Here is a 57,671-nt window from a genome sequence, read left to right as displayed (position 1 = left end):
AATTGAAGTGAACGCCCCCGTGACACTCCTGCTGATTGAAGCAACAAACAGCAGTTATCAGATGGCCGAACGTGGCCTTGTCGGTCAACATGCCGTTTATGACCCCGCAATCCTCGATTATGCCCGTATCGATGATGCCTTCTTAGCTCAGCAGAATAACAACCAGCAATGGCAGGTTATACTGAAAGCCCGCAATACAATGAATACCATCACCTATCCCTACAACCCACTTGATGCTCAGGGATGGAAAGGCAACCTAACGACATTCAAACTCAACTGGCGGGATATCCGGCCACTAATGAGCCACCGCTATCACTTACCGCCTTCAGCACATACAACGTTTGTCGCTGACGGTTTCGTCATTTGCACTTTTGTACCGCGTCCGATCGAAAGCGATCCTCAGGCGCTGAAAGTGCCTTTCTACCATAACAATGACGACTACGATGAAGTGCTGTTCTACCACAAGGGGAATTTCTTCAGCCGTGACAATATTGAAGCCGGTATGATCACCCACCACCCATGTGGCTTCTCGCATGGCCCACACCCGAAAGCACTGGCAACCAGCATGGAAAATCCCAAAAAAGAGACTGACGAAGTGGCTGTGATGATTGATGCCCGCTGGCCGTTGGAAATTGCCGATTTACCTGAAGACGCTGAAAACAAAGACTATGTTTATTCATGGCGACAGAAAGATTAAGTAGTCCTAAATGGAATAAGAACCGCCGAAAAAAATTTACATTGTAAATAAGGAGTCGAGCATGAAACTTGCTTCCCTGAATCACGGCCGTGATGGACAACTTATTGTTGTCTCAAGAAATCTCACCCAAGCCGTTCATGCCCATGACATTGCACCGACTCTGCAGTTCGCCCTTGATAACTGGGATCAGGTTGAAGGTGACTTGCAGCACTTGTACCGCAACCTTAACGACGGTGTTGCCCATGATGTATTCCCGTTCAACCCGAAACTTTGCGCTTCTCCCCTACCACGCGCCTATCAATGGGCCGACGGCAGTGCTTACGTTAATCACGTTGAGTTGGTTCGCAAAGCCCGCGGCGCTGAAATGCCGGAATCCTTTTGGACCGATCCGCTGATGTACCAAGGTATGTCTGATGCTTTTCTTTCACCGACACAGAATATCGAAGTTGCCGATGAGAGCTGGGGAATCGACTTTGAAGCGGAAATTGCCGTTATCACTGATGACATAGACATGGGCATCCGCACCGAGGAAGTCCACGGCCATATCAAGCTACTGATGCTGGTCAATGATGTTTCACTGCGCAACCTGATCCCGGCCGAACTGGCGAAAGGTTTTGGTTTCTTCCAGTCGAAACCGGCGTCATCTTTCTCTCCGGTAGCCGTAACCCCTGACGAACTGGGTGACAGCTGGTACGACTATCGGGTACATCACCACCTGACCGTCCATTACAACGAAACTATGTTCGGCCAGCCCCATGCCGGCACCGATATGACTTTTAATTTTGCCGAACTTATCCAGCATGCAGCTAAAAGCCGGAAACTGAATGCTGGTACCATCATTGGCTCAGGCACCGTATCCAACAAAGACAAAAGCGTTGGCTCCTGTTGCCTTGCTGAACGACGAATGCTGGAAACTATTGATCACGGAGAAGCTCAGACACCGTTTATGCGCTTTGGCGACAAAGTAAGAATCGAAATGTTTGATGACAACGGCCACTCAATTTTCGGCGCCATTGACCAGCAGGTTGTGCGCTATGAACACCGTTACCACAATGAAGACCTGGATCACCATAAACCACATTAAAACAGGCGGTAACTGATGAAACTATACGATTACTATCGCTCTTCAGCCTCTTACCGGGTGCGGATTGCATTAAACCTTAAAGGACTGACCTACGAGAAATGCAATATTTCTCTGGCTGATGACGAACAAAACAGCGCCCGCTATTCCGCGCTCAACCCGAGCTGCCAAGTACCGGGGCTGGAAACAGAGCTCGGCCTGCTCGGCCAGTCGCTGGCTATTATGGAGTACCTGGAGGAAGTTTATCCATCACCGCCAATTCTCCCGGAATCCCACTGGGACAAAGCAAAATGCCGGGAAGTCGCCCTAACGGTGAGCTGTGATATTCACCCGCTTAACAACCTGCGAGTGCTGAACTACCTCGACAGTGAATTCGGTGTGAACCAGAACGAGAAAATGATCTGGTATCACCACTGGCTCAATCGGGGATTTCATGCCCTTGAGGGTCTGCTTCGCGGCCACAGTCACCCGTTTTGCTTCGGCAGTACACCAACAATGGCCGATATCTGCCTGATCCCGCAACTCTACAATGCAAGACGCTTTCATTTTGATGTCAGTCCTTACCCGACCCTGTTGGCGATCGAGTCACATTGCCAACAATTGGACGCCTTTGTAAAAGCTCATCCGGATAACCAAAAATAGCAAGGATCCCGCTATGGCAGAGAACGGTGACAAATTGGTATTTCAGGCACAAGCCAGTGAACCAGCACAAATCATGTGGATGCCGGAGAAAGATCGCATCCATGACAGCCTGCTGTACCAGTTCATGGTCGAACTGAGTGAGAAAAAAGATACCCTGTTCCACGACTACAACCAGCTCCACCGTTGGTCTGTCGAAAACAGCGAAGAGTTTTGGGATATGGTGTGGGATTTCAGTCAGGTCATTGGGAATAAATGCCCGCCTCTGACTTTCTGTCCACCGCACAGCAAATTACCGGCCAAAGAAACCCAGTGGTTTCCCCACTCGACGCTTAACTTTGCTGAAAACCTACTGAAAGGCTGGAACCGGCATGCCGCAGCGGATGCCATCATTTTCCATTGTGAAGGGGATCCGCATCGTAGGCAACATCTGAGCTGGCAACGACTGTACCGCCAGACTTCTCAGGTAGCAGCTTTCCTTGCAGACAAAGGTATTAAACAAGGCGATGTAGTCGCCGCTTATATTCCCAATATTCCTCAGGCCATCGTTGCCATGCTGGCAACAACTTCACTGGGAGCAATATGGACATCCACATCACCGGATTTCGGCGTCGACAGCGTTGTCGAGCGTTTCGGTCAAACCGTCCCCAAGGTATTCATTTGCGCAGACGGCTACTTCTATAACGGTAACGTTCACTCAGGCCTAAACAACACGAAGGCGATATTAGAAAAGCTTCCTTCTATTGAACAGCTTCTCGTCATTCCTTTTACCGAACGAGAAGATAAAAAAACGGAACTTACGGGAAACCTTAGTTCAGAGAGTGGGCGATACGAAATCACTTTATGGCCGGATCTACTTGTGCAATACCCGGCACAGACCATTAATTTCCAGCCAGTACCTTTTAATCACCCGCTTTACATACTTTATTCGTCGGGAACCACGGGAAAGCCCAAATGTATTATTCACAATACCGGCGGAACCTTGCTCAACCACCTCAAAGAACACCAGCTCCACTGCAATATCAAACCCGGTGAGCGGCTGTTCTATTTCACCACCTGTGGCTGGATGATGTGGAACTGGATGGTCAGCGGGCTAGCTTCCGGCGCGACACTGGTCCTGTATGACGGCTCACCTTTCTACCCTGACGATAATGTGTTGTGGGACATGGCTGAACATGAACAAATCAGCCTGTTCGGCACATCAGCAAAATACCTGGAAGCATTGGAAAAACAAGGCTATCAGCCAGCACAAAGCCACAACCTGACATCGCTTAACACCTTATGCTCTACAGGTTCGGTTCTGGCACCGGAGCAATTCGACTATGTCTACAACTCTGTTAAATCCGACATACAACTGGCTTCGATTTCAGGCGGTACGGACATTTGCGGCTGTTTTGCTATCGGGAACCCGCTCAACCCTGTCTATCGTGGTGAATGTCAGGGACGCGCACTTGGCATGGATGTGCAGGTATTCGATGACAACGGGCATGCCTTGTTTAAACAGCAAGGCGAACTGGTTTGCTGCAACAGTTTTCCCAGTCAACCAATCGGGTTCTGGAACGACCCGGACGACAGTCGCTATCACAGCGCCTACTGGAGTCGGTTCAAGGGTGTCTGGCATCACGGCGACTATGTCGAGCTAAGCGAAACAGGCGGTATGATTTTCTATGGCCGCTCAGACGCAGTACTTAATCCGGGCGGCGTCAGGATAGGCACCTCGGAAATCTACCGTCAGGTTAATCCGCTAAAAGAAATTACCGACTCTGTCGTTATCAGTCAGAATCAGGAAAATGATGTCCGGATCATACTCTTTGTACAAATGTCTGAAGGTTATGAGCTGGGTGATGAACTCAAAGCCAGGATCCGCCAACAGATCCGCGAGCACTGCTCGCCCCGCCACGTACCGGCTGTTATCCTCGAAGTCAGTGACATCCCACGAACCAAATCAGGCAAATTGGTAGAACTGGCTGTTCGCAATATTGTTCATCATCAACCGGTAAAGAATGTCGGGGCATTAGCCAACCCTCAGGCGCTCGAACAGTTCAAAAATCGACCTGAACTACAAGTTGTTACGAAATAACCCTCAAATAAATCGTCTGAAGCAATTCGCTTGCTGTTATTGAGTGTTATGATAGCTGTTTTCATACCAAACGGAATCATGGTCGAATAACAGCAACCCATTGTTCCGTTTGGTATTAATGAAGGAGAACTGTGACCAACATGAAGCGCATCCCAACCAATATCATCACCGGCTTTCTGGGTGCTGGGAAAACCACTTCAATCCTCTCTCTGCTGGCGCGTAAGCCAGAAAATGAAAAATGGGCGATCCTGATCAACGAATTCGGCAACGTCGGCGTAGACGGTGCCATCCTTGATCAGCAAGGTGCCATTGTTAAAGAAGTTCCGGGCGGCTGTATGTGCTGTGTGGCAGGTTTGCCAATGTCTGTCGGCATCAATGCACTACTGGCACAAAAACCGGACCGACTGCTGCTGGAACCAACCGGACTAGGTCATCCGAAGGAAATCATCAACAAGCTGACTTCCGATACTTTCCGTAACTATATCGACCTGAAGGCAACCATTACCTTAGTAGATCCTCGTCAGTTTGCAGATCCGCTATATACCGAAAACCAGAACTTCCAGGACCAGATTGCGCTGGCTGATGTTGTGGTCGCCAACAAGGTTGACCAATGTGTGGATTACGACATTCTGGCTTTCGAAACCTATATCGACCAGTGTGAGCCAAAGAAGAAAATTATCGGCCAAGTGCAACAGGGCGAGCTGGAGCTGAGCTGGCTGGATGTTGAACGTACTGAGCGCAAAGCTGAGCACAGCCACCATCATCACCACCATGGTGACGAAGAAGCGGCACCGCTACCGGGCTTTGAACTGGCACCGGGTCAGACTTATGTACGTAAAGAAAACAACGGACAGGGTTACCACAGCTGTGGCTGGTTCTTTGCAGCCGATCAGATTTTCGATTTCTCTAAGCTGTTCAGCCTATTTTCCAATATCAATGCCCAGCGCGTAAAAGCAGTGGTTAACACTGAACGCGGTTGTTACGCTTTCAATGTTGTAAATCAGGTAGTTACTGTAAACGAGTTGTCACTTGAAGGCTTCGAGTCCCGCATTGAAGTCATTGACAACGAACTACTGCCATGGGGTGAGCTGGAAGAAATCCTGTGCTCACTGACCACGATTAAAAACTGAGAAAAAGACTCAACCTGCTGATTTCATGCTAAATATGAATAGGTAGGAAAAGAAAATATCGCCCATGGTTCAATCCGGTTAACCATGGGCTAATTCAAGCAAGGAGCAACTATGCTAAACCCTGCTACTGCGAAAGCGGTCATTGATCATGCTCTCTTCCTGGGTGCTGACTTTGCAGAATTGTTTGTCGAGCACCACCAGTCAGGCTCTGTTGAGCTAAACTCTGGCGAGATCGACAAAGTAAACTCAGGTATCGACTTCGGTATCGGTGTTCGCCTTTTCTTCGGCCATAAAGTCCTTTATGGCTACACCAACAGCACCGACGAAGAAGAACTGAAACGTGTTACCAGCCTGCTGGCCGCCAAAGACAAGCGCGACCAGATTGCCACCGCGGGTGCATTGAACCTCAGCCGTTATAACAGTATCCACTCATGCCAGCTTCCGCTGAACCAGAATGCTAACCTGGAAGAAAAAATCGCCTTCCTGAGAGAAGCTGATCTGGCAGCCCGTGCTGAAGATGAAAAAATCTCTCAGTTCATCGGTCGTATCGCGCAACGTGAACAACAGGTTGAAATCTTCAACTCCAACGGCCTGCATATCGGCGACACCCGCCATTACACTCGTGTTGCAGCTACAGCTATTGCCCAAAACGGTAGCGAGCAATCTATCGGGTATGAAGCTCCTGGTGCTTTGACCGGCTGGGAATTCAATACCCGCCTGAATCCACGTGAGCTTGGTCATGACGTTGCCAAACAGGCCATGGTTAAGCTGTTCGCAGAAAATTGTCCTTCAGGTGAAATGCCGGTGATCATCGGTAACGGCTTCGGCGGTGTTATTTTCCATGAAGCCTGTGGTCACCTGCTGGAAACCACATCTGTTGCTAAAAAGGCATCGGTATTCCACGACAAAATGGGTGAGATGATTGCCAATACAGTCGTCAATGCAGTTGATGACGGCACCATGGCAAACGAGTGGGGTTCAATCAATATCGATGACGAAGGGATGGAAACCCAGCGAACCCAACTGATCAAAGACGGTAAGCTGACAAGCTTTATGGTTGACCATATGGGTTCACTGAAAACTGGCTACTCCCGCACAGGTTCCGGCCGTCGTGAATCATACAAGTACGCACCGACTTCCCGTATGCGTAATACCTTCATCGAACCGGGTGACAGCTCACTGGATGAAATGATCAGCAGCGTCGAGCGCGGCATCTACGCCAAGAAGATGGGCGGGGGCTCTGTTCAGCCGGGAACAGGTGAATTCAACTTCGCGGTACAAGAAGCTTATCTGGTTGAGAACGGCCAAATCACTAAGCCACTGAAATCCGCCACGCTGATCAGCACCGGACCTAAGGTGTTGAAAGAGATCAGCATGGTCGGTAAAGACTTCGAACTGGCTGCCGGTATGTGTGGTTCAGTGAGTGGTTCAGTACCGACTACCGTCGGACAACCGGCACTGAAGGTAGACAACATTCTTGTGGGAGGTGGTAACTAATGGCCGATCAAAACAAACTTCAACAGGCAATTGATCAGGTTCTGGATCGCGTCAAAGCAGCCGGTGCCGAAGCTGATGTTATCGCTAACTGCAGCAATAACTTCTCCCTGAAAGCCAACGGCGGCGAACTGGACGAATACAAGGTAACATCCGGTCAGGTTATTGGTGTTCGTGTCATCAAAGATCAGCGTGTCGCCACCAGCTATTCCGAATCTCTGGAACCTTCCAGCCTGGACAGCATGGTTGAGCAAGCCCTGCTGAATGCAAAATACACTAAGCAGGACGAGCATCAGACCATCAGCTGCGCAGACAGCCACCTGACAACAGATGTAGCTGAAATCTACCAGCAAGATGAAGCCACTGTTGACGACAAGATCGAGCTTGCTCTGGCGCTGGAAAGTGGTGTTGTAGCCCTGCCACATGCTAAAGCATCGCCATATAACGGCTTTGGTGAATCGGATAGCAAAGTAATTCTGGCCAATACTAAAGGTACATTGTGTCAGCATCAGGAACGCTCAACTTACTGTTATGCTTATACCTTGTATGAGCAGGACGACAAGCAGTCAATGCACGGTGGTATGTCATCCGGTCGTCGTTTTGACGAACTGGATTCCGCCTACTGTATTAATCACGGTTACGAAATCGCTAAAGCCCTGCTTGACGGTGAACCTGTTAATACCGGTAACTACTCCGTTATCTTCGATCTGAGCTGCCTGAGCAGCCTGTTCGGCGCATTTGGCATGTGCTTATCTGGCCAGTCGGCAATGAAAGGGATCAACCCGTGGCGTGATTCACTTCATTCCCAGGTTGCCAGCCCGCTGCTTACTGTATCGGATATCGCATTTATTGAAGGCGGTTCTGCGATCAAGGCGTTCGACAGTGAAGGTTATGCCACCCGCGATACCATCTTGATCGGTGAGGGTCAGCTGCAAAGCTTGCTGCACAACAGCCACACTGCCAGCTTCTTTGGTATAGAGAACACAGCCAACGCTGCACGTTCAGCCAAAGGTGGCTTAGGCGTATCATCCCGCCATACTATGATTGCAACCGGAACCAGCTCGGATGGTGAAATCACGGCAGGTGAATACCTGGAACTAGTTGAACTTCAAGGCGTTCACTCCGGGGCTGATGCGATCAGCGGCGACTTCTCATTCGGTGCCAGCGGCTTCCTGTGTCGCGACGGCAAACGCATCAAGCCGGTACGCGGTATTACAGTGGCCGGTAACTTCTACCAGATGATCAAAGAAATTGATGCTGTGGGTAATACACTGACTCACGATTACGAACGTGATTTCTTTGCGCCAAAAATCCGCTTCAGCAAACTGAGCATTGCCGGGAAGTAGAAGACAAAGTTTAGAGTCGAGATAGAAATATCTAGAAACTAGCGTTAAAAGAAATTCATAATACTAACGGCGAGCTATTAAGCTCGCCGTTCGTTTATCTGGATTCCGGAAGGGAAGTTACTCACTTAACTTGCCAGTATCAACCTCTCACCACTTTCCTTTCAACTCGAAACTACCGCTACCCTATCGCCTTATCAGGATCTATCTGATAGTAAGTATTTACACAGGAATTAGCCAGTTCCGGTTCGAGAAACTCGCGTACTATGTCGATCGATTCAGCTTCCCACATGCACTGACACATCTTCTGATGCTCACTGACCATAGTGGAGTGCAACCGCATTCCCGCTGGCGGATGACTCATCGCGCCACTGGCTTTCTGCCAGAATAATTCAGGATCAGTGATTTCGTGCTCAATCGCGATAAACATGGCCCCTCTCCTATGTTCATAAGAAAGTATAGTGAGGGGATAAAAATATGTTGTAACAAATAAGAAAATCCGTCTTTTTCTTAGTAGTTACGTTTGATTTTTTTTAGTTAACCTGAGCTCGGGATAAGAATCTTGAGAACTAAAAGCAGGTTCCGTGCTCGGATCTTTCGACCAAGAAACACTAATCACAAAAGAACCAACTATGAACAAATTAATGGCCTTATTTTGCCATATCAATAACTTTTGCAAGATTTTTATATCTCAATGGCAAAAATTACAGTTAGACAACGGTGAAAGAAAGCGGAAACGACCAGCTAAAGAACATATCCCAAATAGCTCATTCAAGGCACCATAGCCTCCATGGTTTTATGCTAAACCTGCTCGGGGGCTCGATTGCTTATTGTCTCAAACCCAAAAAGCCATCGCTTAATATAACCAGCACAGAAAAAATGGATTAATGATGATGGCTTAAACCAATTTTAGGTTAATTATCTCAAAGTCCAGCTTTGTAGAGCATCAATCAAAAAGGGCTGATAAGCAGCCCTTTTAACTAAATCGATTATTTCTCACCGATACCACGATGTTCTTTTTTGGCTAAGGCAATTTTGCCAAAACCCAGCTTCCTAAAGTGGCTATCACGAAAATCCCTAACCGCCTTAGAGCCAGAAGAAACGGCTTCAACCTGCTGTTCCATTTTCAGATACTCAGTCATATCAATCCCTTCAGCAGCAGCCACTGCTTCATGAATTGAACGATATTGGCTATAAGAAAACGCTAACTCTTTCTCTTGTTCCTTATAGCTATAGATAATGGTACGGGACATGATGCCTCCAACAACAAAAATGAAGGGGTGAAATTTACCTTAACCGGCTTCAGTATTAAAGAAGAACCGACTCAGCGCTCAATAAATCAACATCACGATGAAAAAACAGGTTGCAAATAAAGTCATACACTTCCTTTTCCCACACTTATACACAGGTTCAGTGGATAACTCATATAAATGCCTGTTTATTGTTCACATGACACTAACATTCAACATCGTCTGATTTGAAATAGTGGATAACCTGATTTTCGCTACCTCGCCACACTAATGACGGATCACGCTGCTCATGGACATACTTACCATCCACCATCACATCAACCAGTTCTATCACCTTACGCTGAGCTTCTGTCAGCTCATCCAGCACATAGCCGGACCACAACCAGATATCTTTACCCGGGCATTCTTCCCTTACACGCTGTACCAATCTAAGTACATCAGCAACATTGGCCGGATGTAGTGGATCACCACCGGATAATGACAGACCACGACGCTTGATTCGATTGTCATTCAGATCGCGAATAATCTGATCTTCCATCTCCTGAGTAAACGGATGACCACTATCCAGGCGCCAGGTACTCTGGTTATAGCAGCCTCGGCACTGATGCTCACAACCCGAAACAAACAAGGTGCAACGTGTGCCCGGACCATTGACGATATCAACCGGATAGTAGTTATGGTAGTTCATCTTATCCACTCACAAAAACAAGAAGTGCCGTAACCGGCACTTCTTAAACAATCAAATAGTTAGAGACTTTTCGCAAAAGTGTAGTGTCAGCAAATTACATGTGTTTTACGCGACGCTTTACTTCTTCCTGTTTACCGAAATTAAACGGACGGGCATCAGGACTCCCCAGGTAACCACATACGCGGCGGGTTACGGAAACCTTAGCTGGATCATGGTTGCCACACTTAGGACAGGTAAAGCCCTTGCTGGTACAGTCAAATTCACCGGTGTAGCCACATTCGTAGCACTCATCAATCGGAGTGTTAGTACCGTAGTAAGGTACACGGGTGTAGCTATAATCCCATACATTCTCCAGCGCTTCGAGGTTGTGCTGAATATTCGGATATTCGCCGTAACAAATGAATCCACCACTTGCGATGTCCGGATATGGCATCTCAAAGTCAATCTTGTCGTATGGATTAACTTTCTTCTCAACATCCAGGTGGAAACTGTTGGTGTAGTAACCTTTATCGGTTACACCGTCTACCAAGCCGAAATCTTTGGTGTCGATCGCACAGAAGCGGCTACATAGGTTCTCACTTGGCGTGCTGTAAAGGCTGAAACCGTAACCAGTCTCATCCTTCCATGCTTCCGTCGCATCTTTCAGGCGCTTAACAATCGCAATAGCTTTCTGACGCAGCTCTTCATTGTCGAATACATGTTGCTCTGTACCGTACAGCGCATTGATGGTTTCGTGAATGCCGATGTAACCCAGAGAAATAGAAGCACGACCGTTCTTAAAGATTTCAGAAACGTTGTCATCTGGCTTCAGACGAACGCCACATGCACCTTCCATGTAAAGAATCGGTGCAACACGGGCTTTCACACCCTCAAGACGGCTGATACGCGTTTCCAGCGCACGACGTGCCAGAGCCAGACGCTCATCAAGCAACTCAAAGAATCGAGCTTCGTCACCTTTTGCCTTCATTGCAATGCGAGGCAAGTTCAGGCTGACAACACCCAGGTTGTTACGACCTTCGTGGATCAGCTCACCATTTTCTTCGTAAACGCCCAGGAAGCTGCGGCAACCCATTGGCGTTTTGAACGAACCTGTAACTTCAACCACTTTGTCGTAGTTCAGGATATCCGGGTACATACGCTTAGAAGCACACTCTAGCGCAAGCTGCTTAATATCGTAGTTAGGATCGCCGTTTTTATGGTTCAGACCATCACGGATTGCGAAAACCAGTTTAGGGAATACTGCTGTTTTACGGTTCTTACCCAGACCTGCAATACGGTTCTTCAAAATTGATTGCTGGATAAGACGTGATTCCCAAGATGTACCCAGACCGAAGCCGAAAGTTACAAACGGAGTCTGGCCGTTTGCAGTGTGAAGTGTATTTACTTCATACTCCAGCGACTGGAATGCATCGAAACATTCTTTTTCAGTACGAGCCTTAGCAAAAGCTTCAGGTTCAGCAATGCCCCACTCTTCTGCTACTTCAAGATGTTTTTTGTAGCTAACTGCAACGTATGGTGCCAATACTTCGTCAATACGGTTGATAGTCGTACCACCGTAAATATGGCTGGCTACCTGAGCAATGATCTGAGCTGTGACTGCTGTTGCTGTTGAGATTGACTTAGGCGTATCAATCTCAGCATTACCCATCTTGAAGCCATGTGTCAGCATGCCGTTCAAGTCGATCAGCATACAGTTAAACATCGGGAAGAAAGGAGAGTAATCCAAATCGTGGAAGTGGATATCACCGTCTTCGTGTGCTTTAACGATGTCTCGTGGCAACAGGTGCTGCTTAGCATAGTGCTTAGCAACGATACCGGCCAGCAGATCTCGCTGAGTCGGGATCACCTTACTGTCTTTGTTTGCGTTCTCATTCAGCAAAGAAGCATTACTTTGCTCAATCAGACCACGAATTTCGTTATTCAGTTGGCTTTTCTTTTCACGTGCGATATCACGGTCGTGGCGATATTCAATATATGCACGCGCAACTTCTTTATGCGGCCCCGTCATCAGGTAGTTTTCAACCGTGTCCTGAATAGCGTGAATTTCAACTTCTTCTGCAGACTCAAACTGAGAAAGTACACCTTCGGCTACAGACATCGCATATACTTCATCCATAACTTCAACTGACTCAGCTGCGCCCAGTACCGCCTCTTTAATACGCTTGGTATCAAACGGTACCCGGCATCCATCACGCTTAATCACAACTGGTTTCACACGGGGCTCCTAACAAAATGACACTGTCACTAAAAACACTAAATATAGGGTTTAGTGAGTAGGGTGATACAAGATGTGGGGTATTAGGCGAGAAAACGCAGAAAGAAACATTGATCTAGATCACTTTTTAGCAAAGGCCGTTCAGGGATCAACCGATGATTTTGACCTCACACCAAATTTCAAATGTAAGCTTTTTATTGAGGCTTTTTGTCAACAAATTTAATTGCATTCAGCTCCGATTTTTTTAAAAAAATTCCTTGCAAATTAAACAATCATCTCATCGCTTTTTTGCAGTGGTACAATCAGTACTCAGCGCAATGAACAAAAACTGATAACAAAAATGTGCAATCAATTCTGACGGCCTCAAATAGCTTTATGTGCAACTAATTATTCAATAATTGCATAATAACAACTCGCATATTATCAGTAGCTCTGCTGACTACATTTTGTGTAATTAAGCTGTGGCATTTTTCAAACATTCAACAGACAACTCGCAATAATCAAATGTCCCGAAGCCAGAAATAAAACGGCACGCTACTGTAACCGCAACACTCCACTTAACGATTTTCTTAATGTATCTGGTAAATCGATTACAGCTCCCAACAAACTTTTTTGTGGCAATCAGCATTCTTCTGGTGCTGTGTCATGCTATACCCGCAATAAGTAAGGCATCAGGAAAAACGAATACAGCAGTTACCATCACACAGCAACCGCTCATCATAATGAGCTGGAACTTACAGTGGCTAAGTGTGGCAAATGGTAAAATGAAGGTCACACGCTCACATGAAGACTTACAGCAACTTAGACAAATCATTAAAGAGGTTTCACCAGACATACTTGCTTTTCAGGAAGTGAACAGCACTAAGGCCATACAAACAGTACTTCCTCGGCAACACAGTTATCGGATCTATATCTCAGATCGAAGCCAATCACCCGAGGAACACTTTTCCAGTCAAAATCAATTTACCGGCTTTGCTGTAAAATCCTCGCTTCAAATTTCCGACAAACCAGATTTAAAAAAGCTGAATCTGGTGTACCGCGATAAAACCAGCAAGAACCAGTTTTTCAGCAAACTCAGATATGGTGCTTATATTGTTCTTTATCCAGCCACAAACAAAGAACTGCATATCCTTAATGTTCACCTAAAATCTGGCTGTTTCAGCCGCAAACACGGTAAGAGGCGCGCTTGCCATGCATTGAAAAGACAGGGGGAGGTACTGGCTCAATGGATAAAAACAAGGCAAGAAAGTAGTCAGCAATACCTCGTTATCGGTGATTTCAATCACCGACTTAACAGCCAGCAACAATGGCTGCTGACTGCTCTGAATCGTTCATCTGCTCAGCCAAGCGTCCTGCTAAGCAAAGAGATTACAGGCGGCTGTACAATCAGTCTGCGAAACAAAAAAGGAGACCGACAAATACGTCACTACAACTCTCTAATTGATCATGCGCTGGCTTCATCAGAAATTGCTCAGGCTATGCGACAAAGCGGAAAATTTTTTCAGTACCAATACCCCAAAAAGCTCATCCAACAGTTTCAACTCTCTGACCATTGTCCTTTAATTCTTCATCTTCCACTAAGCCGAAGAAAACAATGATAACGTTATATTAAGGGTAATATTGACCACTGGTTGGACCTTAATTATATACATGTTACCTCGTATATTTTTTATACAAAGGAGCACAAAGGCTGCGATCACGATCTACATTTCATATAACTGTCATTTAATCTTTGTAGGGTTGAGCTTATAGATAAAGGCTAAGAGCGCACCTTGCGTGCAGCTGATACAGAGGATGAATATGGACGCGTTAAACCAATACACATTTGTTGCGCCAACCGAAGAAGAGCTCATGGTTGAGCAGCCAGATACGCTTTATCTCAGCGTTGACAATGATGATGAACTGTCAGATGAAGTGATAATCCTGAACTAACCCGTTATTGAACAGTCAGGATAAACGAATCATAAAAAAGCCCGGATAACCGGGCTTTTTTGTGGAACTTACTCTCTGGCATATCCGTTATTGTAATGCCTCACATCAGGTACGATATTGTGCTTATTCAATAAGCGATACATTGTTGCCCGGGATACCCCCAAATCTTTTGCGGCTGAGGCAACCTGTCCGCGATGCGTCTCAAGAACGGCGACCAGTACATCCTTCTCAGCCTCATCCTTGATGTTACGTAAGCTCTGCTTCAGATTCGCCTTACTCGGTAAATCAAAATGTTCAGCTCTAACTTCATTCCCTTCAGCCAACAACGCAGCCCGCTTAACCTGGTTAATCAACTCCCTGACATTTCCCGGCCAGCTATAGCGCAGCAAAAGTTGTTTAGAATCTTCAGAAAATGTTGACGCCATAGTGCTGTACTCCTTGGCAAACTTGGCCAGGAAGGTTTCAGCTAATAAGAAGATGTCAGAACCGCGTTCCCTCAAAGTTGGTACTTTAATGTGGAACACATTTAACCGATAGTAAAGTTCCTTACTAAATTCACCATTTGCTACAGCTGCATCCAAATCAGTACTGGTTGATGCAATAATTCGGACATCTGAAGCTGAATCATCATCCAGGGTTTCACTGGCCGGAGCCTGAAGATATGAGAGCAATTCATCCTGAAGCTCTTTTGATAGCTCTTCAACGTTGTCTAACAAAATCGTTCCATTAAAGTAAGAGCCGTCTTCCTGAGTACTGCTGCGATCAAGAAAAGCAATTTTATTATCATCCTTAGTCAAAGAACTGCAGTTGACAGTCACAAAAGGGGCGTTTTTCCGCTTCGATAAATTATGGATAGACTTCGCTATCAACTCTTTACCAGTACCATTCTCCCCGGTCAAAAAAACATTTACTTCTGTCAACGCTACGCGACGTACCATATCCCGTAATTGTTTAATCGATTTTGACTCCCCGAATAACCCCATATCGTGTTGCGATGTAATCTCAGCCCATGAACTGGATTCAATTTCCAGCATCCCAAGCTGATGACCAACCGTGTCCAGCAGATGACTACCAGGAATCGGAACGGTGAAATAGTCAACACAAAAGTTATTGATAAACTGACAAATAGCATCAGTCTTCAACTGCTCTTTTTTGGTGATTGCAATCCACTTAACTTGTTTGCTTTTATTTGCCCTTAAAGAAATGCTATTTAAGCTAAAATCATTATTGCTTAAATCAACGATGCAGATACAAGGGCTGAACTCTTCCAAGATTGAATCAGCCGTACGGAGGTCATAGCAGCAGTGGGTTTTCCAACCAGATTGTTCAAGAAGCGCAATCCAAGGTTCATAGTTGCATCCAATTGCGACTAAACGACCATTTATTGATTTATTTTGACATTGAGCCACCATCGAAGTCACCTTCTTTCAATGTGCATATTATTGTTGATGTCTTAAAAAATATAGGCAATAAACCTCAGATTTGCAGGGTTTCAAATGTAAGAATAATCTCGAAAGACTTAAGATTATAAGCGAAAGGGAAATTTGCTCTTTTAATTCATGAACTTGCTATTAATAAAAAACACAGTTTAAATGGTGAACTTTTAATGAGAAAGGGAACAGAGGTAACAAAAAAGGTACAACTATAAAGTTGTACCTTCATATTAAATAATGACAAATTATGCAACGGATTCAATAACCGCTATATAAAATAGAATTTTCTAATCGATTCCTGAAAATAGTTTGCTGATTATAACCACTAATATCCGCTTCAATATCCATAATTGTCTGCGTATTAATTTTTGTTCCATCCGCAGTATTCTGAATAATAAAACCAACACTATCAGAACCGGGGGACGAATTATTTATATTTGTTCCAGGTTCACCTATAGCAATAGATTTAACCGGGTCATATGCTATTGCATCACCGGATGAACTTACCAGCATTCCGTTATTAATAGTAAAGTCTGCAATGTGAGTAGACATAATAGTTTCACCATTAACAGCCGTTGTTATTGATAAGCCTATATTAATGACACTGTCATTTACTGAAACAAATCCTCCTCGCATTGTAGACATTTCACTATCAGATAATGCTGTCAAGCCCATCTCATCGAGAGTTAGATAGCTGATGGAGGCATTTGCCACAACTGCGGCTCCTCCCATCATCGATGCGACAAAAATACGAGTTAATTTTTTCATACTAGCCTCTAGTAATCATTTGCACCCGGCAGTGTGATACTAAACGTTGAAAGTGAGTCTCTCGCCACCGCATCTGATATTGGCGATGGTGTATATATATTGTAATTTTCTGCTGTAATAAAGCTATCTCGGCCCTTTTTGGCGTGGTTTTTAACCAGCAATACAGCACCTTTATAATACTTTTTAAAATCGTCTATCGTCATAACGACAGTCCCTCTGGATGGGTCACCGATTATCACCTGCTTACTGTTCATTCCTTTAATTACAACAAAATGCATGTACCCATCAAAATTAACAATTGTTATGCCAGGAATCCTTATTTGCTTAAACTTTTCCAGAGGAATATTATAACCATTAGCATCAAACCCCTGAGAAGTAAGGTAATTTTTCATATCCAACAATGAAAAGCCTTCCCTCTCAATTTTATCCCTATTGCCGTTTTCAAACATAAACTTAAAAACGCTATCTTCTGATGTTTCAACCCCATAATGATATGTTACTAACGATGCAACAGCTGCCGAACCGCAGCTAAAGTCATACTGCTGTCTGAAAACATCACCAAAAAGTTGCTCCTGATAACTTTTTACATCTACGTTATATGCTCCTCTATTAGGGAAATAATCAAGTGCATATACCTGGCAATTTGCAATTAGGCCGAAAATAAGCAATGTGGATTTCTTCATTTTCATAACGCTCTACTTCAATGGCCGGGTGACTTTAGCTATCAACAACGTTTAACAAAGAAACTGTGAAGTTGTGCTCCAAATTAAAATTAAATGAAGGGTCCGAAGACCCTTCATTAACTGATTAATAACCAGGACCAACTCCACCAACAGCATCACCACCTACACCAACAAGCGATGCATTAGTACTTGTTGTTTGTTGAACGAGTGAGTTATTACCCACGTTCTGACCACTAATATTAATACCTGATGCATCACCAAATACACGGTTCATTTCATTATCTTGATTAACTGTAATAGTAGTTGGTGAAGCTTTGCCGCCACAGCAAGCACCACCATAGGTAACCGAAGTCCCCATTACGTGACCGTACAGCTTAGATCCAGCAAGGTATTTATTAAGTTCAAGTTCTAAGTCTTTGTCCAACGTATAGGTTGTCTCGCTATTATCTTCTTTATCGACTTTATACAAGTTACCAACATTATCTAGTTTTAGGGTATCGTTATCTTCATTACCCACATAATCTTTGTGAATTGTTTTACTTTTAGTTAGCTCTGCATTTTTATCGACATACAAGTTACCACTACCATCAATAACTAAATCGCCATCGTGTTCATAATAACCATAGTCATAACTATGATCATCAGCCAAAGCCAGAGGTGAAGCCACAAGCGCTGCAATTAGCATAAGATTTGTTTTACGCATGATATACTCCAAATATATGTAAAATTTCACGTCCATGCATCTAAGATATAACTGCTATCGCGATATCATTATTTTAAAGCAATAACATAACCTTAAAACTGAAGAAATATTGTTACTGTGTCCTGCGAAACCCAAATTGTTATTGTAATGGATTTTGTTCGCTGACATATTTTCATATGTCAGCATGGATAGACTAACAATTACTTCAATGTCAGGTTAACCACGGTCGCATTTTGAATTAACACATTGTTACCAGTGTTCTGGACAACATTTAACACACCGGATGCATCACTAAAAGAATTAGCGTCAATAACATTATCACCCGTAGTATTATTGTATGCCCCATTACCTGCAACATCGCCATACATATCCGAACTTGCCTGAAAATTATCAATCTTCAGTTCGTACTGTCCGCCTCGAGACTGATTCATCATATTTTCAGATAAAGTTTCAGAGTTTGCTAGAATATCCAACTCATCTGCAATTACCCCAGATGAGGCCAGAGTGATTGCTATCAGTGTTAAATATTTCATGACATCCTCCTGAGAGCTGAAAATCAGCCCTCAGTTATGTGTGTTAATTATTGACCCGAAACACCTGTGATCATTGCATTAGTACTAGCACTCTGTTGTACCAGAGAGTTATTACCTGCGTTCTGACCAGCAATATTAATACCTGATGCACTGGTAAATGCGTCTTGCATAGTATTAGTTTGAGTTACAGTCAGTGATGACTCAACTGGATCACCATATCCATGGTCGTAACCATAGCCATCACAGCAACCAGCGCCATACGTTACTTCACTGTATGTAACCGCACCATCCAGCTTGGACTTAGCCATGTAGTAGTTCTCTTCAATATGAATAGAGAACTCTTTTGAATTGTTGTATTTGCTATTGTCTGTGAATTCATAAATATCTTTATTATTCACATCATACAAAGACATATAATCATTATCTTCGTTATAGCTATCTTTAACTGTTACGTCTTTGTCATAACTAACAGTTAATGTTTTATCAATATCTTTATTAAATGAATCCTTTACTACAATTCCATCGTCATCATAACCATCATCATAACCATAGCTATCACTACCAGTATCTGAATACGGGTCATAATCATAGCCATATGGGTCACTATTTGCCAAAGCTAAAGGAGAACTAACAACTGCTACTAATAGCGCGATACTCGTCTTACGCATAATCCTACTCCAAATATGTTGAGTTGTCTTGAGTTGTTATTTTTTATGGTCTCTCGCATAGCCATACGAGATAACTTAATCATAGTTTTGACCACTTCTACCTTTGTATTATTTTTAATAAATAAACTTTCTCTAATATTCAAAGTAACTTAGAACTTAATTTTGTTTTTTTTTGTTATTCGAACAACTACAATTCTCACCATAATAATTTAATTTTAAATTTTAAGAAGTTTATCATTGGTCTTATTAATCAGACAGCGACAAAATAATCTCATCAATAAGACAAATAATTGAGACTGACCGTTAACATCTTAATCTCACCTGAGCTAACCTTTCCCTATAAGCTCATATATGAATAAAAAAGCAACTTATACAAGAAGCTCTTAGGGGTTTACGCTAAGTAAGTGAGGGAAACGTGAGTATTTTCAATAATAAAAGCTTAATAGCGCTGCTTGCTTTAATAACATCACCCGTTATTGCAGAAGAGTCCTCCTCGTCTCATGAGACAGAGAAACCGAAACGGGTACAAACCGTTAGTGACATATTTGAACAGCCTGGCGTTTTAACACCCAAAGGCTCGTTTATTCTGGACACCTCATTTTCTTACACACAAAACTCTTCAAATTCTGTATCCGTTGTTGGTTACACTATTCTGCCTTCTTTAATAGTAGGGCTGATTCGTGCCAGTGATATAGACAGGACAACACTTACCTTGGGCCTTACCGGGCGTTACGGTATTACCAACCGACTTGAAGTCGAAGCTCGCATCCCCTGGGTTTATCGTTCTGACTCCATTTCCGAGCGCGAACTAAACAGTGGCTCTAATGAAGCAAAGCTGCGTACAGTCGATGGCAGCGACATTGGAGATATTGAGGCGGCTTTCAAATACCAGATCAACATGAAAGAGCCGCCTTACTGGATTGGCAGCCTCAGGTTCAAAACAACGACAGGAAAATCCCCCTATGACGTACCAGTCAACGACCTAAACGACTTTGAAGAACTTCCAACCGGATCTGGTTTTCCAAGTATCGAACCCGGCATCAGTATGATCATGCCTATTGATCCGGCAGTGATCTTTATGAACTTCAGCTATATATGGAATATAAAGGATGATGTAGAAGTGGATATCACTATTCCTGGTGAAGATGGTGAACCAGAACAGCAGCTGGTCGTAAATACCATAGATCTCGGCGATACAATTGGATTTAGTGCAGGAATGGGCTTTGCCGTTAATCCTAAATTTTCTTTCAGCCTAGGGCTAAGCCACAAAACAATCCTAAAGTCTAAAATTAACGGTTCAACAGCAGATGATGCCAAACTGCTACAACTGGATTCTCTCTCTTTTGGCGCCAATTATGCTGTCGACCGTGATACAACAATAAACATTGGTGCAACAGCTGGCCTTACTGCCGATGCACCTGATTTCCAGCTTTCTGTTCGTATCCCCTATACACTTAAGTAAATTCCTCCCAGCCTTCGGATTCACATCCGGAGGCAACATCACACCAATGACTAAAGTCTAATTTTCCTCTATGCTATAACGCTTAAACTAAAAAGCTAAAAGCAGGAATTAATTCATGTCCAACCCTTTAGACACAGACCAGATTGCGGCAATCCAAGGTTATGACGCAGAAAAACGTTACAAGTATCTGGTAAAAGAGGTTGTTACAAACCGACAAATCTGGATTCTGACTGACGAGCATGGCTGTGTCATGCTAAACACTGACGATGAAGACTGTGTACCGGTATGGCCAAATAAGGAGTTTGCCGAAGCATGGGCGACAGGTGACTGGGAATCCTGTAAGGCAGAAGCAATTTCTCTTAATAAATGGCATAGTCGCTGGACACACGGACTAGAAGATGACGAACTGGCTGTAGTGGTTTTCCCTAATCAGGATGAAGACGGGCTGGTTGTTTACCCTGACGAACTGGATTTTGAACTGAAGCAACAGGCTCGCAAGCAAAACCAGCGCTGATACCCAACATTTGCTTCAGCAAGGAAACATAGATCAGTAAGAAAAGGACAAGTTTTGTCCTTTTCTTTTTTACTGTTGTGATTATTTGGAGATTTTGTCATGGATGCGCTAATCAACCTGCTCAGAAATAGTCCAGAACAGGTCGGCTTTGAAGCCGTTCTTAAGACTATTGAGCTACATTACCATTATACGCCGACAGCCTTCAGTAATGGCCTTGGTCATGAAACATTATCAAACCCGGCAGGGAATAATGAAGGATCATGCAGGATCTTCGCTTTTGCACAATTACAAAACCTGACAGAAGCGGAAACTCTGGCCTGCTTCGGACATTACTATCGTGACAATGTTCTGCAGAACCCTGCCGGCAATGACCACAAAAACATCCGCAACTTTATGAAGTACGGCTGGCAGGGTATCCGATTTTCCGGAGCACCTCTTGCTAAGAAATAACGCTTCATAATCACGACAATGGGACAGTATCTGTCCCTGTTTACGCAACTTCCCGACAAAGTTAAGCAGATGGCTTTATATACTGCAAAATATGACACAGTCATTATCAAATAGTAAAAAATGGTCAGAATGGGAAGACAGTCACAATCCTGCAACATTACCCCCCTTTTTTGTGGCAACCGTCCTTGAAAACACAGGTATCGGACAGATATCTTAACCGAGCGGATTAGGAAATTATTCCGTCACCACTCAAATCGAGGTGGTTATTCAAGGAGTTTCAATGGTTGCAAAATCCTTATTCAGAACATGCTTCGTTCTAATGTGCGTTCTTGGCCGAAGTCCGATTGCTTCAGCCATGACACACGAATTTAACAACCAGGAGATCAAACACCCTTCACCAACACAGGGTTGTAAAGAGACATTTCAACGCTCACTTAGCGGTCTTTTTGCTATACCAAGCTACAATGCAACAACCCTTTACCAGAACCATACCGACTTTGATAGCCTCTACTCAGAAGCCGTTCAAGCACAAGATGAACTGGAGAAAATCATTCGTCAGGTGGGACTGTTAACAGGAAATCAGCCAAAACTTCCCGGCGTAAAATCAAAAGCCAGAGCGCAACACAAAATTGATACTGAACTAAACGGGAATACTCACAAACTGACTGACCTGGCCCGTGGTTCATTGGTTGCAAACGATATTGGCAGCCTTGTTCAATCTTTCGAGCAGCTATCCCATGAAGTCACCGTCCTTGAAGTAAAAAACCGCTTCAAGCAACCTGGGCCTTCAGGTTACCGTGACCTCAAAATGCTGGTTCGGTTACCAAAATCACAGCACATTGCAGAAATCCAACTACATCTGGCAGCGATTTCCGACATTAAAAACGGGGAAGAGCACAAAATTTACGAACAAATCCAGAATATCGAACGACGAGCAAAAGCCGAACAGCGTAGCCTGACTGAATTAGAGTCAGCCAAACTGACTGCGCTGCGTTCCCAATCCCAGGCACTTTACCAATCAGCCTGGCATCAATATCTTCAGCCAGAAGCTCTGGCCAGCTAATACCCTTCTGTACCTGAACCAGCCTGAAAATAAAATTCAGGCTGGCTTCTTCAGGCTTAAATATCCAAAGACCAGTTAAGTTCAACATGCCAAACTTCATCTGGTAATTCATATTCTGTTCAGATTCGTTTGTTATTCTAATCATCGTTAAAGAGAAATTTCTCAACAACCTAGTACGTCACTTTTCTCAAACTTTAGTTTGACTATCACTGTCTTACGTACGTTGCTGAAGCCCAAATATGGCGAGTTTCAGCACAACAGGAGTTGTTTAATGGATCTTAAATCTGTACTTCGAACCTGCTTTATTCTTTTGTTTGTCTTTGGACGTGGCCCGGCTGTTGCGGCTCCCCTGGCAAACTATTCAGATTCGGACTTTGAGGTACCATCCAACCAATCAGAAGCAAGTAAGAAATCATTTCAACGCAGCCTGAGCGGGCTATACAGCATTAATAGCTGGAAGGATTCATCAATCACCCAACCTTACAGCGACTTTGATCAGCTCTATCAAAACGCTTCTCCTGCACAACAGGAGCTAGATAACCTGTTGCGAGAAATCAGCCTGATCACTGAAACTCAGGCTATCCTGCCTGGTATCAAGTCTGAACATCGTGCCAGAACTAAAGTTGCAACTGAATTGCAGGGACAAACGCATAAGATTACAGACCTTGCCCGTGGTTCCCTTGTCGCTGATGATATTCCTGCTCTGGTTCAGGCCTTTGAATTGCTTGATAAAGAGATCACCGTTGTTGCGGTTAAAAACCGTTTCAAAGATCCGACAGACTCGGGTTACAGGGATTTAAAACTACTGGTAAAGCTACCGGAAAGTAACATCATTGCTGAAGTTCAGCTTCACCTGGATGCAATCTCAACAGTCAAAAATGGTAAGGAGCATGAAATCTATGAGCAAATTCAGAAGATTGAACGAACGGGATTGGAGCAAAATCGAAACCTGTCTGAATTTGAACATGCACAAATCGCCAAGCTGCGAACGGTTTCAAAAAACCTTTATCAGGAAGCATGGCAGCAATACCTGCAACCTGATACTGTAGCGCTCTAAACAAACGGATACAAAAAGAGCGCCATCAGGCGCTCTTCTAGAGTCAGAACCGGACTTGACGCCCGGTTTTTATAAACATCAACGATGTTGGATTAAGCTTCGTGACGAGGCTTACGATCGCGACGTGGACGATCTGTACCATGGTTACGCTCACCACGGTAACTACCACGGTTATCACCACCACGGTTACGGTCAAAACGACGCTCACCATCACGACGACCACGACCACCTTCACGGTTGCCATCGCGATTACCACGGTAACCACCACGGTTGCCATCGCGGTTGCCACCACGGCGGTGCTCACGCAGCACGTCACCTTCAACAACAACAGCTTTCACTTCGTTCTGACGGATACGCAGCTTCTTAAGCTGAGCCGATACTTCAGCAGTCATCTTCTTAGGAAGCTGAACGTAAGTGTGCTCAGGAGCCAGTTTGATTGCACCGATGAACTCTTTGTTCAAACCCAGCTCGTTTGCAATTGCACCAACGATGTCTTTAACCTGAACGCCTTGCTCACGACCAACCTGCAGCTGGTAAGTATCCCAGTCAGCGTTGTTGTATACACGGCGCTCACGACGCTCACCGCCACGCTCGTCACGACGACGCTCACGACGCTGCTTGTCACGTTCGATAGCCGCGATCATTGGGTCCGGACCTTTGTAGAACAGAGGACGGTTACCCTGCTGACGCTTCAGCAGCATTGCAGCCAGTGTAGTTGCATCAACTTCGATCGTTTCCTGAAGCTTATCTACAAGCTCAACGAATGCTTCCAGGCTAGCTTCTTCTTTCTGAGCAGCCAGTTCCTGACCCAGACGGTTCAGGCGAGCTTCTGCTACCACGTCACGCAGCGGAAGCTGAATTTCTTCCATACGGGACTTAGTTACACGCTCGATAGTACGCAGCATGCGGATCTGGTTAGTACGAACCAGAAGGATCGCCTTACCATTACGTCCCGCACGACCTGTACGGCCAATACGGTGGATGTAAGATTCAACATCAAACGGGATGTCGTAGTTGAATACGTGTGTAATACGTGGCACATCAAGACCACGGGCAACAACGTCAGTTGCAACCAAAATATCAATCACACCACGCTTGATGTGTTCAACAGTACGCTCACGTAGTGACTGAGGAATATCACCGTGCAGAGCCGCAGCTTTGAAGCCACGAGCAGACAGCCAGTCAGCCAGACGCTCGGTATCCTGACGGGTACGTACGAACACGATAGATGCATCAGTGCCTTCAGTTTCAAGAAGACGCATCATTGCTTCGTCTTTCTCTACGCCTTTAACCACCCAAAACTGCTGCTCAACCTGAGAAACAGTGCGGTTTTCACCAGCTACGTCGATACGTGCAGGATCACGCAAGAAGCGGTCAACGATTTCTTTAACCATTGGAGGCATAGTTGCCGAGAACAGTACGCGCTGAGCTGTTTCAGGCGCTTGTTCCATGATCCAGGTAACGTCATCAACGAAACCCATCTTCAGCATTTCATCTGCTTCATCAAGTACGAATGTGTGTACTTCATCAAGGTGCAGACGGTCACGAGTAATAAGGTCTTTAACACGACCAGGAGTACCAACAACGATGTGCGCACCAGATTTAAGTGCACGCATTTGGTCTACGATAGATGCGCCACCGTAGATTTCCAGAACTTTAAGGCCCTTGATGTTTTGACCAAGGTTTTTGATTTCAGCAGCAACCTGAATCGCAAGCTCACGAGTAGGAGCCATTACGATTGCCTGAGGTTTATACTGGCCAAGATCCAGTTTGTTCAGTAGCGGAAGAGAGAATGCCGCTGTTTTACCAGTACCAGTCTGAGCTTTACCCAGAGCATCAGTACCAGTTAGTAGCAGAGGAATTGACGCCGCCTGGATAGGAGTCGGCGAAACGAAGCCCATTGTATCAAGTGCGGATAAAATTGTGTCGGCCAGATCTAACTGGCGAAATTCTGTAACAGATTCTAGCATTGGGATCCCAATATATAATCTAACGTAAAACGGGCCCCTTTGGCTTTAGACGGTTCTACAACAGCAACCACAAGCATGGGCCTCGAAGATATGAGGCGCGCATTGTGCGCCATTAATCGATAAAAAGCCAGAAAAAATTGAGCGTTGTCACAAAATAACTTAAAAACACCTATTTCTTGAACAAAAAGCCCACATAGAAAACAGTGCGCACATCAGCTCACTTCGCAGGTAAATTCACTCCATTGATGATGTTGATTCCTCCCCCACTCTTTCGCCTGATACAAGGCTCGGTCAGCACCTTCAATTAAGTCTTCCGGCGTGGTTTCGGAAATTGGCGTGATTGTATGCAAACCTGAACTAATAGTTACCCGTCCCTCACCCACCGCTTCATTCGTTATGTCCAACCGATTAATACAAACCAGCATTTTTTCAGCGACATTCAACGCCATTTGTGCATCTGCACCTGGTAGCAAACAGGCAAATTCCTCACCTCCATAGCGAGAAAAGATAGATTTTTTATAGGGTTTAACTAATTTATCCAATGAAGTTGCTATTTTTCTAAGGCAATTATCGCCTTCCTGATGACCGTAGGTATCATTAAAGGTTTTAAAATAATCGACATCAATCATGATCAGGCTAAGCGGTTCACCAGTCTTAGCTGCACTCTGCCAATAACGGTTCAATGACAGATCAAAGAAACGACGATTCGCAACACAGGTTAAGTCATCTTGCATAGATAACTGCTCTAGCTGCTGATTCGCTTCCGCCAATGCCCGGTTTGTTGCTTCAAGCTCGCGTGTGCGTCGCATCACACGTTCTTCAAGCTCAATATTCAGCATGGCCAACTCATCGTGCTTTCGCCGAATCACGATTTGCTGACCTAAAGCAGCACCAAACAGTTTCAGTATTTGTCTCTGATGCTCGGTAAGCATTTGCTGGTTAATCAGGTTATCGGCTGCCAACCAACCTATACATTCCTCACCGTTCCACATAGCAATCATAGCATTCCAGCCAGTTCCGACTTGTTTAAGCCCAAAATAAAGCGGCGCATTTTCCCTTACTACTACATGATCCCTATGGCTTAACGCTTCATTGACCAATGGGTGATCAGGAATCGCGCTGGTAAAGTCACCACGTGGAACAAGATTTCCTTCCGGATCGGTACCGTAAGTACCCTGCATTTTATTTTTCTCAAAATCAGTCAGAAAGATTGCCATTCTGTCTATTCCCAAATGGCTGCGTCCTAATTCGACAGCACGTCTGTATAACTGATCTAAATTCTTTGCTTTGGATAAACTCAACGTAACTTCATGAAGATTCCTTAATAAAGCTAGGTATTCGTTGATTGAGTAATTTCGGATTTCCAGTTCAGCCTCAACACTTCGACGACTGAGATAATTATCAATGACTTCCTGTTTTAATACCCGGGCGCTGATGTCCGGAGCAATCTGATAAAGTAAGCGTTCAATATGTGCAAGGTTAGCTTCAAAATAATCAGGCTGTTTAGTTTCAGCGTAAAGAAAACCAACATTTTCGGTATGCGTTTTAATCGGAAGCAATAAGCGACACCAATCTTTATCGCGAAGATCAGCTTTAACTCCAAATAACTGCGAAGGCTTATCAGCATAAGTCTGTACAAACTGTCCGGCCTGACGGGCCTGCTGCAACATGCCAACCGGCACACCGTTATAATCATCAAGATCTAATGCTGTACTGAAGTAACTGAATACATCCTCTAACCAACTGGCAATCACTCGTGGCTCATGGTTCTTTTCCACAAGTAAAGTAATATAACTAAGCTTTAATTCTTTACTGAATACTGACAACAGCTGATAGCACCAACGCTCAAGATTTGACTGACGAGCCAACAAATCAACCAAGCCACTTAATTCTAGCTTCAGATTCACATCCATATTTCGCCCCCGGCCAACTGAGCACTATATTAAGAACAGACACTTATTTTTTTGTCAGTGCCAATACCTTGTTTACCAAATTCCTGTAGCTTTGATAGCGGTAATCATTGGGAGTGTGACGATCTGCGCTCTAAATCCCATAACGAATGCAAACATCTCAACAGTTCAGTCTCATACTTAGAAAAAATATTCATGCAAATAATCAGTAACTTATTGATACCATTCTCAAATAAAAGCAGCTTTCAGGTGCATATCTGTGGCGCTGACACAATGGAAAGCACCTCACAACCCGCATTTTCAAGGCATATTGAAAGTCCATCAGAATGGCAGCTTAAAGGCGCATAGAACTTGGTTTTAGCGCATGAAGGCCTTATAGTGTGTCCGTTCACAATCTGAGACCGGGCATAATGTTTCAAGATAATCCATTACTAGCACAGCTAAAAAAACAAATTCAGGAAACGCTTCCAAAAAAGGAAGGTAATATCAAAGCAACTGACCGTGGCTTTGGTTTTCTGGAAACCGACAACAAAGAAAGTGTCTTCATTCCGCCTAACTATATGAAAAATGTAATGCACGGTGACCGTGTTGTTGCAGTTATTCGTACAGAAAAAGAGCGTGAAGTCGCAGAACCTCAAGAGCTGGTTGAGCAGTTCATTACCCGCTTTATCGGTCGCGTAAAGCTTATCCGTGATCGTCTGCATGTTGTTCCAGATCATCCGCAATTAAAAGACGCAATCAAAGCTCGCGCTGTAAAAGGCCTCAACCCGGAACTTCTGAAAGAAGGTGACTGGGTAGTTGCGAACATGACTCGCCACCCGCTAGTAGGCGACAACAAAACATTTTTCTGTGAAATCAAAGAAAAAATAACAGACAGCAACGATAAAATTGCACCATGGTGGGTAACACTGGCCCGTCATGAACTACCAAATGCAGAACCGGAACCACAAGAAAGCTGGAATATGCTGGATGAGGGTCTGGAACGCCAGGATCTGACGGACCTGCCATTCATCACTATCGATAGCGAATCTACCAAAGATATGGATGATGCTATCTACACAGTAAAGAAAGAAGACGGCAGCTTCGAGATTACTATCGCCATTGCCGATCCAACATCTTACATCGCAGTCGGTAACAAAATGGATGATGAAGCTCGCGAACGTGGCTTTACCATTTATCTTCCTGGCCGAAATATTCCGATGCTTCCACGTGAACTGAGTGATGAACTTTGTTCCCTGATGGAAAATGAAAAACGTCCGGCCATCTGCTGTCGTGCAACAGTTAATCAGGATGGTGTTATCCAGGACGACATTCAGTTCTTTGCAGCATGGATTAAGTCTCAGGGCCGTCTGGCTTACGACAATGTTTCTGATCTGCTAGAGAACGGCAGTTGTGAAAACTGGGCTCCGAATGAAATCATTGCCGAGCAGGTTAATGCCTTACATGGCTTTGCTAATGCCCGCAGCAGCTGGCGTGCAAACAACGCAGTAGTATTCCCGGATCGTCCTGATTACCGTTTCGAGCTAAGTGAAGACAACGACGTTATCGCGATTCATACCGATCCGCGCCGTACAGCGAACCGCATGATTGAAGAAGCGATGATCACTGCGAACATCTGTGCAGGTCGTATGCTGCAAAGCAAATTCGGTACCGGTGTATTCAACTACCACAACGGTTTTAACCCAGAGAAGCTGGATACAGCGATGGACTTTCTGACTGAAGCCAACGCACCATTCGAGAAAGAACAGCTTCTGTCTCTTGAAGGTTTCAGCGCATTGCGTCGCTGGCTGAATGATCAGGACACCACTTACCTGGACAACCGTCTGCGTAAGTTCCAGGCATACAGTGAAGTAGGCAATGCTCCAGCACCTCACTATGCTATGGGCCTAGACGTTTATGCGACTTGGACATCCCCAATCCGTAAGTATGGTGACATGATCAACCATCGCCTGCTTAAGGGAATCATCAGCGGTAATGAGCCAAGCCAGAAGCCAGATGACAGTGTTGGTGAAGAGATTGCCAACCACCGTCGTCACCATCGAATGGCTGAGCGTGACGTTGCTGACTGGCTGTATGTTCGCCTGCTGAAAGATGCTGTAAAAGAAGAAACTGTATTTACCGCAGAAGTGTTCGATATCAATCGTGCTGGTATGCGTGTTCGCCTGCTTGAAAACGGTGCGGCAGCCTTCATTCCAAGCCCGCTGATTCTGGACAACAAACAGCGCATCGAATGTAACGGTGATCTGGGCATCATCAATATTGATAAGGTAAAAGAATACCAGCTTGGTGATACTTTCGAAATTAAGCTTGCTGAAGTTCGTGCGGCAACTCGCCAACTGGTAGCTAAACCAGTTAAAGAGTTCCCTGCTCCTAAAGCAGAAGCAAAAAACGAATCCCAGCAAACTGAAGAACAAGCTTAATCGCTTTTCCACTCAGTTAATATCGAAAGGGCCAGTGAGAACTGGCTCTTTTTTTACATCACTTCTTTTAATCTCGCTTAATATTGTTACTCTTACGTCAAAATATTCTAAAAAGAGTCAGCAATGTCAGCTCAACATAGTTCAGAAATCAAACAACAGATCCAGCAGTGGCTCGAAGATGTCGTGATCGGACTCAATCTATGCCCTTTTGCCGCTAAACCTAACCGCAACAAACAGATTAAAATCCACATCAGTGAAGCTGAAAGCGAAGAAATGTTGTTTGAAGATATATATCAGCAACTTTTGGATCTAGATCAGACGCCAGTGGACGAACTGGAAACAACCCTGGTAGTAACACCGACACTCTTTGCCGATTTTGACGACTATAACCAGTTCCTTAATCTTGTGGATGCACTCATCATCCAGACCGGCAAAGAAGGTATCTATCAGGTCGCCAGTTTCCATCCGGATTATTGCTTTTACGGTACTGAACCAGAGGATGCAGAAAACCTCACTAACCGTTCGCCTTATCCGGTATTTCACCTAATCCGTGAAGACAGTATGGAAAGAGTGCTGAAGCATTATCCTGCTCCAGAAAGTATCCCTGAGCGAAACATTGAATGTGTAGAAAAGCTTACACTTGAACAAAGAAAGGCGTTATTTCCATTTCTGTTCAAAACGGCAAAATAAAAGACAGTAGATAGATTCAGGGAGCTATTGTTCGCTTCCTTGCAAAACTAATTAACATAAAGCATGAGCAATATAATTCACATTTTTACGGAAGAAAACACCCTGTAGTACATCTTGACAGGGAAATGAGTTGTAATGTCACAAGTTTCATTTGCAATATTCAGAAGCGCCGGAGTACGCTTCGGGCTACCCTTGGCACTGGCTGTTCTGATGATGTTCTCATTAGAACCGGCTTTGACGGCCTTTGCCCCATATCACGGGTTGCTCCTGGCGCTACCCTATATCTTGCTTGGTATCGTTATTCTGTTAAGCCAACCTTTCAATCAGGGAAAGACAGCCCTGACGGCTGTGCTGATGCTTATCGCTTTCTACGTTATCCAAACTCACCTGCAATCACCGCTTGCCGACAATAAAACACACCTGATCTATATTCTGCTAGTAACCCTGTTGCCGCTTAATTTACTTCAGCTCCACCTGCTCCCTGAAAGGAGGCTGTTTTCACGCTTCGGCAGTGGCTATATCATTTTTCTTGTTTTACAGGTCGCCTGGGCAAGTCTGGTTGCCAACCACTTTGCCGAAAGAGACCTCAGCCAACTGTGGGACAGTTACTTATATGCGATTCCAGGTGTTTCCCCCATGCCTGTTTTGCTGATCCTGCTGTACCTCGGTGTTGGCTTTGCCTGTGGCTCTACCATCCTGAAACGTAACCATGGCTATGATCAGGCTATATTCATCAGCCTAGTCTTTGCAGGCATTACCTTTTCAGTATTCCAACAGGCATTTATCTCCAGTACTGCGTTTTCTGTGGCAGCCATATTGCTGTTACTCAATATCATCACCTGTAGCCATGAACTGGCCTATATAGATCAGTTAACCGGTATCCCAAGCCGAAGAGCACTCGAAACCGAGATGAAATACCTGGGAAGAACCTACACCCTGGCGATGCTGGATATCGACCACTTTAAAAATTTTAACGATACCTACGGCCACGATACCGGCGATGATGTTTTAAAACTTGTTGCCAGCTTCCTAAAGCAAATCAAAGGTGGGGCTGAAGTGTTTCGTTACGGTGGTGAAGAGTTCACGATTCTATTTAAAGGGAAAGAAACTGCTCAGTGTATTGAATACCTGGAGCATTTTCGCAAAGAAATTGCTGACTTTGAAATACAACTGAAACAGCCTGACGTACAACCAGAAGATGAGAAAACCGGAACAAAGAAACACAAAAAGCAAGATTCGAAAGCAAAACCCATCAAAGTCACGGTAAGTATTGGTGTCGCTGACAGCTTCCCTGACCATAAACCAGCGAATGTGATTAAAGAAGCGGATGTCGCTTTATATAAAGCCAAAGAGTCAGGACGAAACCAGGTCTGTCAAAACTAAGTAGTTTCCCACCTCTAGGCTAAATAGCAAATCAGTTAGAAAACGTTCAAAAACAAAAAACCCGATGAAATCATCGGGTTTTGGTTACTAATTAAACCTACCTTCATTTTGTTTCCAACTGAGAGTAAGCCCAGCTATGCAGCAACGCCAAAAAGTTTAAGTACAAGATAACTTAACAGATCGGCGGCCAAACCAGCGTTAAGCTCTGTACTCGGGAGCGGCTCACCATAAGTTTATGAGCCTTATTATTGTTTTTCGAAACTAATGTCTTATAGGAATCATCTTAGCAGTCAATTCATCGTATTAAAACCCGGAAAATACGCGTTCGATGATAGTTTAATTCTTCTCACAGCTATTCTACAAATGCTCTCTTCCCTCACGTCCCTGAGTACCTCTAAAATAATATTATTTTTATTCAATAACTTAACCCAAGCGCATTACCTACTACCAACCAAATCCGACTATAGTTAACAAATTACAATAATGAACAACATGTTATTTTCATATTTTGATTAACCAAAGCAAATACATCTCACTAAGCATATTTGACTTAAAACTAAAAAACCAAAAGTCAGAAACTTTCGGTTTTTATAGTGATGTCTTTTAAATAGCCGGCTCAACACAAACCAGGCCTTTGTCAGCACCAAGACTATCTACCATTCGGTACTTACTCGATACCATTTGATCTGGCTTAAATTCTAACATCCAAATCAAATAGCCGGATGGCTCATCGCGACTCAAGAATTTGCCTTTAGTCAAACCTGCCAACAAATCATTGGATGACATATAGTCCCACAATTTTTGATAATCTGCTTTTTCCGCTAACTCTTGGTTAGGTTGATCGCAAAGCTTACGTATTGCCCATCCATTTGCCTCAGAATCAAGCAATTCATCTTCGAGAATTGTGTATTTTTTGCCCCCAAACGTATAACTTGGCGATTCCACCATATCGCTTGCCTTTAGCTGAAGCGTAGATATGTAATCACCATTATCAGCAACGCTACGGATATAAACAGGAGCCTTTGGAATAGGGTTAAACGTTACATCAACAGTAGAACCCGGCTGATTTGAGTTATAAGCAATTTGTACCCCCATCGCTTGCCCGCTAATAATTTGCAATTCAACCTGATTGCTAACGGCTTTTGATACAGGACGGTAGTAAGAAAGTCGAACCTTACCTTTGCCTATCGCCTTGCTGTCTACCAACACACTTGGCAACTCAAGTACATTTCTGTTTTCACGTTGAGCCTGAGTCAGGTTTTCCTGCACATATGTTTTCGCCCAGGCATCAGCAAAGCCGTAGGTCATTCCACTATCATGATTAAACCCGTATGCATGTGCAACTTCATGAAAAATGGTGTTATAGGTTGCCACAGAATAAGGGCGATAGTTAGCAGAGCTTGGAGTAATATATGATTCCCAATAAGAAGCCCAACCGCCAGAACTTGCAACAGGTAAGTTGATATCTGGAGAACTACCGCCCCCCATACCCTCAGCCGCATACTTATTGCGCATCACCTTCATACCAAGCTGATGCTCGCTCATACCCATTGTTAGCAAATTTTTCGTCGAGTAACTTAATAGCGGATCACCATAACTGCTACATCCTGAGTACTTAGTGCAATTAGCGGCATCTGCAAAAAAGTTATCGGCAAACTGTGAGAAGCTTTTTCGATTAAACGCATTGCGCATATTAATCAATACGGTTTCATAGATAATGCGTTGAGCATCATCCGGGGCGTTATAACACGTTTTGCTTTGATCACTGCAATCAACGCCAAATCCAGCTATTTGGACTTTAGGTGCAAATAGTTTTAGCTGGTCTTCAAAATCAAGTTTACTCAATGTATGAGTTGAAGAAGACAGCTTAGCCTGACTATACGCAGGCAAAGTTTGAGAAAGCTTAAGCAAGGCTAATTGCTGCTTATCTCCCAGTCGAACCGCTAACGAATTGATAGATTGGGGCGTTCGGTTATAAATACTCCACGCTAACCCTTCATCAACAAATTCAATGTCATCAAACTGAAAGACATCACCTGCAGGCAAATTTTGCACCTGCGCCACTTGCACATCAATTTCCTCTAAATTCTGACTCGATACTGCAATGCGATGCTGAGCATCTTTAACATAATATCCAGAACCATTATCCTCTTCTTTACAGCCGGTTAAGGCAACAGTCAAGACACACACAGATAGAGCTGAAAAGCGCCAGTTCATTCTTATTTTTACCTGTTATTGCTTCACAAAAAAGTCTCGTATTAAGCACCAAATTGATAAATCACTCAACAGAAACTTTTAGCTTGTTTACATTTATTGGAGTGATACAACTAAATAGTTTTTAGCGCATCCATCTAACTACAGTTAGAAAAAGGGCTTGCTGTATAGCAAGCCCTTTCCAATTGTTGACAAACTCAGCATCCCACGAGGTTTTCTATTTTTAATCAGAGCTCATCACGACAACAACTCTATGAGTTTATATCGAATGAATTCAAAATTGATGACGACATCATCTTTAAGGACTAAGTGGTCATGTAGCACCGACTGTCCAACAAGCTCTGGGAAAGGTTCTTTTAGCATGCTAACAAGGGATAATGGGAGATAAGCTAGGCTCTGCTCTAGAAAAAAGCCTAGAACGAATGACCTAGGCTTTGTTCGTTGAAGTATACTTTTTCGCTATACGCGACGGTATGGCAGATAAGTCGGCTCCCACATATGCTCTACCACTTCCAAGTCAATATCTTTGCCACGCAAAGTAGAATCTGGATCTGTCTCCTGCATATGCTTAAGAATTGTCATCGCTACATGATGCGAGACTTCTTTCAGCTCTTTAATCCTTGGGTAAACACAACCCGCCGCCAGATCTTCTTCTGAGACACATTCAGCCAGCGCGTACGACGCCATGGTGAACATATCCATAGTAACTTTCTTAGTCTGCGAGACAATCGCAGCAAGGCCGACACCAGGGAAGATAAAGACGTTATTGCCCTGCCCGATACGATATTCAGTACCGTTGTAATCAACGTTACCGAACGGGCTACCTGTCGCAACAATCGCCTGGCCGTCACTCCACTGGTAAATATCTGCAGGTAGCGCTTCACAGTTAGCCGTCGGGTTAGACAGTGGGAACACCATAGGACGCTTAGTGTATTCCATCATCTTCTGGACATGCTCTTCTTTGAATGCCCCACCGATACCACTGGTTCCCAGAAGCACAGTTACCGGGTGGTTGTTGATCAGCTCAGTCAACGTCACCTTGCCAAGCTCTTCGGTATGCCAGTCGGCAGCGATAGTGTGTGGTTTGGCGTAGCGTTTCTTGTACTCATCCAGTCCATCACGATCATCAAAAACCAATCCCTGAGAATCGAGAATGAAAATCTTATCGCGGGCAGCTTGCTGGGTGCAGCCCTCTTTCAACAGACCGGCATAAATCTGATCTGCAACCCCGACACCACCAGCACCGGCACCATAAACGACATAAGTCTGGTCTGCCAATGTTTCCTCTTTGATTTTGACTGCGCCCAGAATACCGGCCAGTACAACTGAACCTGTACCCTGAATGTCATCATTAAATGATGGCAGGTAGTCTTCATAATCATTAAGGTTATCGAATGCATTCGACTTACTGAAGTCTTCCCACTGAAGCACTGCCTTAGGGAAATGGCGCTTAACTTGATGGACAAATTTCTTAATGAAAGCTTTGTACTCTTCGCCACGCAGACGCTTACGAGGCACACCTAGGTACATTGGATCATCCAACAGCTCCTGATTATCCGTACCAATATCAAGCGCAATTGGTAAGCAGTGTGCAGGGTGAATACCCGCACCCAGTGTATAAAGTGACAACTTACCAATCGGAATGCCCATACCGCCAACGCCCTGGTCACCCAGCCCAAGAATACCCTGGCTGTCAGTTACCACGATGATCTTGATATCTTTACCCATGAAGTGCCGGGCAAGTTCACCCATGTTATCGACATTATCTTCGGTGATATAAAGGCCACGCGCTTTCTGATAACGATGGCTGAATTCCTGACACGCCTTACCCACCGTAGGGGTATAAATGATTGGCGTCATTTCCTCAACATGATGTGAAAGCAGTGCATAAAACAGCGTTTCGTTACGATCCTGCAATGCCCTCAGGAATAGGTATTTTTCGATATCCGTCGATGCATTCCTGAAGCCATCGTAAACACGGTTAAGCTGATCTTCGAAAGTCTGAACACGTGGAGGGAGTAAGCCATCCAGCTGAAACGCTTCCCGCTCTTCATAAGTAAATGCAGTGCTTTTGTTCAGTGTACGGTCATTGAGCAGTGCGGTACCAGTTAAGGAAACGGGTCTGAACTCATTGCCATTTTCATCTTTCCAACGCAGGTACTTGCCTATCGTCATGGTATCCCTCCAGTCTTAATTTCGACAATCAGCCCCGGTCGGCATTCGTCTGTAATAATGAGAAACAATGCCGGGCTGACACTGACTCCCTCAGGAGATAACGAAAGATTCTACGCCCATTATCTGAGGAAAAATGTGAGGCTTGGTGAATAATTAGTTGATTTTAAAATAGTTATAAACAAAGAAGCCCGCATTTATAGCGGGCTTCAAAATTAGGCCAGGTTATCGTTCTGTTTGGTATCAGAAAGTAACCGTCAAGTTCTCTGTCGTAAGAACCGCATCCTTGTGGATTGAGCCGGTATCAATATTCAGCACAGCGCTGTTGTCTTCCTCTGGATGATCAACACTACCATTACATACAAGTGCAATGTCGTATGTGCCTAACGGAACATAGCCAACTTCAAACGATCCCGTTGATGCATCAACAGCGGTAGTCGCGTATGGTGCATTTGTGCTGTCTTCCTGAATATCGCCATAATTACCATCGTTCGGTGTGGTGTAAACATAAACGTGAGCATCGCTGATATCGTTACTGCACGATGACGCACCGACAGAACCATTGATTGTCGCAACACTTTCGTTGTTCACCATACGAATGGCTGTTGTCTTCAAACGATAGCCATGTGCTTTGTTTTCAACAATACCTTTGCGCAGATCGAACTCAAGCGTGTATTTAGGCGCTGTCGATGCAGAGATCTCAAAAGAATCAGGAATGATAATCTTGCCATTGGCATTGGTGTAACCCAGCGCCATCACCTGATCGCTGTCAGTCACAACATGAGAATACGGTGTATTAACTGGATCACCATAATCACCACTTGCAACCGCATTAAGGCGAATCTGTGTATATGTTCCAGCCTCCAGGGCTTCGTCACTCAAAACCTGTAGTGATTTCTCTCCCTGGAAAGCCATCAGGTTAATGACCATAAACAAAGGGTTACCATCGGCATCAACAGGAATTGAATAAGTGTCCGGGATACACTCAGCAGAGCTTTGATCAGCCGCAAATGAAGCCGTCCCCCAGCTTGATTCATCTTCATCCGTTTGCTTTACCGAAATCTGATCAAAAGCCACACACACCTTCTTCAGACTATCGACCGGCGCATCAGAGAAGGCCAAATTAAACTTTGCAGCACTCGTATTGCTATCAGATGAACCTGAATTACATCCGACAAGCGCAAGACCAACCATACCAGCTAAAACAACCTGCTTCATTGATAAACCTTTAAAAATAATTTGCTCAATAAAGTACAGAAAAAACGCATTTTGCTCTAGCAGGGCTCTCCAATAATGAACAAAACTCACAGTAAATTGACAAAGACGCAAATATCAAACTCTCTAAACAACAATACGACGCATCAAGACAAACGATTGCACACTAGCTGAAAGTGATAATTTGCTAACCAAATTCATACAATGCCGACAAAGTAGTCAATAAGAGCAGATAAATAAGACAGTGCTCACAACAGAAGTAAGCAACCAATTACATTGCAACAAAATTATGTAGCATTCGTTTGGTTTTAAAAACAAATCGGATAATAAAAATGAAATTCACTCGAAGTGTAATTGCTGCCTCTATCGCCCTGGCCGCTCTGGCCGGCTGTTCTTCCAGCAATGATGAGACAATTCAACCTGTCACCGAAGCTCGTTTCGCCACCTACAATCTTTCTTTTGACCGCGACACTTATGAAGCACTGGTTGCAGAAATGGAACTCAGCCGAGAAGAGCAATCAGCCCTGATTCAACGCTATAAAGACAATGATTCTACACTAACTGAAGCACAGAAAACGACAGCAAAGAAAATCATCCAGATCCGCAACGTTGCCGAAACTATTCAGCGTACCCGTCCGAATGTCTTCCTGCTGGCTGAATTTAATAACGACGGTGAAGCTAAAGACATGAAGGCGATCGAGGGCTTTCATGATAACTATCTGGCTTATGCGCAAAATGAGCAGCTAAAACCAATCAGCTACCAGTTCCGGAAAAACATCGCAACCAACACAGGTAAACCAAGTGGTTTTGACCTGGACAATAACGGTAAAGCAACAAATATCCAAAATGACGCTTGGGGCTTTGGTAACTACCACGGGCAATATGCTTTTGCCGTATTCTCCCAATTCCAAATTGATGAAAATAACATCCGCACTTTCCAGAACTTCAAGTGGCAGTGTTGTAAGAAGACCTCAAAAAGACAACGCTATAAGTTTACATAACAAAAAGTACAAGTTATCATTAATATTAAACTAGGGACATATAGTCCTATAAACTAATAGAGATGGTAATGGATGAGCATAGAAATTTACTGGATTAAGGATTTTAAACTCAGCAGATACCCGATAATCGATAGTGATGAGTCTGGTACCGAGAAGGTCAGATTCCGACAGACTGAAAACATCGGCCTATTGCCGCTGCTCTATGACGGCACCACTTACCTCACCGAATTTAACAGCTACCTAATCCAACTGAAGCGAGAACAAGGAAAGTCCGATTCGACAATCTCCAATGCTGCCCAGGGCCTTCTGAAGTTTCTTGAGTTCATTCAGTTCTGGAATCGAAAGCAAGAAGCGCTTCAAAAGAAAAATCCTTACACTCCCAAAGAACCGCCAATGGTATGGAATGCGTTTCCACAACCTCTGACATCCCGGCCAACTTATGCATTCAAGTACTTCCTCGAAGGAAAAGCAAAAAATGGGAGTCTTGAGACAACCAATAAGACCACACGCCTCTATATGAATGCTGTCGTGAACTTCTACAAGTGGCGACTTGCATTAGGGGAAGAGTTCGATTACTTGCCATTCAAATACACCAAGCACAAGCAGAAATCCAAGAGTGGCAAATCGATTAAAGAGTCCATGATTTCTATTGATGGAACAGATATGCGTTTAAATCTCCCCAAAGATATTGATGCTGATAAACGCAGAGAGTTGTACCCGATGAACCAGGCTGAATGGGACGCAACAGCAGATGTATTGAAAGGCGGCTACGGTCTTTCATACAAAATTGTGGACGAAGATGATAATGGCGAGGAGATAAAGAAGAGTCAGCGCACAGCTATCAGCATAGAGCACAAGCTGGCAATTAAGTTGTCCCGGTGGGCCGGGCTGCGTAGAAATGAGTTTATAACTTTCCGCCTTAGCTGTACCAAGCAGTTAACAGCAAGTCAGAAACAGATACTGGAAAAAGGTGAAGATAGGTATATCACGGGGATCAGGCTTGCACCCAAAGACGGGGTATTTACAAAGGGCATGAAACCCCGAAACATTGAAATACCGCTCTCTCTAATGAAGGAGTTACGTGAATACCTGGAGTCCGACCGCTACATCACTCGCTTAGATAAGTTTAAAGAAAACTTTCCTGATGACCCGTATGACTCCCCGCCGGTATTCATAACGCAGTCCGGCAAACTTTACGACAGAAATACAGTGAATGCCGACTGGGGCCGAGTGCGGAATGCGGTAAGAGAAGCGTACCCTAACCTCGAATTTGACCACAAATACCATAACCTGCGCTCTACCTATGCTACGGGACGCTATCTGTATCTACGTCGACTATTCTCGCGTCATCACGGGAATGATAAAGGCAATGATATGGCTCTGACATATATCGGGAATTGCCTAGGGCATGAAAACCACACGGTTACCATCAATTACTTGAAATACGCAAGCCAGGTCACGCATGGCAATGATATCTACGAAGAATATCTATCTATGACACATGGCAAAGAAGAACAAGAAATGCTGACTGAATTAGACAAGATCAGGGCGGAACTTAAGAAAGAACTCCAAGAAAAAGAGGACGATGTACAGGACGTAGTAGGAACTATTATGAATAAGGAGTACCACTAATGGGCTTTAAGAAAAACAGAAGCCGCAAAACGTATTCCACTGAGTCAACCGAGCTTGATATTCAGCAAGATAGCAACGTAGTGCCGTTGACACAGGATGCTCCTATAGACCTGGAAAGTTTCGTTTTTACAGTTAATAACGAAATAGCCTATCATTTTGTGCGCTATTTCTATAAAGGCGTGCCTCGCACCAGCCCCAGAAAAGTCAGACAAAGAGCGGTCAGAAAGGCAAAACTTTTAAATGAGAGTGCGCTGGATATGCGCTTAATCCACCCATCTCGAACTGAGATGGTTAAGAGTTTCTATGATTACGCTCAGACAATGAAGCGTCAAAGTAAGTCTCTTCGAACGATTTATGTAGCGTTAGAAATTATCGGGAATTTTGTCAGAGTATGTGATGAGGCGGGAGTTGAGGTCTCCCTCTCCATCGAGTGTGCAGTGCTTTACTCGAAGCATTTGAAAGAAAAAGTGCAGAAAGGAAAGCTAAAAGAAGGGTCGGCTAGATGTAGGCAGGGTGCACTACTTCGATATCTGCTTGAGAACGGCGTTGATGCCAAAGAGAGTGTTCATCATTTTTCTCGCAATAAAGGAAAACACACCGCATACACACGTCATGAGATCAAGCTGCTAGCAAAAGTAATGCACAGGGTGCTCGCTAGTTACGGCGCACATGTAGCCAAAAACACTCAACCTAAAACTTGTATCTTGTCAACTACGGACACAACTGAGCAGAAGCGTGTTGCAAAATTAAGGGTGTCTAGCCCCAGTAGCGAAAACGGGTGGCTAGCAACACTGTCAGCATCGGCTCTTTATTTAATATCACTATATACCGGCATTAACCTGACGCCTCTTCGGAAAATGCGTCGCTCTGATATCGACTATAACAACATGTTTATCGTCAAGGCTGAGCAGCATACCTTGCAATTGACCGATGAAGCTATTGAGCGGCTTTTCGCGAATTACAGGGATTATAAAGGCAATGCTTACGAACTAAATACTGTAAAAGGGCGTGCCAAGTTCAATAATCAACAGTCCCCCCTTGGCTTCTCTAAGTATGCTCGACAACTCTTAGAAACATGGCTCCTACTGTTGGATAAACTAGATGTTGGTGACTATCTATTTCCGAACCTCACCCTAGGTCGAGAAGGCGAATATATTTCAGGATCACAGCTTACAACCTTTGCCGATTTAATTGAAGATCATACCGAGGCTCCACGACCAGTAAATACACGGTTTAGAAAAACCAAAACCGAGGTACTTGTTACGGTCACCAATGATTTCATTGTTGCAGCACACGCAAACAATCACTCTGCCGAGACTGCCATACAGAGCTACTCGGATGGCAATATTGAGAATAAAGAGCGTAAGCTGGCGAAGTCGATATCAGCATTAGGAGCTCTTGTGGGTGGCATGAACAAGCCTGATGCAATTTCCCAGGCAGAAGCCAAGTTTAAAGACCCCATCACTCCAGAGGAGCTCGAGAGACTTCGTGCCAAGCAGCACACCAACAATAAAGTTGTGAGCGATACGCCAACTGGAAAATGTACAGATGCCTTAGGCGATAAAGCACAACGGCAGGCTCGTGAACTTCGTACAAACGGGTTGATTGGCGAAGATGAAGATATCCCTCCATGCATGAAATTCACTGACTGCTTGTTTTGTAAAAGTTATGCCATTACTACCGATGTTGACGACATCTGGCTACTGCTCTCATTTCAATTCTTGTTGTACCAGATGCTTTCAAGACCTGCGATTAACAGTATGCCTTCATCCAAATACACAAAACTACAGAAGCGCGTCATGCATCTTATTGAACGCCTCAAGGAAAAAAACCGTAATAATTTCGATATTGCACAGTCTCGTATCGCGGAGAGAGAGTTACATCCGATCTGGCAAGAAGAAAGCGACCTGAATGACATGATTGTGGAGGCATAAGGAATGGCAATCTTAAAAGAATTCAATCTAGCCGACCTACGTGAGGACGTGGCCGTCCCTAAGCCTGTATGGGTAGAAGAAATTAAATCACTGCCACAATCTATGCGTGACAACATAATCGTCTCTTACGACTCCACTGGAGTCCCGAGAAGCTGGTTCAGAGATGATCAGTGGTACATGGCTGGCCACTTTCTAGTGAACACTACGACAACGACAACCTTAGATTTTACACGATTACACAAAGAATTCAGAGAGGCTGTCAAAGTTTACATATGGGAACATATGTATGCAAAGGGAAAACCTAAAGCCCTGCGCACTTTAAATAATAATATTGACTCCATGTCATCAGTATCCCTCCTAATTCAAGCGGTAGGCGGGAGTGGCTGGGAATATCTTGAGTCTGAAGAACACTACCAAAAATGGCTAGCTGAGATAGGTTGTCGAAAATATTCATCGGCAACGTTGGAGCAGTACTTTGCGGCGGTAAACCGCTTTCACCAATATGGCTTAATTGGCCGCTCTATCTCAGAGGTAAAAAAATTAGCCAAAGAACTCGGGCAGCCTTCAAAGCAAACAATTTGCTTGCCCGAGGAAATCGCAATACCGTTGTATTCACAAGCGCTTAGTATAGTGAAGGAGTGGCACCCATATGCGGATGCGATTAAAAACGCGTCAGCCGACCTCTTTGAGGCTATGAATGATAAGAAATTATGGAAAGCAAGAGAATCTAAGGAGAAAACAAAGTTTCAAAAACAACTAAAAGAAAAACATGGAGTTCCGTCCAATTTCGCTCTTAATGGGCTTTGGGGTGGACATTCTTGGTTAGCGGGAATGTGCTATCTCGTAATCGCTGGATTTACGGGGATGCGATATAACGAAATTGCTTCTGCAACAGAACTGGCTTATCACGAAAAACAAGTTGATGACAACAACGTCATTCCTTACGTTCATTCAGTAGTAACAAAGACGAACGATGGCGTACCGCTAGAGGCCGACTGGGTTACCATTCCTGACGTAAAGCTGGCCCTGGAATTGTGGCGCACCATTTTTGAACCGCATAGGAAGATCTGCAGAAAAAATTTAGAAGCATCGGACTATGATGCTGACATGAAGAAAAAACTACTCAGTGAGATCAATGGGCTATGTGTTCCCCCAAGGCTTGTGAGAATGAAAAAAAAACCAAGCTTCGTATGGAGCTCAGGTAATATAGGCGAGAGAATAAACAATGAAATCAGTGCGCTTGTGAAGTCCTTTGAGAAGGAGAACAAAGGGAAAAAGTCACCGTTACGCTTGAATGAAAAGACCCTGGCTGAATTTAACGTAGCCAACGAAGATTATGTCGGAGAATATAAAGAAGACGATGTGATTCATTATTCAACACACATGTCACGACGGACTCTGGCGGTATTTGTTCTCAGGAATCGCTTGGGATCTCTGATTGACCTAAAGCACCAGTTCAAGCACCTGAACGTTTACATGACCCAATGGTATACAAACGGGTCAATGCATGTGGCGTTCATGGACATGATGATGGATCCCGAGTTCCAGGACGAGCTGCGTGAAATGCACGTCGATATTCAGACAGATATAATCCTAGAATTCTATAACGATGATGTGCTTGGCGGGAAAAAGGGCAAGTCAATCATGGCCGAACGAGAGCAAAATGATGGCTATATCGAAGGCGAAGGCAAGATTTACATCACCCGGGCCGAAGTGAAAAAGCGCATCGAAACCGGCATCCTAAGTGTCGTTGACCTTCCTTTCGGCTACTGCACCAATGCGACTTGCTCACGGATCTGCAATAGCGAGCAATCGACGGTGACATGTACTAACGAAGTCATCACCCTAAATAAAGCCAAGAAGCTAATCCCCCACTATGAGTTACTTATCCGCAAGTTCGAGCGTCGTAACAGCTCAAATCGCTATATGCCTTCCATTCTGCATAAAGATCGCATGGATATCATAGCCCTGCAGAAGACGTTTAACGACCTTGGCATTGAGCACAGGGCCTATGAGCCGATCATTAATAACATTAATCAGTCAATTGTAATGTCAGCATAAGGAGAGAGTCATGACAGAGGAAAACATTACCCAGAAAATCGACAATTTGCTGGCAGAAATTAAAGATGATGATTTGAGTGAGAAAGGCAGTGAAACGCTGTCTCTCATTAAGGATGCATTTAAGCGCGTGCTATTCAACACGCCAGAGCGTACGCCTGCTGATGGCAAGATCAACATGGCCAAAGTCAACAAGGAAGCGGGCCAAAAGCGTGGTGCTATTTACCACTACAAAGACTTCGTTAAGCAAGCTCGTAATATCATTCCTGTCTACAAAGAATGGGAAAAGAATGGTGGCAGCCTTGCTGACACCTCTGAGAGCGCCGAACTAACAGCCTTGATGAACGAAAACGCTGATCTGAAGTATAAAAATAATAAGCTTAAGAATGACAAAGAAGAGGCTTTTGAGCTCAGGGATGCCATGAAGGCCCATGCTGACAAGGTGATGACGAATAACGCCAACCTTGAACAAGCATTGCTCACAAAGCTTTATGAAATTGAGCAGCTCCAGGAGCAAATTGAGAGGCTTGAGCAAGAGAAGGCTAACCTGGCCAAGCTGATTCAATTGCAGCCCGTCAAATAACCAAAATGTGAAAAGGACAGCATTAGCTTGGTTTGAAAGGTCGCCTAGTGCGGCCTTTTTTGATCCAGTGTTTGTCTAATTTTCAAGCGTTTTTTTTAATAAAAAGGGACTTGGAAACAATTAAATTTGTTGACAAAAAGCTTCAAAAAAATGCTTACATTTCAAACTTATCCACAGTTCAAAATCATCGGTTGTTCACGGTACTGTCATTGCAAAAAAATGACTTAGATCAATGTTTGTTTTTCCGAAATCTCGCCTAATAAACCACATCTTGTATCACCCTACTCACTAAACCCTATATTTAGTGTTTTTAGTGACAGTGTCATTTTGTAGGAGCCCTTTGTGCAATTGAAGCCTTTTTTGATTAAGAAAGGTCTTACAATGTCCGAAGTTCAATTTATTGAAAAACAACTTCGTCTTACTTTAATGAACCATAATCGAGTCCATCAAAAGGCTCTGGCTTTAGAGCGAAGGCATGCAGAACTTGAAGGTCTTCGTAACAAAGTTGAAAAAGAAATTCTGAAAAATGAAATAGCTAAACTTAAACAGCCAAAAGTCAAGCCATGGAAGGAGTGTTTTAAGGAGGCGATAGCAAACAGTGTGGTGCGTATAATTATCTCGATCTTTGTAGTAGGCATTCTTGCTTATCAAATGCCTGCGGAGGAAAGAATGGATTTAGTTACAGTCCAAGTAGCGAAGATATTTGAGCTTGCCGAATCAAACGGGTTAAGCACCGATAAAGAACGAGGGCAGAAATAAAAGCGCGGAGAAGTGTACCCATTATAGGGTGCACTTCGACAAGAAACGTACCCGATTTCAGTTACGTTTAGATGCAAGAGCCAGCTTGGCACGCTCGGCCTCATATTGAGCATCGATTCGAATCGCGTTGAACTCAGTAAAGCATTGGGCTTTATCAAATTCAATATGCTCACGAGGCTAGCATATGATTTGTTTTCAATGCATCACCGATAATTCTTGTTATCAAGCAAGGGAGGGAAAGGTTGTTCTATGTCCCCTTTCCGGTGCTGCCCGCTTAAAGTTCTGGTAAGGTTTTTCTCAGCTTAAGTGCATAAGGCACGATGAGCCCAGGAATTGCGGCAAAACCTATCTAATTCCTTATGATGACTTGAGATGGGGTAATTTCATGGTGAGACTTGAAGATCATCAAATATAGTGGTTTGATCTGCCACCTTGCCATAATGTATTGCTTGGTAGCATATAGAATGAGGAGGAAAAATGGGATTACAGATATAGAAAAGCCTCGCTATTGACGAGGCCTCCAAGGTAACAAAATAGGTCAGAGCATTTTGGTACCTAACAACACCAGGCATGATTGACTAATGCTGCTTTGCTTTATGCTGCCACTATAGCCAATCTTGCCCTCAATTTGAATACCAATAATCACATTCCTATGTGAGAGGGTCGTTTATGCAAAAAAAACAGAAATCGTTACTGTCATACAAGAAATTCAAGCCGGCAACTAAGGGCCCACTTTTCCAGGCGCTACTGACACTACTATCGAAGGTGCTTGTTGAAAGCGGCATAAAACTATTCAAGCTACTAATAGACTGGTTTTCTGATAGTTGATGAAGTGTTTGAGGGCAAGGAAGCTTTCGGTGATAGCGGTTGAAAGGGGGACGGCAATCCCCCTTTAGAGTCACACACTAATGTTGTGTGCTGCAATCTCCAGTGACGAGTTTATTGTAGTGCAGACGGCGTCATAAGATAAGCTTCGTTCAAACAAATAAGGAAATTATATGAGTGTTGAATTTGACTTGTTGCTGCCAGAGCTAGAAGAGTTCGAGCTTGAGAATGTCCCATTTAAAGTCGTTGACCCATCAGGACTTCCTGAGCGGACACTGAAGGCATTCGACAAATACATGACTGGCTCTACAGTTCCACACCAAATTTATGTGTACAGCCACTATTATTCCCGCTTTTGCATGCTAGTTAGGCGTGGCGACATAACCATAAACTAGTTCATGACTAAGAACCGATGCACTTTCACTGTGATAAGTGTTGCGATTGCCAAAGCTTTCGATGTAAAAAGTGTTGCGATTGCCAAAACTTTCGATGTGAAAAGTGTGGAAACTGAAAATTAGCTCTTACATTTCAATCTATTAGTGGTATGGCTTCGCTGGCAAATTTGCTGTCTAAATTTCAGTGCATGCTTAGTTTTTAGTGCTCCGTGGCTCTAGCTGAGTACAGGTATGTCTCGATAATCTGGATTCAGAAGATTCTCAACGCAAGCTTCGAATACCTCTGAATTTCCGCTTGTTGCTACATCAATCGGACGACCTTCGTAACGCTCTGTCTGCTCTGCTGCCTGCTTGCCCAGCTTAAGCATTTCTTCAACAGAGATATCTCTTAGCCTGGCGGCATTCGGCACAGCTCTCTTGAGCGTGATTGATTGCTCTGTGAAAAGCCAAAAGCAGATATCCCAGGAGCTACGAGCGGCCAATAGTCTTGGTAGGTGCTCTTGCAGGGCTGGGTAAATCTGTTCAGTGGAATCAAACTGGAAGGCAGGGAATTGCTGCTGACCCTTGAGCATGACGGTGATAATCTGGTTGAGCTCAACTGCAGTATCTAGCTCTTCTTGAGAGAGCGGAAGCTCATCTGCGCCTTTGAATTCGTGCTCAGCAGTAAAATTACTCTTCTTTTTCTGCAGCTTACGCCTCAATGCTTTTAATTGGTTCACATGCGTCACCTTCATCTGCCGTACCCTCACCTCAGTTTATTCTAGCAATAGGTCTTTGATAAAACAGCGAGCTACGCCTACAAGCGTCATATCTTCAGTTACTCTACCCTGGCGGTCATCAGTAACAGCAAACCACTTCTCATGTCGCCAGAACAGTTGGCACGGAAACGTCTCACCAAAGTGCTCAACCAAGGCTAAACACTCATCATGCGGCCTTCGGTCAACTTCAAATACGCCAATATCACCTTTCAACAGGTTCATTCGTACAAAGTCGTAATCGAACATCCAGACTAACGTTGCTGACGGCTTCCTGATGATGTGCTCACCCAGCGTATCGCCGATAAATTTTTCTTCGTGGCCACTCGCAGGACTCGGGAAAGCTGACATCAATTGACTCCAAGAATTTACTCCACCTTTTGCGCACTTTACTGTATATGTATACAGCTAAAATAAGATTATATCGCAAGATGATGTTTGGCAAGGAGATGAGCTGTGCAGAGTTTTCTAAAGATTATTGGCTATTTTTGCGGATTACTAAATAATATGCACTCAATATATTATCTGGTTCAGTTGCGGAGATGTAATGTCGTTTGAAAAGAAAGCCAGGCAAATTAGAAATGGGATAAAACGTTATACTACTCATTCTATGGTTAATTTGCTTTTGGGAAGACTACATGCCAAATATGATGATGGAACAATCGGCATGCCATGGGTTGTATGTCTGACGCTTGATTGGGTTCTGGAGCTTGAGCCAAACAAGGGAGCTATTGACGCAACCGAACAAGACGTACAGAAGATATTAGATAAGATGTGGCGCCTACAGAGTGACGCGTCAAAAATAAGTACTACTGAGAACATTTGGCTAACCATGCGGTCTTTTTTTCTGCCGCAGTTGCGCTTCCAAATCGACCAAATTCACCACAGTTTTTTCCTTGTCAGGCTATATACCTTGATGTGTTCTGATAGTGCAAGCAGTTCATTTAAAACCAATTTCAAGGCGCAAGTGGGAATAGATCTTCAAGATTTCTTCGTTTTCTCACTATTTCTTTGTTCATTGTTTATGAATCAGAATACAGCTTATATACCGTACAAAGAGCTTATTGCTAAGTTACACCCAGCTTTTAGCATGGAAACTATCAAGCTAATGCTAAAAACTGTAGGTGTGAATGCCTTAGAGATGCGAGAGCTTGCCCAGGAACGACGAAAGAAGCTAGGTGATGTTAAGCCGTCTGAGTATTTTTTAGAGCCCATGCTTCTATCTAATCCATTGATTTTACTTCCATCTGGAATTTCAACTGCTCATACATATGTGGCTACAATTGGCATTAGCGAATTTGTCATTAGAACTCTAAAAAGAGCAGACCCAGGTGGCTTTAGAGATAAATTTGCTAAGGAGTTTGAGAACTATCTTGCGCTGCTATTTGAAGAGACAGGCTTTAAGGCGGTCAGGGAAAGTCAGCTAAATGATTTTTACAAGCTCCATAAGAAGCAAGGAAAGGTTGTGGATTTTTTGTATCAATCTAATGGTACAAGTATCTTCGTTGATGCCAAAGGCGTTGAGCCTAGGCAAGATGTACTAACAACAGATAATTCAGGTTTTTTAAAAGATAAGCTTAAAAGTTTGCACTTAAAAGGAATCCAACAGGCAGGTAAATGCTCCGAAATTCTAGAAAGTTGCAATTATGAAAATCTCGCTGAGTACCAAAACAGGTATGCATTGATTGTAACTCATCAAGATTTTTATCTCGGCGGAGGAGTGAAACTTGCCTCATATCTAGGAGAGGATCATAAGCACAAAGTTGAGTCTGCAATTGAAGGCCAGATTCCATTAGAGAATGTGCATTTTTGCTCTGTCGCAGACTTCGAAGGCATTCTTGCTTTATGCAGTGACACAGGAGCCGATTTACATGAGTTTCTTGACTATTGTGCTGACGAAGAAAATAGCCCTGAAACAGCAAAATTTGAAATGAGACAGCATATTCAATCATTTGGTGAACATAAAATGGCTGAAAGGCCTTCACCTATTGGTAGTGACCGAGTTGTTTCGAATGCCAAGCAATTATATGCAGATCTGGAAGAAAGAATGGACATTTCTAGAAAGCACTGGAATGAAGGCCTTGAGCGTGCTCCTGAATTTTTGATGAAACTCAACTCATTACAAGTGATTGCATCTTAAGTCCCCATAGGACAGCGTTGAAGGCTATTCTTGTGATTCTGCAACGTAGTAGTGCTGGCTCCCATAAAGTACAAGAAAGTACACAGCCAACCCGGTAAAACTTGTACTTTTTTGTCAAAAATCACAAAAAAACCAAAACCAACATAATGCCATGATTCTTAAAGGTACTTGTTTGGAACTTGCAAAAAACTTACATCACTATTTAGGAAAGATATGCCTGGCGAAACCAACCTGAAAATTGTGAAATGTGATGACCCAACTAAGATCCCGACAGGCAAGAGTTGTGGTGACAACTGGTACAGTGATGAAGCCTGGGAGCAGTTCCCGCTTTCATCGAAAAACCACGCGGATCTGCCGATTATTATCCCGACACCTTCCGGCGAACAAGTCATTCACTTTCTGGTTTCACACCCTACCCCGCCAATCTGGGCAAATGCGGCAAACCACAATGTCATCCGAAATCATGCTGAAATCGAGTTCTGGAAAGACTACATCGAATCAGACAACTACATGTATGATGACAAAGGCATCACAGGCGGCCTTGCAGCAGGCAGCAAATTCGTTATTGCCGGTGATCTGAACGCCGATCCAATTCAGGGGGATGGCGATCTGACAGCCATTAACGATCTGCAAAAGAGTCCGCTGGTAAACATTCACGCGACAATCGGGTCCCAAACCCCAACCAGTAAAGGCGGTCCGGAATGCTTCGATCTGGATATCTGCACCGGGGACAACAAAAACACACCATACATTGATCACATCACCAGTAAGAGTGGCCTTCGCCTAGACCACGTAATCCCGTCGGAAAACCTGACTGTAACAGACTCGGGCGTATTCTGGCCGGCAAGCAACGAAGACGGCTACCATCTTGTTTACGATAAAGAACTAGGTAACAGCAAAGGTGTTTCTTCTGACCACCGTCTGGTGTGGGTTGATTTTGACCTGACGAAGTAGCCTTAGTTCGCTGATTTAACTGAAATCAATAAGCCCTGTCATGAGAAACATCACAGGGCTTTTTCCTTTAAACAGAAAACACCGGGGAAATACCGTAATCCTGTCCGCCCATCAATAACAGGCCAATAATCATCAGCAATATACCGCCAAAAAACTGAAGGTAGTAACCAGTCAGTTTCCAGCCCGCCTTGCTACTATTATTGTTGCCAGCCATCAGATAACGCTTAACCAAATGCTTACCAGTTAAAGTCATCATAGCAATGAGGGAGGTTGTAAGTGCTGTCCCTGCCGCCATCACCACCGCACTAATGACTCCCATCCAATACATTCCGACCATATTGGCAAACAGAAGTACCATAATGGCACCGGTGCAAGGCCGAATCCCAATCGTTGCCACAATACCGACATACTCCCTCCATGTGGAAGCCCGGTTAATCGCTTCAGCATCAGCGACATGCTGGTGACCACAACCACACCCTTCGTAATGATGGTGATGGTTCTGAGCTAAAGAAGGCTTGCCTGCAAAAGGCTGGGCTGAAGAGTGAGCAGCTGACTTTAACGCAAGCTGCCCGGTTTCGTCAGGTGATTGAGCTGACAACGGCGTCAAAGCCATCACCTGAAGCTTAGAATGCCGCATTGAGTAATAAATATGCTTTATCGCCTTCCAGCAAATCAGTGCTCCCAGCACAGCTACCAACGCAAAGCTCAGCGACACAAAAATCATCGCTTTTTGGTTAACCGCACGCATTGACGCGCTAAAGCCCCAAACCAAAACACTCACCAATACAATCGCGACCAATGCCTGACACAAAGCTGAAATAACTGTCAGCATCAGACTTGCTTTCACCTTCGTCGGGTGGGTCGCGAGGTAGGTAGTAACAATCACTTTGCCATGCCCCGGCCCTAATGAGTGAAGCATGCCATAAAGAAAACTGAATCCGGCCAGGTATCCACCTGCAATCAACGGGTTTGCCTTAGCATCGTATAACAAGTCTGCCAGTTGGGCGTTTACCTCGCGCTGCCACTGAATACTGGCAACCACCAGTGATGGCCACAACAACCACAACTGATATAAGCCAATTGCTAAGGCTGATGAGACAATAGCGGCTATACACCAACGACCTCGGTGAGCCCGACGTCTTACCATTTCGTTACATTCTGATTGAGAAAAAGGTTGGTTCATGGTTATTTTTCTTTTGGGCTGACGAGTACTCATTAGGCAGCAGGAATTCCCGCACAATGGATTTTCACTGTCTGGGTAAACAGCTGTCCTAGCGCATTATCCGGGTCGGCGTCAGTAGGCAAAGACATCGCATAGCTCATTTGCTCAGAAGTCGGATTAGGCTCAATCATTTCCAGCTGACATTGGCGGGCAAGCTCAGCCGACAAGACAACATCGTTTGCCGATTTCCACGCCATATCAACATAGTAACTCGGCTCAAAAATCAATAAACGCAACGAATCTCGTGTAACCGGCTTTGGCTTTGAAAGAGGAAGCTCAAAACTGAGTACTAACTTAGCTCTGTCACGCGTTAGTTTCTCGCTATGGGCCACTTTGTACTTAATCGGATTATCGCCATCATAAAAGTAAGTGAAGTAGTGTTCGTACTTCATATTTTCTAGCACCGATGCAGAGATCTTACGAAAGGTTTCCTGCTCGTTTTCGAAAGAAACATCTTCACCATCAAGCATGTAAGCCGAGGTCATCGCATCAAAAGACCACTCCATTTTAAAGCCAGTGATCATCCCATCCTTACCTTCGATATAGGTTTTCATATCAACCCAGGAATGAGGATGGGCTTGCACAGTCGGCACCACAAATACCGCTAACGCCCAAAGCAATAGGCTCTTACGTGGCCATCGAGATAAATGCTTGTAATTTGATAATTGGCGATGGACATTACTGACAAAACGAAGGGCTCGCTTCAATAAATGGATTCCTGGCCGTAAAAAGTGAACTGGATGCTTTTTCATGCTATTGACTGGTCGCTGTTTTGTTATGTTATAACATAAGTATCAATAAAAACAAAAAGCCCGCGATGCAGCACATCGCAGGGCTTTAAATTACATCAATCAGTCCAAATTACGCCACGGCTTCTTCGAAGGTTCTCAGCACCTGGCGATCATTTTCAACCCGTTTGATCCAACCATCAGATTCCATTCGGTTCAGAACCGGGATCATGTACTTACGGGATAAACCGGTTCGCTCCCTTGCATCGGCAATGGTAAAGCGCTCGTCCATCTCACGACCATCAATCAGATCTGTGACTAACTGTTCGTAGATATTCTTCTCGTAGTAAATCTTGCCTTCAAGCGGTACAGCAAAACCAAGACGCACCAGATTTCGCAGCTCTTTCTGTGCCCCTGGGATCTTTTCTTTATCCGCTTCAAAGCCCTGCTTTTCCGCCTTACTCATGTGATCGAGAATTTGCTTAGCAACCGGTGAAAGCTGAGTTTCACTTCGACCATTACCCAAAGAGAACAACTCACCATTCTGGCGCAACTTGCCTTCTTCTACCATCTGCTGCAACAGTGCTGACAGCGTTTCTACCGGCAGTTGTAGCTTACCGCTCAGTTCATTCACCGACAGGTCGATCTGCTCCTGCTGGAGGATAGCCTCAACCTGCTGATGGGATTGTTCAAAGCACTCTTCGGTAAACAGCCATTCACCGCAAACCTTATAGCTACTTTCATCCAACTGATGATCGCCCCGCTTAGCATAGCCATAGAGCGCCATGTTAATGTTGACGTAATCTTCCCAGGCAGGCTTCTCTGGCATGTCCATCAGCAGATCATAAAGCTTGCTACGTTGTTGTTTCTCTACCGCCCCGCCCCAAACGATGGCACCGCAGTTAACAATTCGACTGCCACCATGCTGAATCAACAATGCACGCTGATTCCAGAAACAGCATGCAGGCTCTTTGAGACGAAGGCGGGCAAGGTTTGTTCCTTTGAAAACAAACACCTTAGCCAGAGTATTGAATGTACCGAAGGCAACTTCAATTTCACTGTTGTTACGACATTTATTCTCGAACAGCATGCTATCAAGGCGGATAATGACTTCATCAACCATAAAGCCAGCTTCTTTCGAGGCCATCAGGCAGAAGCCACGCTCTACGTCTTTCTTCTTCACACCTTTAAGGCCAATCGCTACCCGTGATACCGGTTTAGCCGTTTCAATATTCTGGTGGTAGGACTGCAGACTCTTCACCTGTACTTCCCTGCCGGAAGGCTGAAGGTACAGCTTCTGGCCAATGGTAAACTCACCACCGCACAAGCTACCGGTCACCGTTGTGCCAACGCCATTTACCGTAAACACACGGTCGATGTACAAATGCGCCTGACGCTCGCTGTCTGTACGTGATGCATCCAGCTCTTCCATTTTGTCGATCTTACGGCAGATATGCTGACGCAGAGCATCAACCCCTTTATTCTGATGTGCAGATACCACCATAGAATCAGGAATAAACCCGGCAATTTCCAGGAACTGCTCCAGCGCTTCTTCCTCTACCAATGTCAGCATCTCATCATCAACCAAATCTGACTTGGTGATCACCAGAGTGACATTTTCAATCCCCATCGCAGCAATCACTTTGAGGTGATCAGTTGACATCTGCATCCAGCCTTCATCGGCGGCAACCACGAACAAGACCATGTCGAGGCTCCAGACCCCGGCAACCATGTTTCGAATAAAGCGTTCGTGTCCCGGCACATCAATCACACCCACCGGCTCACCGTTGGGGTGCTTAAAAAAGGCAAAACCGAGATCAATTGTCATCCCACGCTTTTTTTCCTGAGGAAGGTGGGCAGTATTAATACCTGTCAGTGATTTGATCAACGCTGATTTACCGTGGTCAACGTGACCTGCTGTTCCGACTACATAACTCATTGCAGTACCTCCGCCAGCTGGCCACGCAGATAAGGAATCTCAGAATCAGAAATGGTTGCCATATTCAGCTGTACCTTGTCATGCTTGATCACGCCGATAACCGCCAGCGGCCAGTTACGCATAACCTCAAGTAATTTCTCGGCTGAGCGCTTATAGCGACCGTTTTCAGGACTGATCTCGACAGACCAGGAAGGATCGTTCTGATCCGGCAGTGACCCACCACCGACCGTCATTTCAGAGCGGACAACCTGCAACTGCTCGCCAAAACCTTCTGCAAGCTGCTGAGCTCTTTGCTCAAGCACCGCTTCCGGCTGGGTATTCTTGCTTTCAGCAACACCCTGCCCGCTTTCAAGCTGGTTAAGTTTTCTCACAACCAGTTCTTCAAGGAGTGAATAAACAATTCGGCTCGGCCTGAAAGCCCGCATCATCGGGTTCTTTTCAAGTTGCTTAATCAACGGCTGCTTACCTGTCACCAAACCGGCCTGCGGACCACCCAGAATTTTATCACCGGAGAAACAAACCAAATCTGCACCCGCCTGAATGTAACTCGCGACAGTTGGCTCATCTGGCATGGATTCTGTCGTTGTACCTGAGCCCTGATCAACAGCCAGAATGACATGCTCCGGCAATGCCTGCGCCAGTTCTTTCACATCCGGCGATTCGGTAAAGCCCCGGATCTTAAAATTAGAGGTGTGAACCAACAGAACCATGGCAGTATTTTCGGTTACTGCATCAAGGTAATCCTGAGTTGTCGTGATGTTAGTCGTACCGACTTCCACCAACTTGGCACCGGAAAGTGCCAGGATATCAGGGATCCTAAAGCCGCCGCCGATCTGGATCTGCTCACCGCGGGAAACAATCACTTCTTTCCCTTTAGCCAGTTCATGCAGCATAAGATAGATAGAAGAGGCATTGTTGTTCACAACCAGGGTGTCTTCACCTTTCACCAGATATTGCATCAGCTGCTGCAACATGCCTTTGCGCTTACCGCGTTTACCGGTAGCAAGGTCGATCTCCAAGTTATTGTAGTGAGTATTAACTTCAGTTACGCTTTGCCAAAGTTCAGCATCAATTGGCGAACGACCGAGATTGGTATGAACAATCACCCCGGTTCCGTTTATGACCCTCTGCAAACGCTGACGATTCACCAGCCAACATGCCTGCTCTATGTAGTGATAAAGCTGTTCAAGGGAAAACGGTACACCTTCAGGATCTCTCAGGTGCTTCTTTTTGTACGCCTGCACCTGCTCACGAACAATGTCCGTCACTACTGGACGACTCAACCGCTCGATGTAAGGAGATATGAAGGCTTGCTGAAGGATCTTTTCGATTTGTGGAATTGAGGACAAGGTGCTTACTGTCATAATCAAGCCCCGATATTGATAAACCAAAAAACAGAAAGTACGTTGATACCGAATCAGAATTAAAAAACAGCTATTACCAGTTTTAATTTAGCCAATAATACCGAAAGGGAATCTATATAAATTTCTGTTCAAGAAAATTTTCTGAGGGCAAATTATGAGAAGATTCAGGGACAAGTATAAAGATGAAAACTAATAATCTGAATTAGTTTGGCGAATATGATTGCCACCGTCACTCTTCTTACCCTGAATTAATAATGAACAGCCAAAAGGGAATCCATTGTTATAATCAGCAACCTGACTTAGTGAAAACAAAGAGAAAAGTCAGATTGGCGGAAGGAGCAGGAATCGAACCTGCCAAAGCCTATTCAGCTCACGTCGGTTTTGAAGACCGGGAGGGCCACCAGACCCCATCCACTTCCGCATTATTATAGGGTGTAAATGATTATAAAAATAAGCAAGTAATCATCATTTCAACCCCGATATAAACTACACAATTTAGTAACTTATATACTTTTATATCGATATTCCAACGCTAACATTTTGTAATAAAAACTGCGTTAGAGTTGGCGGAAGGAGCAGGAATCGAACCTGCCAAAGCCTATTCAGCTCACGTCGGTTTTGAAGACCGGGAGGGCCACCAGACCCCATCCACTTCCGCGTTTCGATGGGTGTAATTTAGCGCATAAGATTATGATTTAAAAGTAGTTGAATTATGATTTGTGACTTCATCAGCAAACACAAACAAATATAAAACCAGTTGCCTATTTGGTTAACTGGTTAACATTTTTTGATTTAATTAATCGGTAGCCCCTTTCTCAATTTTCGAGAATAAACACACAATCAAAACATTTTATTCACAAGCATAATCAAATTAACAATATCCCCATTCAAATATGTAATGACAGAGATTAGTTTTACTAATATTAATAAGCAGTAGCAAAAAACAAGAGCTGAAGCCGCTAATATCAACTCCAGTTCTATTATAATAACAGCAACCAATTGAATATTTTATAACCAACAGAACAGTTCTTATTGTAATTTGATGAAACTATTCGTTTAGGGACAACATTGTGAGATACGACAAACTCGAAATTGTCAGCAACAACCCAAGCATTGCTGAATTAAACACTCAGGTTAAATTAACTCAAAGAAATAACATTAATGACGTACTCATGTTAGTAAGGGATAAGGTCCACCTTGGTGGAAAACTTATTTCCCACCCGTTAGCAGGAAGTGTTAAACCTCATGAAACGCCATATCGCAGTATTCTTATTTTAAACAGCCAGGAAGAACTGGATATGGATTCTCTGGATAAAATTGAGCAGGCAATAGAACGCTACCAGATCCTCTGTAAGACGAATCCGAAGCACCTGACTCTGACTGAAGATGAGATAAATGCCAACTTCCCGGTAAAACAAAGTTCAGATTTTCAATACATTGATTTGCAGCTCATTAAGTCATGTCTAAACTCGCTTGGCTTTAAGGAACTGAACTAACTTTTACGCTTCCTACTTCTATTTTGCTT

General features: G+C 44.3%; 48 protein-coding genes, 2 tRNA genes and 1 pseudogene (1 of these 51 running past the window's edge). 28 read left to right on the top strand and 23 right to left on the bottom strand.

Annotated features, from left to right (window positions below; all coding sequences use genetic code 11):
- The 7 genes from C942_RS07410 to C942_RS07380 form a co-directional block, all read left to right on the top strand.
- Positions 1–697 carry the 3' portion of a homogentisate 1,2-dioxygenase gene (locus C942_RS07410; RefSeq protein ID WP_007464187.1) on the top strand. Its footprint begins 434 nt before the window's first position, so 697 of the gene's 1,131 nt are visible here — the last part of the coding sequence; the start codon falls outside the window, past its left edge; it ends in the stop codon at positions 695–697.
- A 61-nt stretch (positions 698–758) separates the two neighbouring features.
- Complete coding sequence (locus C942_RS07405; RefSeq protein ID WP_007464185.1) at positions 759–1,781, top strand: fumarylacetoacetate hydrolase family protein; 1,023 nt, start codon at positions 759–761, stop codon at positions 1,779–1,781.
- 15 nt (positions 1,782–1,796) lie between these two features.
- Complete coding sequence (gene maiA / locus C942_RS07400; protein WP_007464183.1) at positions 1,797–2,420, top strand: maleylacetoacetate isomerase; 624 nt, start codon at positions 1,797–1,799, stop codon at positions 2,418–2,420.
- 13 nt (positions 2,421–2,433) lie between these two features.
- Positions 2,434–4,497, top strand: a complete 2,064-nt coding sequence (locus C942_RS07395) for an acetoacetate--CoA ligase (protein WP_007464181.1) — start codon at positions 2,434–2,436, stop codon at positions 4,495–4,497.
- Between the two features lie 140 nt (positions 4,498–4,637).
- Positions 4,638–5,627, top strand: coding sequence for a CobW family GTP-binding protein (locus C942_RS07390; protein WP_036799003.1), 990 nt, complete (start codon positions 4,638–4,640; stop codon positions 5,625–5,627).
- Between the two features lie 111 nt (positions 5,628–5,738).
- On the top strand, positions 5,739–7,124 hold the full coding sequence (locus tag C942_RS07385) for a TldD/PmbA family protein (RefSeq protein ID WP_007464177.1): 1,386 nt from the start codon (positions 5,739–5,741) through the stop codon (positions 7,122–7,124).
- Positions 7,124–8,467 carry a TldD/PmbA family protein gene (locus C942_RS07380; protein WP_007464175.1) on the top strand — a complete coding sequence of 448 codons (1,344 nt, stop codon included), beginning with the start codon at positions 7,124–7,126 and terminating at the stop codon, positions 8,465–8,467. The genes C942_RS07385 and C942_RS07380 overlap by 1 nt, the downstream gene beginning before the upstream one ends.
- Before the next feature lie 178 nt (positions 8,468–8,645).
- Here C942_RS07380 and C942_RS07375 read toward each other — a convergent pair whose 3' ends face one another.
- A complete protein-coding gene (locus tag C942_RS07375; RefSeq protein ID WP_007464173.1) occupies positions 8,646–8,894 on the bottom strand; it encodes a hypothetical protein in 249 nt (82 codons plus the stop codon).
- 296 nt (positions 8,895–9,190) lie between these two features.
- On the opposite strand from C942_RS07375, the pseudogene C942_RS25485 reads away from it, so the two are divergent.
- Positions 9,191–9,366, top strand: a pseudogene (locus C942_RS25485) (IS982 family transposase); the annotation flags it as partial.
- A gap of 87 nt (positions 9,367–9,453) precedes the next feature.
- On the opposite strand, the gene C942_RS07370 reads toward C942_RS25485, so the two are convergent.
- The 3 genes from C942_RS07370 to nrdD all read right to left on the bottom strand — a co-directional run bounded on the left by C942_RS07370 (position 9,454) and on the right by nrdD (position 12,617).
- A complete protein-coding gene (locus tag C942_RS07370; protein WP_007464171.1) occupies positions 9,454–9,717 on the bottom strand; it encodes a DUF2960 domain-containing protein in 264 nt (87 codons plus the stop codon).
- Between the two features lie 202 nt (positions 9,718–9,919).
- Positions 9,920–10,402: an anaerobic ribonucleoside-triphosphate reductase-activating protein gene (nrdG, locus tag C942_RS07365; RefSeq protein WP_007464167.1), complete on the bottom strand. Its 483-nt coding sequence runs from the start codon at positions 10,400–10,402 to the stop codon at positions 9,920–9,922.
- 94 nt (positions 10,403–10,496) lie between these two features.
- Positions 10,497–12,617, bottom strand: coding sequence for an anaerobic ribonucleoside-triphosphate reductase (gene nrdD / locus C942_RS07360; RefSeq protein ID WP_007464165.1), 2,121 nt, complete (start codon positions 12,615–12,617; stop codon positions 10,497–10,499).
- A 572-nt stretch (positions 12,618–13,189) separates the two neighbouring features.
- On the opposite strand from nrdD, the gene C942_RS07355 reads away from it, so the two are divergent.
- Positions 13,190–14,215 (top strand): endonuclease/exonuclease/phosphatase family protein, encoded by a 1,026-nt coding sequence (locus tag C942_RS07355; protein WP_007464163.1) that lies wholly within the window; start codon positions 13,190–13,192, stop codon positions 14,213–14,215.
- A 202-nt stretch (positions 14,216–14,417) separates the two neighbouring features.
- On the top strand, positions 14,418–14,549 hold the full coding sequence (locus C942_RS25605; protein WP_007464161.1) for a hypothetical protein: 132 nt from the start codon (positions 14,418–14,420) through the stop codon (positions 14,547–14,549).
- A 68-nt stretch (positions 14,550–14,617) separates the two neighbouring features.
- On the opposite strand, the gene C942_RS07350 is transcribed toward C942_RS25605, so the two are convergent.
- From C942_RS07350 to C942_RS07325, 6 genes are all read right to left on the bottom strand, one after another.
- The gene (locus tag C942_RS07350) at positions 14,618–15,961 is read right to left on the bottom strand and encodes a sigma-54-dependent transcriptional regulator (protein ID WP_007464159.1); all 1,344 of its coding nucleotides are present in this window, start codon (positions 15,959–15,961) and stop codon (positions 14,618–14,620) included.
- A gap of 279 nt (positions 15,962–16,240) precedes the next feature.
- Positions 16,241–16,750: a hypothetical protein gene (locus C942_RS07345; protein WP_036798999.1), complete on the bottom strand. Its 510-nt coding sequence runs from the start codon at positions 16,748–16,750 to the stop codon at positions 16,241–16,243.
- A gap of 8 nt (positions 16,751–16,758) precedes the next feature.
- Positions 16,759–17,433: a C39 family peptidase gene (locus tag C942_RS07340; RefSeq protein ID WP_036799188.1), complete on the bottom strand. Its 675-nt coding sequence runs from the start codon at positions 17,431–17,433 to the stop codon at positions 16,759–16,761.
- A gap of 124 nt (positions 17,434–17,557) precedes the next feature.
- Positions 17,558–18,136, bottom strand: a complete 579-nt coding sequence (locus tag C942_RS07335) for a hypothetical protein (protein WP_007464153.1) — start codon at positions 18,134–18,136, stop codon at positions 17,558–17,560.
- A gap of 200 nt (positions 18,137–18,336) precedes the next feature.
- Complete coding sequence (locus C942_RS07330) at positions 18,337–18,669, bottom strand: hypothetical protein (RefSeq protein WP_007464151.1); 333 nt, start codon at positions 18,667–18,669, stop codon at positions 18,337–18,339.
- Positions 18,670–18,716: 47 nt separating this feature from the next.
- The gene (locus C942_RS07325) at positions 18,717–19,337 is read right to left on the bottom strand and encodes a hypothetical protein (protein ID WP_036798997.1); all 621 of its coding nucleotides are present in this window, start codon (positions 19,335–19,337) and stop codon (positions 18,717–18,719) included.
- Between the two features lie 415 nt (positions 19,338–19,752).
- On the opposite strand from C942_RS07325, the gene C942_RS07320 reads away from it, so the two are divergent.
- The 5 genes from C942_RS07320 to C942_RS07300 all read left to right on the top strand — a co-directional run bounded on the left by C942_RS07320 (position 19,753) and on the right by C942_RS07300 (position 23,883).
- The gene (locus C942_RS07320; RefSeq protein WP_232428144.1) at positions 19,753–20,799 is read left to right on the top strand and encodes a transporter; all 1,047 of its coding nucleotides are present in this window, start codon (positions 19,753–19,755) and stop codon (positions 20,797–20,799) included.
- Between the two features lie 115 nt (positions 20,800–20,914).
- Entirely contained in the window at positions 20,915–21,313 is a 399-nt protein-coding gene (locus tag C942_RS07315; RefSeq protein ID WP_007464145.1) for a DUF2750 domain-containing protein, read from the top strand.
- Positions 21,314–21,412: 99 nt separating this feature from the next.
- Positions 21,413–21,763, top strand: coding sequence for a HopJ type III effector protein (locus C942_RS07310; RefSeq protein WP_007464143.1), 351 nt, complete (start codon positions 21,413–21,415; stop codon positions 21,761–21,763).
- Positions 21,764–22,043: 280 nt separating this feature from the next.
- Positions 22,044–22,826 carry a nucleotidyltransferase family protein gene (locus tag C942_RS07305; protein WP_007464141.1) on the top strand — a complete coding sequence of 261 codons (783 nt, stop codon included), beginning with the start codon at positions 22,044–22,046 and terminating at the stop codon, positions 22,824–22,826.
- 271 nt (positions 22,827–23,097) lie between these two features.
- Entirely contained in the window at positions 23,098–23,883 is a 786-nt protein-coding gene (locus C942_RS07300) for a RelA/SpoT domain-containing protein (RefSeq protein WP_007464139.1), read from the top strand.
- A 92-nt stretch (positions 23,884–23,975) separates the two neighbouring features.
- On the opposite strand, the gene C942_RS07295 is transcribed toward C942_RS07300, so the two are convergent.
- On the bottom strand, positions 23,976–25,853 hold the full coding sequence (locus tag C942_RS07295) for a DEAD/DEAH box helicase (RefSeq protein WP_007464137.1): 1,878 nt from the start codon (positions 25,851–25,853) through the stop codon (positions 23,976–23,978).
- A gap of 212 nt (positions 25,854–26,065) precedes the next feature.
- Complete coding sequence (locus C942_RS07290; RefSeq protein WP_007464135.1) at positions 26,066–27,766, bottom strand: sensor domain-containing diguanylate cyclase; 1,701 nt, start codon at positions 27,764–27,766, stop codon at positions 26,066–26,068.
- 407 nt (positions 27,767–28,173) lie between these two features.
- Between C942_RS07290 and C942_RS07285 the strand changes: the two genes are divergently transcribed.
- The 3 genes from C942_RS07285 (at position 28,174) to C942_RS07275 (ending at position 32,256) form a co-directional block, all read left to right on the top strand.
- On the top strand, positions 28,174–30,183 hold the full coding sequence (locus C942_RS07285) for an exoribonuclease II (protein WP_007464133.1): 2,010 nt from the start codon (positions 28,174–28,176) through the stop codon (positions 30,181–30,183).
- A 123-nt stretch (positions 30,184–30,306) separates the two neighbouring features.
- The gene (locus tag C942_RS07280) at positions 30,307–30,873 is read left to right on the top strand and encodes a DUF1415 domain-containing protein (RefSeq protein ID WP_007464131.1); all 567 of its coding nucleotides are present in this window, start codon (positions 30,307–30,309) and stop codon (positions 30,871–30,873) included.
- 135 nt (positions 30,874–31,008) lie between these two features.
- On the top strand, positions 31,009–32,256 hold the full coding sequence (locus tag C942_RS07275; RefSeq protein ID WP_036798993.1) for a GGDEF domain-containing protein: 1,248 nt from the start codon (positions 31,009–31,011) through the stop codon (positions 32,254–32,256).
- Between the two features lie 603 nt (positions 32,257–32,859).
- On the opposite strand, the gene C942_RS25315 is transcribed toward C942_RS07275, so the two are convergent.
- From C942_RS25315 to C942_RS07260, 3 genes are all read right to left on the bottom strand, one after another.
- The gene (locus C942_RS25315) at positions 32,860–34,473 is read right to left on the bottom strand and encodes a hypothetical protein (RefSeq protein ID WP_007464126.1); all 1,614 of its coding nucleotides are present in this window, start codon (positions 34,471–34,473) and stop codon (positions 32,860–32,862) included.
- Positions 34,474–34,929: 456 nt separating this feature from the next.
- A complete protein-coding gene (locus C942_RS07265; RefSeq protein ID WP_007464124.1) occupies positions 34,930–36,645 on the bottom strand; it encodes an NAD-dependent malic enzyme in 1,716 nt (571 codons plus the stop codon).
- A 240-nt stretch (positions 36,646–36,885) separates the two neighbouring features.
- Positions 36,886–37,860 carry a DUF4382 domain-containing protein gene (locus C942_RS07260; protein ID WP_007464122.1) on the bottom strand — a complete coding sequence of 325 codons (975 nt, stop codon included), beginning with the start codon at positions 37,858–37,860 and terminating at the stop codon, positions 36,886–36,888.
- A 329-nt stretch (positions 37,861–38,189) separates the two neighbouring features.
- Here C942_RS07260 and C942_RS07255 point away from each other — a divergent pair, with 329 nt between their 5' ends.
- From C942_RS07255 to C942_RS25480, 7 genes are all read left to right on the top strand, one after another.
- Positions 38,190–38,858, top strand: a complete 669-nt coding sequence (locus tag C942_RS07255) for an endonuclease/exonuclease/phosphatase family protein (protein WP_007464120.1) — start codon at positions 38,190–38,192, stop codon at positions 38,856–38,858.
- A 72-nt stretch (positions 38,859–38,930) separates the two neighbouring features.
- Positions 38,931–40,490 (top strand): site-specific integrase, encoded by a 1,560-nt coding sequence (locus C942_RS07250; RefSeq protein ID WP_007464118.1) that lies wholly within the window; start codon positions 38,931–38,933, stop codon positions 40,488–40,490.
- Positions 40,490–42,424 carry a hypothetical protein gene (locus tag C942_RS07245; RefSeq protein WP_007464116.1) on the top strand — a complete coding sequence of 645 codons (1,935 nt, stop codon included), beginning with the start codon at positions 40,490–40,492 and terminating at the stop codon, positions 42,422–42,424. The genes C942_RS07250 and C942_RS07245 overlap by 1 nt, the downstream gene beginning before the upstream one ends.
- Before the next feature lie 3 nt (positions 42,425–42,427).
- Positions 42,428–44,485, top strand: a complete 2,058-nt coding sequence (locus C942_RS07240; protein ID WP_007464114.1) for a hypothetical protein — start codon at positions 42,428–42,430, stop codon at positions 44,483–44,485.
- A 10-nt stretch (positions 44,486–44,495) separates the two neighbouring features.
- The gene (locus tag C942_RS07235) at positions 44,496–45,065 is read left to right on the top strand and encodes a hypothetical protein (protein WP_007464112.1); all 570 of its coding nucleotides are present in this window, start codon (positions 44,496–44,498) and stop codon (positions 45,063–45,065) included.
- A gap of 342 nt (positions 45,066–45,407) precedes the next feature.
- Complete coding sequence (locus tag C942_RS07230; protein WP_036798991.1) at positions 45,408–45,824, top strand: hypothetical protein; 417 nt, start codon at positions 45,408–45,410, stop codon at positions 45,822–45,824.
- 998 nt (positions 45,825–46,822) lie between these two features.
- Positions 46,823–47,044 (top strand): hypothetical protein, encoded by a 222-nt coding sequence (locus tag C942_RS25480; protein WP_036798989.1) that lies wholly within the window; start codon positions 46,823–46,825, stop codon positions 47,042–47,044.
- Positions 47,045–47,259: 215 nt separating this feature from the next.
- On the opposite strand, the gene C942_RS07220 is transcribed toward C942_RS25480, so the two are convergent.
- On the bottom strand, positions 47,260–47,763 hold the full coding sequence (locus C942_RS07220; RefSeq protein WP_036798987.1) for a hypothetical protein: 504 nt from the start codon (positions 47,761–47,763) through the stop codon (positions 47,260–47,262).
- Positions 47,764–47,799: 36 nt separating this feature from the next.
- Positions 47,800–48,150, bottom strand: a complete 351-nt coding sequence (locus tag C942_RS07215; RefSeq protein ID WP_007464102.1) for a hypothetical protein — start codon at positions 48,148–48,150, stop codon at positions 47,800–47,802.
- A 196-nt stretch (positions 48,151–48,346) separates the two neighbouring features.
- On the opposite strand from C942_RS07215, the gene gapS1 reads away from it, so the two are divergent.
- Entirely contained in the window at positions 48,347–49,939 is a 1,593-nt protein-coding gene (gene gapS1 / locus C942_RS07210) for a GapS1 family protein (RefSeq protein WP_007464100.1), read from the top strand.
- A gap of 213 nt (positions 49,940–50,152) precedes the next feature.
- Positions 50,153–50,893 carry an endonuclease/exonuclease/phosphatase family protein gene (locus C942_RS07205; protein ID WP_007464099.1) on the top strand — a complete coding sequence of 247 codons (741 nt, stop codon included), beginning with the start codon at positions 50,153–50,155 and terminating at the stop codon, positions 50,891–50,893.
- Between the two features lie 67 nt (positions 50,894–50,960).
- Here C942_RS07205 and C942_RS07200 read toward each other — a convergent pair whose 3' ends face one another.
- From C942_RS07200 to C942_RS07175, 6 genes are all read right to left on the bottom strand, one after another.
- On the bottom strand, positions 50,961–52,040 hold the full coding sequence (locus C942_RS07200) for a nickel/cobalt transporter (protein WP_036799174.1): 1,080 nt from the start codon (positions 52,038–52,040) through the stop codon (positions 50,961–50,963).
- Between the two features lie 68 nt (positions 52,041–52,108).
- Positions 52,109–52,822 (bottom strand): DUF1007 family protein, encoded by a 714-nt coding sequence (locus C942_RS07195; RefSeq protein WP_007464095.1) that lies wholly within the window; start codon positions 52,820–52,822, stop codon positions 52,109–52,111.
- Positions 52,823–52,976: 154 nt separating this feature from the next.
- Positions 52,977–54,782: a selenocysteine-specific translation elongation factor gene (gene selB, locus C942_RS07190; RefSeq protein WP_007464093.1), complete on the bottom strand. Its 1,806-nt coding sequence runs from the start codon at positions 54,780–54,782 to the stop codon at positions 52,977–52,979.
- Positions 54,779–56,146: an L-seryl-tRNA(Sec) selenium transferase gene (gene selA, locus C942_RS07185; RefSeq protein ID WP_007464091.1), complete on the bottom strand. Its 1,368-nt coding sequence runs from the start codon at positions 56,144–56,146 to the stop codon at positions 54,779–54,781. Before selA ends, selB begins: the two co-directional genes overlap by 4 nt.
- A gap of 327 nt (positions 56,147–56,473) precedes the next feature.
- Positions 56,474–56,565, bottom strand: a tRNA-Sec gene (locus C942_RS07180).
- Positions 56,566–56,710: 145 nt separating this feature from the next.
- A tRNA-Sec gene (locus C942_RS07175) sits at positions 56,711–56,802 on the bottom strand.
- A 414-nt stretch (positions 56,803–57,216) separates the two neighbouring features.
- On the opposite strand from C942_RS07175, the gene C942_RS07170 reads away from it, so the two are divergent.
- On the top strand, positions 57,217–57,642 hold the full coding sequence (locus C942_RS07170; RefSeq protein ID WP_007464088.1) for a GrdX family protein: 426 nt from the start codon (positions 57,217–57,219) through the stop codon (positions 57,640–57,642).
- The last annotated feature ends 29 nt before the right edge of the window (positions 57,643–57,671 follow it).

This window comes from Photobacterium marinum (genome assembly GCF_000331515.1).
GTDB lineage: Bacteria > Pseudomonadota > Gammaproteobacteria > Enterobacterales > Vibrionaceae > Photobacterium > Photobacterium marinum.
The sequence above is the reverse complement of the archived record's forward strand: the minus strand, read 5'-3'. Positions and strand labels throughout refer to the sequence as shown.

What these genes read in the sequence shown, in the direction of transcription:
- C942_RS07405 (WP_007464185.1), top strand. Translation starts at nt 759, where the DNA reads ATGAAACTTGCTTCCCTGAATCACGGCCGTGATGGACAACTTATTGTT.
- maiA (WP_007464183.1), top strand. Translation starts at nt 1,797, where the DNA reads ATGAAACTATACGATTACTATCGCTCTTCAGCCTCTTACCGGGTGCGG.
- C942_RS07395 (WP_007464181.1), top strand. Translation starts at nt 2,434, where the DNA reads ATGGCAGAGAACGGTGACAAATTGGTATTTCAGGCACAAGCCAGTGAA.
- C942_RS07390 (WP_036799003.1), top strand. Translation starts at nt 4,638, where the DNA reads ATGAAGCGCATCCCAACCAATATCATCACCGGCTTTCTGGGTGCTGGG.
- C942_RS07385 (WP_007464177.1), top strand. Translation starts at nt 5,739, where the DNA reads ATGCTAAACCCTGCTACTGCGAAAGCGGTCATTGATCATGCTCTCTTC.
- C942_RS07380 (WP_007464175.1), top strand. Translation starts at nt 7,124, where the DNA reads ATGGCCGATCAAAACAAACTTCAACAGGCAATTGATCAGGTTCTGGAT.
- C942_RS07375 (WP_007464173.1), bottom strand. Translation starts at nt 8,894, where the DNA reads ATGTTTATCGCGATTGAGCACGAAATCACTGATCCTGAATTATTCTGG.
- C942_RS07370 (WP_007464171.1), bottom strand. Translation starts at nt 9,717, where the DNA reads ATGTCCCGTACCATTATCTATAGCTATAAGGAACAAGAGAAAGAGTTA.
- nrdG (WP_007464167.1), bottom strand. Translation starts at nt 10,402, where the DNA reads ATGAACTACCATAACTACTATCCGGTTGATATCGTCAATGGTCCGGGC.
- C942_RS07355 (WP_007464163.1), top strand. Translation starts at nt 13,190, where the DNA reads ATGTATCTGGTAAATCGATTACAGCTCCCAACAAACTTTTTTGTGGCA.
- C942_RS25605 (WP_007464161.1), top strand. Translation starts at nt 14,418, where the DNA reads ATGGACGCGTTAAACCAATACACATTTGTTGCGCCAACCGAAGAAGAG.
- C942_RS07350 (WP_007464159.1), bottom strand. Translation starts at nt 15,961, where the DNA reads ATGGTGGCTCAATGTCAAAATAAATCAATAAATGGTCGTTTAGTCGCA.
- C942_RS07345 (WP_036798999.1), bottom strand. Translation starts at nt 16,750, where the DNA reads ATGAAAAAATTAACTCGTATTTTTGTCGCATCGATGATGGGAGGAGCC.
- C942_RS07340 (WP_036799188.1), bottom strand. Translation starts at nt 17,433, where the DNA reads ATGAAGAAATCCACATTGCTTATTTTCGGCCTAATTGCAAATTGCCAG.
- C942_RS07335 (WP_007464153.1), bottom strand. Translation starts at nt 18,136, where the DNA reads ATGCGTAAAACAAATCTTATGCTAATTGCAGCGCTTGTGGCTTCACCT.
- C942_RS07330 (WP_007464151.1), bottom strand. Translation starts at nt 18,669, where the DNA reads ATGAAATATTTAACACTGATAGCAATCACTCTGGCCTCATCTGGGGTA.
- C942_RS07325 (WP_036798997.1), bottom strand. Translation starts at nt 19,337, where the DNA reads ATGCGTAAGACGAGTATCGCGCTATTAGTAGCAGTTGTTAGTTCTCCT.
- C942_RS07315 (WP_007464145.1), top strand. Translation starts at nt 20,915, where the DNA reads ATGTCCAACCCTTTAGACACAGACCAGATTGCGGCAATCCAAGGTTAT.
- C942_RS07310 (WP_007464143.1), top strand. Translation starts at nt 21,413, where the DNA reads ATGGATGCGCTAATCAACCTGCTCAGAAATAGTCCAGAACAGGTCGGC.
- C942_RS07305 (WP_007464141.1), top strand. Translation starts at nt 22,044, where the DNA reads ATGGTTGCAAAATCCTTATTCAGAACATGCTTCGTTCTAATGTGCGTT.
- C942_RS07300 (WP_007464139.1), top strand. Translation starts at nt 23,098, where the DNA reads ATGGATCTTAAATCTGTACTTCGAACCTGCTTTATTCTTTTGTTTGTC.
- C942_RS07295 (WP_007464137.1), bottom strand. Translation starts at nt 25,853, where the DNA reads ATGCTAGAATCTGTTACAGAATTTCGCCAGTTAGATCTGGCCGACACA.
- C942_RS07290 (WP_007464135.1), bottom strand. Translation starts at nt 27,766, where the DNA reads ATGGATGTGAATCTGAAGCTAGAATTAAGTGGCTTGGTTGATTTGTTG.
- C942_RS07285 (WP_007464133.1), top strand. Translation starts at nt 28,174, where the DNA reads ATGTTTCAAGATAATCCATTACTAGCACAGCTAAAAAAACAAATTCAG.
- C942_RS07280 (WP_007464131.1), top strand. Translation starts at nt 30,307, where the DNA reads ATGTCAGCTCAACATAGTTCAGAAATCAAACAACAGATCCAGCAGTGG.
- C942_RS07275 (WP_036798993.1), top strand. Translation starts at nt 31,009, where the DNA reads ATGTCACAAGTTTCATTTGCAATATTCAGAAGCGCCGGAGTACGCTTC.
- C942_RS25315 (WP_007464126.1), bottom strand. Translation starts at nt 34,473, where the DNA reads ATGAACTGGCGCTTTTCAGCTCTATCTGTGTGTGTCTTGACTGTTGCC.
- C942_RS07265 (WP_007464124.1), bottom strand. Translation starts at nt 36,645, where the DNA reads ATGACGATAGGCAAGTACCTGCGTTGGAAAGATGAAAATGGCAATGAG.
- C942_RS07260 (WP_007464122.1), bottom strand. Translation starts at nt 37,860, where the DNA reads ATGAAGCAGGTTGTTTTAGCTGGTATGGTTGGTCTTGCGCTTGTCGGA.
- C942_RS07255 (WP_007464120.1), top strand. Translation starts at nt 38,190, where the DNA reads ATGAAATTCACTCGAAGTGTAATTGCTGCCTCTATCGCCCTGGCCGCT.
- C942_RS07250 (WP_007464118.1), top strand. Translation starts at nt 38,931, where the DNA reads ATGAGCATAGAAATTTACTGGATTAAGGATTTTAAACTCAGCAGATAC.
- C942_RS07245 (WP_007464116.1), top strand. Translation starts at nt 40,490, where the DNA reads ATGGGCTTTAAGAAAAACAGAAGCCGCAAAACGTATTCCACTGAGTCA.
- C942_RS07240 (WP_007464114.1), top strand. Translation starts at nt 42,428, where the DNA reads ATGGCAATCTTAAAAGAATTCAATCTAGCCGACCTACGTGAGGACGTG.
- C942_RS07235 (WP_007464112.1), top strand. Translation starts at nt 44,496, where the DNA reads ATGACAGAGGAAAACATTACCCAGAAAATCGACAATTTGCTGGCAGAA.
- C942_RS25480 (WP_036798989.1), top strand. Translation starts at nt 46,823, where the DNA reads ATGAGTGTTGAATTTGACTTGTTGCTGCCAGAGCTAGAAGAGTTCGAG.
- C942_RS07215 (WP_007464102.1), bottom strand. Translation starts at nt 48,150, where the DNA reads ATGTCAGCTTTCCCGAGTCCTGCGAGTGGCCACGAAGAAAAATTTATC.
- gapS1 (WP_007464100.1), top strand. Translation starts at nt 48,347, where the DNA reads ATGTCGTTTGAAAAGAAAGCCAGGCAAATTAGAAATGGGATAAAACGT.
- C942_RS07205 (WP_007464099.1), top strand. Translation starts at nt 50,153, where the DNA reads ATGCCTGGCGAAACCAACCTGAAAATTGTGAAATGTGATGACCCAACT.
- C942_RS07200 (WP_036799174.1), bottom strand. Translation starts at nt 52,040, where the DNA reads ATGGTAAGACGTCGGGCTCACCGAGGTCGTTGGTGTATAGCCGCTATT.
- selB (WP_007464093.1), bottom strand. Translation starts at nt 54,782, where the DNA reads ATGAGTTATGTAGTCGGAACAGCAGGTCACGTTGACCACGGTAAATCA.
- selA (WP_007464091.1), bottom strand. Translation starts at nt 56,146, where the DNA reads ATGACAGTAAGCACCTTGTCCTCAATTCCACAAATCGAAAAGATCCTT.